Origin of the sequence: Leptolyngbya sp. CCNP1308 (assembly GCF_034932455.1) — a bacterium.
Classification (GTDB): Bacteria; Cyanobacteriota; Cyanobacteriia; order Phormidesmidales; family Phormidesmidaceae; genus Nodosilinea.
This window is the reverse complement of sequence record NZ_JAYGIH010000041.1, coordinates 1-57671: the sequence shown is the minus strand read 5'-3', so window position 1 is coordinate 57671 and position 57671 is coordinate 1. Positions and strand designations below refer to the sequence as shown.

The 57671-nt window shown below is 57.1% G+C and carries 46 protein-coding genes; 21 read left to right on the top strand and 25 right to left on the bottom strand.

Annotation, left to right across the window (positions count from 1 at the left end; translation table 11 throughout):
• Window positions 1-46: 46 nt before the first annotated feature.
• Window positions 47-1321, bottom strand: coding sequence for a 4Fe-4S dicluster domain-containing protein (locus VB780_RS12640; RefSeq protein ID WP_323351513.1), 1275 nt, complete (start codon window positions 1319-1321; stop codon window positions 47-49).
• Window positions 1322-1409: 88 nt separating this feature from the next.
• Complete coding sequence (locus VB780_RS12635; protein WP_323351512.1) at window positions 1410-2003, bottom strand: TetR/AcrR family transcriptional regulator; 594 nt, start codon at window positions 2001-2003, stop codon at window positions 1410-1412.
• Between the two features lie 180 nt (window positions 2004-2183).
• Between VB780_RS12635 and VB780_RS12630 the strand changes: the two genes are divergently transcribed.
• The gene (locus VB780_RS12630) at window positions 2184-2588 is read left to right on the top strand and encodes a hypothetical protein (protein ID WP_323351511.1); all 405 of its coding nucleotides are present in this window, start codon (window positions 2184-2186) and stop codon (window positions 2586-2588) included.
• Here VB780_RS12630 and VB780_RS12625 read toward each other — a convergent pair.
• A complete protein-coding gene (locus VB780_RS12625) occupies window positions 2585-3442 on the bottom strand; it encodes an alpha/beta hydrolase (RefSeq protein ID WP_323351510.1) in 858 nt (285 codons plus the stop codon). The genes VB780_RS12630 and VB780_RS12625 overlap by 4 nt on opposite strands.
• A gap of 371 nt (window positions 3443-3813) precedes the next feature.
• Between VB780_RS12625 and VB780_RS12620 the strand changes: the two genes are divergently transcribed.
• Together VB780_RS12620 and VB780_RS12615 are read left to right on the top strand one after the other, a co-directional pair.
• Window positions 3814-4641 carry a hypothetical protein gene (locus VB780_RS12620; RefSeq protein WP_323351509.1) on the top strand — a complete coding sequence of 276 codons (828 nt, stop codon included), beginning with the start codon at window positions 3814-3816 and terminating at the stop codon, window positions 4639-4641.
• Window positions 4642-4958: 317 nt separating this feature from the next.
• Window positions 4959-5828: a hypothetical protein gene (locus VB780_RS12615; protein WP_323351508.1), complete on the top strand. Its 870-nt coding sequence runs from the start codon at window positions 4959-4961 to the stop codon at window positions 5826-5828.
• Here VB780_RS12615 and VB780_RS12610 read toward each other — a convergent pair.
• The 4 genes from VB780_RS12610 to VB780_RS12595 all read right to left on the bottom strand — a co-directional run bounded on the left by VB780_RS12610 (window position 5821) and on the right by VB780_RS12595 (window position 13059).
• A complete protein-coding gene (locus tag VB780_RS12610) occupies window positions 5821-6312 on the bottom strand; it encodes a histidine phosphatase family protein (protein WP_323351507.1) in 492 nt (163 codons plus the stop codon). The two genes, VB780_RS12615 and VB780_RS12610, sit on opposite strands and share 8 nt — an antisense overlap.
• Window positions 6313-6422: 110 nt before the next feature.
• Window positions 6423-8576, bottom strand: coding sequence for a Tex family protein (locus VB780_RS12605; protein WP_323351506.1), 2154 nt, complete (start codon window positions 8574-8576; stop codon window positions 6423-6425).
• Between the two features lie 106 nt (window positions 8577-8682).
• Entirely contained in the window at window positions 8683-9024 is a 342-nt protein-coding gene (locus tag VB780_RS12600; protein ID WP_323351505.1) for a hypothetical protein, read from the bottom strand.
• Between the two features lie 327 nt (window positions 9025-9351).
• Complete coding sequence (locus tag VB780_RS12595; RefSeq protein WP_323351504.1) at window positions 9352-13059, bottom strand: NACHT domain-containing protein; 3708 nt, start codon at window positions 13057-13059, stop codon at window positions 9352-9354.
• 327 nt (window positions 13060-13386) lie between these two features.
• Between VB780_RS12595 and VB780_RS12590 the strand changes: the two genes are divergently transcribed.
• From VB780_RS12590 to VB780_RS12580, 3 genes are all read left to right on the top strand, one after another.
• Window positions 13387-14307, top strand: coding sequence for an ATP-binding cassette domain-containing protein (locus VB780_RS12590; protein WP_323351503.1), 921 nt, complete (start codon window positions 13387-13389; stop codon window positions 14305-14307).
• Entirely contained in the window at window positions 14304-15083 is a 780-nt protein-coding gene (locus tag VB780_RS12585; RefSeq protein ID WP_323351502.1) for an ABC transporter permease, read from the top strand. Before VB780_RS12590 ends, VB780_RS12585 begins: the two co-directional genes overlap by 4 nt.
• A gap of 259 nt (window positions 15084-15342) precedes the next feature.
• Window positions 15343-16155, top strand: coding sequence for a cupin domain-containing protein (locus VB780_RS12580; RefSeq protein ID WP_323351501.1), 813 nt, complete (start codon window positions 15343-15345; stop codon window positions 16153-16155).
• Between the two features lie 64 nt (window positions 16156-16219).
• On the opposite strand, the gene VB780_RS12575 is transcribed toward VB780_RS12580, so the two are convergent.
• From VB780_RS12575 to VB780_RS12555, 5 genes are all read right to left on the bottom strand, one after another.
• Window positions 16220-18016: an NAD+ synthase gene (locus tag VB780_RS12575; protein WP_323351500.1), complete on the bottom strand. Its 1797-nt coding sequence runs from the start codon at window positions 18014-18016 to the stop codon at window positions 16220-16222.
• Between the two features lie 104 nt (window positions 18017-18120).
• Window positions 18121-19089 (bottom strand): DNA-methyltransferase, encoded by a 969-nt coding sequence (locus VB780_RS12570; protein WP_323351499.1) that lies wholly within the window; start codon window positions 19087-19089, stop codon window positions 18121-18123.
• Between the two features lie 82 nt (window positions 19090-19171).
• Window positions 19172-19918: an NUDIX hydrolase gene (locus tag VB780_RS12565; protein ID WP_073609517.1), complete on the bottom strand. Its 747-nt coding sequence runs from the start codon at window positions 19916-19918 to the stop codon at window positions 19172-19174.
• Window positions 19879-20511, bottom strand: a complete 633-nt coding sequence (locus tag VB780_RS12560; protein ID WP_323351498.1) for a nicotinate-nucleotide adenylyltransferase — start codon at window positions 20509-20511, stop codon at window positions 19879-19881. Before VB780_RS12560 ends, VB780_RS12565 begins: the two co-directional genes overlap by 40 nt.
• A gap of 10 nt (window positions 20512-20521) precedes the next feature.
• The gene (locus tag VB780_RS12555) at window positions 20522-21871 is read right to left on the bottom strand and encodes a nicotinate phosphoribosyltransferase (RefSeq protein WP_323351497.1); all 1350 of its coding nucleotides are present in this window, start codon (window positions 21869-21871) and stop codon (window positions 20522-20524) included.
• A 459-nt stretch (window positions 21872-22330) separates the two neighbouring features.
• Between VB780_RS12555 and VB780_RS12550 the strand changes: the two genes are divergently transcribed.
• The 5 genes from VB780_RS12550 (at window position 22331) to VB780_RS12530 (ending at window position 26986) form a co-directional block, all read left to right on the top strand.
• A complete protein-coding gene (locus tag VB780_RS12550) occupies window positions 22331-22570 on the top strand; it encodes an NfeD family protein (protein WP_323351496.1) in 240 nt (79 codons plus the stop codon).
• A 107-nt stretch (window positions 22571-22677) separates the two neighbouring features.
• On the top strand, window positions 22678-22821 hold the full coding sequence (locus tag VB780_RS12545; protein WP_323351495.1) for a hypothetical protein: 144 nt from the start codon (window positions 22678-22680) through the stop codon (window positions 22819-22821).
• A gap of 53 nt (window positions 22822-22874) precedes the next feature.
• Window positions 22875-23882, top strand: a complete 1008-nt coding sequence (locus VB780_RS12540) for a peptidoglycan-binding protein (RefSeq protein WP_323351494.1) — start codon at window positions 22875-22877, stop codon at window positions 23880-23882.
• 399 nt (window positions 23883-24281) lie between these two features.
• Window positions 24282-24656 (top strand): hypothetical protein, encoded by a 375-nt coding sequence (locus VB780_RS12535; protein ID WP_323351493.1) that lies wholly within the window; start codon window positions 24282-24284, stop codon window positions 24654-24656.
• A gap of 209 nt (window positions 24657-24865) precedes the next feature.
• Entirely contained in the window at window positions 24866-26986 is a 2121-nt protein-coding gene (locus tag VB780_RS12530; RefSeq protein WP_323351492.1) for a TIGR00300 family protein, read from the top strand.
• Window positions 26987-27101: 115 nt separating this feature from the next.
• Here VB780_RS12530 and VB780_RS12525 read toward each other — a convergent pair whose 3' ends face one another.
• From VB780_RS12525 to mgtE, 7 genes are all read right to left on the bottom strand, one after another.
• Entirely contained in the window at window positions 27102-27674 is a 573-nt protein-coding gene (locus tag VB780_RS12525; protein ID WP_323351491.1) for a hypothetical protein, read from the bottom strand.
• 499 nt (window positions 27675-28173) lie between these two features.
• Window positions 28174-28422, bottom strand: a complete 249-nt coding sequence (locus VB780_RS12520; RefSeq protein WP_323351490.1) for a hypothetical protein — start codon at window positions 28420-28422, stop codon at window positions 28174-28176.
• A gap of 131 nt (window positions 28423-28553) precedes the next feature.
• Window positions 28554-29939, bottom strand: a complete 1386-nt coding sequence (gene trmFO, locus VB780_RS12515) for an FADH(2)-oxidizing methylenetetrahydrofolate--tRNA-(uracil(54)-C(5))-methyltransferase TrmFO (RefSeq protein WP_323351489.1) — start codon at window positions 29937-29939, stop codon at window positions 28554-28556.
• A gap of 308 nt (window positions 29940-30247) precedes the next feature.
• Window positions 30248-31876, bottom strand: coding sequence for a signal recognition particle-docking protein FtsY (gene ftsY / locus VB780_RS12510; protein ID WP_323351488.1), 1629 nt, complete (start codon window positions 31874-31876; stop codon window positions 30248-30250).
• Between the two features lie 118 nt (window positions 31877-31994).
• A complete protein-coding gene (gene nusB, locus VB780_RS12505) occupies window positions 31995-32645 on the bottom strand; it encodes a transcription antitermination factor NusB (protein ID WP_323351487.1) in 651 nt (216 codons plus the stop codon).
• Window positions 32646-32759: 114 nt separating this feature from the next.
• A complete protein-coding gene (locus VB780_RS12500; RefSeq protein WP_323351486.1) occupies window positions 32760-33605 on the bottom strand; it encodes a DUF502 domain-containing protein in 846 nt (281 codons plus the stop codon).
• Between the two features lie 321 nt (window positions 33606-33926).
• A complete protein-coding gene (gene mgtE, locus VB780_RS12495; RefSeq protein WP_323351485.1) occupies window positions 33927-35324 on the bottom strand; it encodes a magnesium transporter in 1398 nt (465 codons plus the stop codon).
• Between the two features lie 240 nt (window positions 35325-35564).
• Here mgtE and VB780_RS12490 point away from each other — a divergent pair, with 240 nt between their 5' ends.
• On the top strand, window positions 35565-36914 hold the full coding sequence (locus VB780_RS12490) for a serine/threonine-protein kinase (RefSeq protein WP_323351484.1): 1350 nt from the start codon (window positions 35565-35567) through the stop codon (window positions 36912-36914).
• Entirely contained in the window at window positions 36911-37471 is a 561-nt protein-coding gene (gene cobU / locus VB780_RS12485; protein WP_323351483.1) for a bifunctional adenosylcobinamide kinase/adenosylcobinamide-phosphate guanylyltransferase, read from the top strand. Before VB780_RS12490 ends, cobU begins: the two co-directional genes overlap by 4 nt.
• 52 nt (window positions 37472-37523) lie before the next feature.
• Here the strand turns inward: cobU and VB780_RS12480 are convergent, their stop codons facing one another.
• Entirely contained in the window at window positions 37524-39077 is a 1554-nt protein-coding gene (locus tag VB780_RS12480; protein WP_323351482.1) for a metallophosphoesterase, read from the bottom strand.
• A 131-nt stretch (window positions 39078-39208) separates the two neighbouring features.
• Here VB780_RS12480 and VB780_RS12475 point away from each other — a divergent pair, with 131 nt between their 5' ends.
• From VB780_RS12475 to VB780_RS12460, 4 genes are all read left to right on the top strand, one after another.
• Entirely contained in the window at window positions 39209-39775 is a 567-nt protein-coding gene (locus tag VB780_RS12475) for a class I SAM-dependent methyltransferase (protein WP_323351481.1), read from the top strand.
• 195 nt (window positions 39776-39970) lie between these two features.
• Window positions 39971-40648, top strand: a complete 678-nt coding sequence (locus VB780_RS12470; RefSeq protein ID WP_323351480.1) for a hypothetical protein — start codon at window positions 39971-39973, stop codon at window positions 40646-40648.
• Between the two features lie 119 nt (window positions 40649-40767).
• Window positions 40768-41658: a DMT family transporter gene (locus tag VB780_RS12465; RefSeq protein ID WP_323351479.1), complete on the top strand. Its 891-nt coding sequence runs from the start codon at window positions 40768-40770 to the stop codon at window positions 41656-41658.
• 180 nt (window positions 41659-41838) lie between these two features.
• Window positions 41839-42894 carry an NAD(P)-dependent alcohol dehydrogenase gene (locus tag VB780_RS12460; protein ID WP_323351478.1) on the top strand — a complete coding sequence of 352 codons (1056 nt, stop codon included), beginning with the start codon at window positions 41839-41841 and terminating at the stop codon, window positions 42892-42894.
• Between the two features lie 468 nt (window positions 42895-43362).
• Here the strand turns inward: VB780_RS12460 and VB780_RS12455 are convergent, their stop codons facing one another.
• Window positions 43363-46092: an MGH1-like glycoside hydrolase domain-containing protein gene (locus tag VB780_RS12455; RefSeq protein ID WP_323351477.1), complete on the bottom strand. Its 2730-nt coding sequence runs from the start codon at window positions 46090-46092 to the stop codon at window positions 43363-43365.
• A 385-nt stretch (window positions 46093-46477) separates the two neighbouring features.
• Between VB780_RS12455 and VB780_RS12450 the strand changes: the two genes are divergently transcribed.
• Complete coding sequence (locus tag VB780_RS12450; protein WP_323351476.1) at window positions 46478-46951, top strand: hypothetical protein; 474 nt, start codon at window positions 46478-46480, stop codon at window positions 46949-46951.
• 20 nt (window positions 46952-46971) lie between these two features.
• Here VB780_RS12450 and VB780_RS12445 read toward each other — a convergent pair whose 3' ends face one another.
• On the bottom strand, window positions 46972-50022 hold the full coding sequence (locus tag VB780_RS12445; RefSeq protein WP_323351475.1) for a filamentous hemagglutinin N-terminal domain-containing protein: 3051 nt from the start codon (window positions 50020-50022) through the stop codon (window positions 46972-46974).
• Window positions 50023-50263: 241 nt separating this feature from the next.
• Here VB780_RS12445 and VB780_RS12440 point away from each other — a divergent pair, with 241 nt between their 5' ends.
• The 3 genes from VB780_RS12440 to VB780_RS12430 all read left to right on the top strand — a co-directional run bounded on the left by VB780_RS12440 (window position 50264) and on the right by VB780_RS12430 (window position 53833).
• A complete protein-coding gene (locus tag VB780_RS12440; RefSeq protein ID WP_323351474.1) occupies window positions 50264-52177 on the top strand; it encodes a CHASE2 domain-containing protein in 1914 nt (637 codons plus the stop codon).
• Between the two features lie 445 nt (window positions 52178-52622).
• Complete coding sequence (locus VB780_RS12435; RefSeq protein WP_323351473.1) at window positions 52623-52874, top strand: hypothetical protein; 252 nt, start codon at window positions 52623-52625, stop codon at window positions 52872-52874.
• Window positions 52875-52945: 71 nt separating this feature from the next.
• Window positions 52946-53833, top strand: coding sequence for a DUF928 domain-containing protein (locus VB780_RS12430; RefSeq protein WP_323351472.1), 888 nt, complete (start codon window positions 52946-52948; stop codon window positions 53831-53833).
• 100 nt (window positions 53834-53933) lie between these two features.
• Here the strand turns inward: VB780_RS12430 and VB780_RS12425 are convergent, their stop codons facing one another.
• The 3 genes from VB780_RS12425 to VB780_RS12415 all read right to left on the bottom strand — a co-directional run.
• Window positions 53934-57296 (bottom strand): filamentous hemagglutinin N-terminal domain-containing protein, encoded by a 3363-nt coding sequence (locus VB780_RS12425; protein WP_323351471.1) that lies wholly within the window; start codon window positions 57294-57296, stop codon window positions 53934-53936.
• Between the two features lie 59 nt (window positions 57297-57355).
• Window positions 57356-57532 carry a hypothetical protein gene (locus VB780_RS12420; RefSeq protein ID WP_323351470.1) on the bottom strand — a complete coding sequence of 59 codons (177 nt, stop codon included), beginning with the start codon at window positions 57530-57532 and terminating at the stop codon, window positions 57356-57358.
• The coding region (locus tag VB780_RS12415; protein WP_323351519.1) for a transposase at window positions 57529-57671 on the bottom strand (143 nt) is incomplete at its 5' end. The genes VB780_RS12415 and VB780_RS12420, both read right to left, overlap by 4 nt.

Genomic DNA, 57671 nt, shown 5'->3' with positions numbered 1-57671 from the left:
ACGGCGACTATCTCCGGAAACACGGCCCTGGCCCAGTCTGCTTCGATTAGACCGCCGAGGATCGCTGACCTCGACGCTCCAGTAATGTTTTAACCATTGATGGCCCACGCCCCGGCTCGCTCCAAGGGCAGACCTCGATGCAAATGCCGCACCCACGGGTCTCCGCAAAGTAGGGCGCACACTTGTCAAAGTTGACGTACCAACGCTCCATACCCCGCACCATCTGCTTCTCCGGAGAAATAGCATGGGGAGGACAGTTGGTTTCGCAGATGCGGCAGGTAGCGCAGAAATCGTCCACACCAATGTCTCTTGGCTGGTCGATCGCCAGGGGCATATCGGTCAGAACGGTGGCCAGGCGCACATTAGATCCGTACTCTGGGGTAATCATGGAGCCATGTTTGCCCAGCTGCCCTAGTCCAGCCTGAATGGCAACGGGAACATGCAAAACCTCAACGCTAGAGTCGGGAGCCAGATTGGTCGATGCCTGGGCGGGCCAGCCCATTTTGCGAATCTGCTCAGCGACTTCGATCGCCACTCGGTTGACGTCTAAGTAGGTGCGCATAATCTCACGATTTGATCGCTCGCTGGGTGTGTGGAGCATCTCCTCGCGATCCATAGGTATAGCGATCGCAATGGCGTAGGCAAACGGCGGGTCAAAGTCGTGGTAGCAAAGATTTTCGGTTAGTGGCGTAATGCCCACCAGGGCTGCACCCCGCTGGCGTGCTAGCGCCTTAATCTGGGCCGCCGCTTCGTCGGGGGGCATAGTTATCGTAGACTGGCGAGCTACAGGCCCTACTCGCCGCCGGTCTTGCCAGAACATGCGGACGATAATTCGATGGATGGCCGTTGGCTCCATAATCTGAAAGTACCAGTCGAGCTTGCCCCAGGCCCTTTTGTAGGCATCGCCAAAGAAAACATGGTGGGCACGGCGGGGAGTTGTTTCCCCCAGGCCGTTAATCGTATTGCCTGAGATGGGCGGCTGGCGATAGGCAAAAGGATAGGCCATCGGTGGGTACTCGACCTTCATGTGGCGAGCCTTACGCCGCACCTTACCGGGGTTGGGCGTCAGGTCAGCGGGCACCAGCGGCAACTCGCTAAAGGTTTGGGTGGGGGCAGGCCCCGGCAGATCATCTAGCCAAATGGTTTCGCCCCGGTCGATCCGCCGCCGCTGCATCCAGCGCAGGAGGGGGAATAGGGTATGGGTGGCGATCGCCACAGCGGCGGAGAAAGCAGCAACCCCGCCGTCGCGCCGTACCCTGCGCCAGCGATCTACAACCTCATCAAACCTGTTCAACGGACGCTCGTACTTCTGAAACGGCATGATCAACACCTTGGGGTAATTTCAACGGGGCGCTAAATACAACGTCATTACTGTCGCTAGGGGCTCTAGCTTCAGGTCACACCAGCACTTAGCTACGCAAAAGCGTTCGCACACATTTTTCAGACCACTGCTGAGGCTGCTCGAAGGGCGTCTGGGTCAACCCAAGGTGCGCTTGAATAAAGCGAAACCCCTCCCACATGCCTAGCAATTGCTCCGCCAGCTCATCAACGGTTAGGGAAGAAACTAAAAAGCCATTGGAAAGCCCGTGCTGAATGATTTGGCTGAGGTCGTTTAGGGTTCGGCCATAGGCGGCTGCATAGAACTCGCGGGCCACATCGGGATGGGCACGGGCTTCCTCAAACATGAGCTGGGTAAACTGAATGATTTCGCTCTGGTTGAGAAAATTCAGCAGATTGGTGCCGTAATGTACCAGAGCCGTCTCAAAATCGGCGGGTGTTGCCATGGCAGCGGGAACACCGCTCTCAAATACATCGATTTCGGCATCGATCACCGCTCGAAAGACAGCGTTCATGCTGGGAAAATATTTGTAGAGCGTCGCTTTAGAGACCGAGGCCTCTGCCGCAAGCAAATCGGTTGAGACCCGCTCAAAGCCCTGTCCAAAAAACAAACGCCTGGCCGCAGCAATAATTCGCTCCGGTGGTGTACCCGATAGTTTTGCCATTTCCGCTGCTATCTACTGCTATCTAAACGAACCGACGGGCAAACCGCTCACCCCCCTGCCTGTAGCCTGTTTACCGCTTCGGCAGATAAGACCGCGAGAGGCCGCCAACGAGGCTTGACCACAAACTGAACAGTACGGTACTGTTCAGTTTAGCAATAGATTGAGCAAAGGCGGTTCAAGATGGCCAAAACCTGGAAGCAAAAACTCGAAGAGCCAAAAGAGCCCAAGGTGAAGGTGCTTCAGAAGCCGATGGCGGGGGCGCTAGCGGGTGGCACCCTGTTGATGCCAACCCCACAATTGGTCAAAGCATTTATAGAGGCTATTCCTGCAGGCCAACAAATCGCCTTCAAGGACATGCGGGAGTCCATCGCTAAAACCCAGAACAGCGATGTGGCGTGCCCCCTGTCTACCTCTACCTGCGCCCGGATCGTTGCAGAAGCCGCCTGGGAAGACATTCAGTTGGGAGCAGATCCTAGTCAGGTGACGCCCTTTTGGCGGGCGATCGCGCCTGACTCAACCCTTGCCAAAAAGCTGGCCTGTGGTTCGGCGTTTATCGAACATATGCGTGAGCAAGAGAGGGCTTAGCGGAGCCATTCATCTATAAGGGCGTTGACCTGGTGCGGCTGCTCCTGCTGCACCCAGTGGCTGCACTGGGGAATATAGCGCAGCCGCAGATGGCGCACGTAGGCTTCGGTACCAAAGGTGAGGTCTTTACCTAGGGCGGCATCCTCCTCGCCCCAGATCAGCAGCGTGGGTATGTTGAGAATTTCCCCAGCGGTTCGCCGCTGGTCGCCTAGCATGAGCGCGCGATAGTAATTGACCATGGCGGTGAGGGCACCGGGCTTAGCGGCAGCCGTTTTATAGGCCCGCAGATCGGCGTCGCTAAAGGCCGTTTTATCGATCGCCATGCCCCGAAACATTTGCTCGATCAGCCAATAGTCGCCCGCTTGCAGCAGCAGTTCGGGCAGCAGCGGTAGCTGAAAAGCCCCGATATACCAACTGCGCCATAGCTGCTGGGGGGTGCGCAGCCCCTCGCTGAACTTGGCCGGATGGGGACTATTCATCACAATCAGCGACTGGAGCAGTTCGGGATGGGCGTAGGCAAAAGCCCAGGCGATCGCCCCGCCCCAGTCATGGCCCACTAAAACGGCTTGGTCATAGCCTAGGGCGGCGATCGCCCCCCGCACATCCTCTACCAAAACCTCTAGGCGATAGGCATTGATACCGGTGGGCTTGTCGCTATCGTTGTAGCCGCGCAGGTCGAGGGCGACGCAGGTATAGCGATCGGAGAAGGCGTCAAGCTGGTGCCGCCAGGAATACCAAAATTCTGGAAAGCCGTGCAAGAAGAGCATCAGCGGGCCTCGGCCCTGGCTGACGTAGTGCAGGTGCAGGCCGTTGGTTGAGAGAAACCCGTGCTGTCTGCTGACGGTTGTGGTCATGGCACCATCGGGTTCACATCCCTTTCACTATACCGAGAACCCTCGGGGCCAGTGGAGAAATCCTTCGACCAGGATTGCTCCATTACGTAAACATATTTAACCCACCTCGCCAAAAACCCGGATGCCAGGATCTACGTTCCGTATAAGGGAGAGAGCATAGACTATCTGACGTTGTATTGAGTTGCCATTGACAACACCTGACAGACTACAGCCCAGAGTCGCTTGCTCAATTGCCATACCTCACGGGGTAACTGGCTTGCGAAGGCTTATTTTCTGCGCACTGGCCCCTAGGGCTAGTTTTTTGACCGTCGCGATCTAGAACGACCTGTGGGGCGCTGGCCCGCGTCACGTTCCTTGCGACTGTTCCTGAAATGACCTCACTAGACGACCTGACTCTCCTACAGTGGTTTGTTTCGGGGGATGCCTCCCTAGAAGCAAACCAGGCGCTTCGCATTCAGCCTGCCAATGATCTACGCCAGCTCCTGGGCCGTAAGGGGGCGCTGCTGGCCACTGCCTACGATGCCGTCATGCCCCCCCGCGTTGAGGTGCGCCGCAACACTGACTACACCGATGTCCTGCACCAGATACTAGTCGATCATCACTTTGTGCCCATTGGACAGGGGCTAGACAGCCACGTGCTGTGCTACGCCCACTACCCCGTTCCGGAGGGCTACCATATTGCCTACGGCCAGGCCCGCCAGCTGTGGAAGCAGTGGTGGAGCCACTCCAGCCGGTTGAGCGATCGCCATCTACAGCTCGATCTGTTTGTGCTCACAAGTCAGCAGTGGTACCCGGTGCGCGACATTGCCATCAACAACGGCACCCTCTACATCGACACCCTGCGCGGCGAGACCGTTCACCACGGCGATGACATGATGGTGTGGCTCGAAAAAGACCGCTGTGAGGAGGCTGATAAAACCTGTTTTTGGGCACCGCCTGCGGCCCAGTCAGCACCAGGACCGCAAGCTGCTGCCCCGTTGACTGCGCCAGTCAGCGCGTCCGCTCAATCTCAGCCCATTGCCCCGGCAACGGTAGACCCCACCCTCGCTCCGATGGTCTACGCCCTAGAGGGCAAGGTCTACATCCAGACCGCTCTAGGGGTGGTCATTGTTGAAGGCGAAAATTTGAAGGCCTACAAGCCTGCGCCTCAGTCTGCGATCGCCCCTAAGGGCCGGGCTACAACCAACCGCCACCGCTAGAGTACGCCCGGCGTATCTAGGCAGCTAACCGCTAAAGCGATCTACCCAGGTTAAGAACAGGAAACTGTATAAGAATTTACAGAATCTTGTTGATACTACGGGGAAACCCTCCAGATTTCCGCCACAAGATTGAATAGCATAGGAGAGTGTGGATCCGTTGCAGTTTAGTCGATGGCCTGCACTGTCTCAGAGCTTATGGCTCATAGCTAGACCAAATGGGCTTAATAAGCCTGCGATGGTTAACGCTCTGAGGCGATCGCAGTTTGGCTTAGCTGAATGGGTTTAGCCTTCGCCACGTTCCCTGCGGCTGTTCTGATATGACCTCACTCGATGATTTGACCCTGTTGCAGTGGTTTGTTTCAGGAGATGCCACCCTAGAAGCAAATCAGTCGTTACGCATCCAGCCCGCCAACAATTTGCGCCAGCTTCTGGGTCGTAAGGGTTCGCTGCTGGCCACCGCCTACGATGCCGCCCTGCCGCCCCGCATTGAGGTACGCCGCGACACCGATTACGCCGAGGTGCTGCACCAGGTCTTGCTAGATCATCACTTTTTGCCCATTGGCCAGGGGTTAGAGAGCCATGTGCTGTGCTACGCCCACCACCCAATCCCCAAGGGCTACCGCGTTAACTACACCCCGGCCCGCCAGTTGTGGAAGCAGTGGTGGATGCAAACCAGCCGCTTGGGCAATCGCAGGCAGCAGCTCGACCTGTTTGTAATTGCTGGCAACCAGTGGTACCCCATCCGCGAGATTGCCATCAATAGCGGCACCCTCTACGTCGAAACCCTGCGGGGCGAAAGCGTTCACCACGGCGATGACATGATGGCCTGGCTCGAAAAAGAGCGCTGCGAAGAGGGCGATGAAACGTGTCTTTGGGCACCTCCGCCCGAACCGGCTCGCCCAGCCCAGCAAATCATCCCTACGGCCTCGCCCCCGCAGGCCAGCGCCGTCCCCCAATCGGTGCGCCCTGGGCAAAAGTCTCCGGTGGCCCCCGCCCCCCAGGCCAGCGTAGACCCTACCCTGGCCCCGGTCGTCTACGCCCTAGATGGCAAAGTCTACGTCCAGACCGCCACTGGGGTCGTCATCATTGAAGGCGAAAACCTGAAGGCCTACCGACAAGGCCCTCCGCCTGCGATCGCTCCCCAAGGCCAGCCTACCGCCACCGCTAGAGCAGCGCGCCCTAGGTAAAAAGCCTGGGCGGCAGCAGCCACAGCAGAGTGCCTCGGCCCGCCTCGACCTGTGACCAGGTAACCACCTCAAACTCCAGGCAGGCCATGGCCGCCGTAGGCATGCGCACCGCACCGCCGCCCAGATAATCGACCGCCTCAGACCAGGTTGGTTCGTGGCCCACCAGCATGAGTGAGCGATGTTGGTCGGGCACCTGGTGAATCACCTCTAGCACCTGGCCAACAGAAGCCTCGTAGAGATCGTCGGTAACAGCCATGGGGCAGGCCCAGTCGCCAGCATCCACGGCAATTTCTAGGGTGGTACGGGCGCGCACCGCCGACGAGGTAATCGCCAGATCGGGCACTTTGCCCGCCGCCGCCAGCAGTTTGCCCATAGTTTTGGCGGCGACGATGCCGCGATCGGCCACGGGGCGATCGCGATCGCGCCCGTTACCCACATTCCAGTCAGATTTGCCGTGGCGAAAGAAAATTAGCTGCTTAGTCATGGTAAGGGGGCGATCGGGGCTCCAGGGGCGCGGTGCCCTTGATCACCTTAGGGGATTGCCCGAGGGGAATCAACATCACTCCCAATATTTCTCTGACCCTTTATCTGGCTTTAGGATGCCGCCCGCATGGATAGACCAATGCGCTTGAGTTTGGGGTCTACCTCCATCACCCGCACCTTGACCACCTGGCCTACCTTGACAATCTCGTTGGGGTCGCTGACGAAGCGATCGGCCATTTGCGAAATGTGCACCAGCCCGTCTTGGTGCACCCCCACATCCACAAACGCGCCAAAGTTGGTAACGTTGGTGACTACTCCTTCTAGGGTGAGGCCCGGCTTCAAGTCGGTGATTTCGTTGATGCCGTCTTGAAAGCGGGCGTAGGTAAACTGCTCGCGGGGGTCGCGACCAGGCTTTTCTAGCTCTTGAAGGATGTCGCGCAGGGTGAGTTCCCCCGCTTCGGCAGTGGTGTATTGTTTGATGTCGAGGCGTTTCAGGCGATCGGCGGCTTTGGAAATTTGCGCTAGGGGCAGGGCGAGATCGGCGGCGATCGCATCCACAATACCGTAGCTCTCGGGGTGCACCGCTGTATTATCCAAAGGATTCTTGCCGTTGCGAATGCGCAGAAACCCTGCCGCCTGCTCAAAGGCCTTTGGCCCCAGCTTTTTCACCTTCAGCAGCTGTTTGCGCGACTGAAATGCCCCGTTAGCGTCGCGGAATTCCACGATATTGTTGGCCACCGCCGGGGTCAACCCCGACACGTAGGTGAGCAGCTCGCGGGAGGCCATGTTTAAGTCCACCCCCACATAGTTGACGCAGCTCTCGATGGTGTCATCCAGCTTTTGCTTCAGCCGCTTTTGGTCAACATCGTGCTGGTACTGGCCCACGCCGATGGATTTGGGGTCGATCTTGACCAGCTCCGCCAGGGGGTCTTGCAGCCGTCGGGCAATGCTAATTGCCCCCCGTACCGTCACATCCAGGTCAGGGAACTCCGCCGCGGCCACCTCGCTAGCCGAGTAGATCGACGCCCCCGACTCATTCACCAACACCTTCACCGGGGGATTCGACAGGGGCTTCAGCACTTCTCCCACAAAGGCATCAGTCTCGCGGCTGGCGGTGCCGTTGCCGATCGCAATCAGCTCGATTTTGTGCTTACGAATCATCCCAGCCAGGGTTTGGGCCGCCTGCTGCCGCTGGTTTTGCGACTGGTGGGGAAACACCGCCTGGTATTCCAAAAACTTGCCGGTGCCATCCACCGCCGCCACCTTGCAGCCGGTGCGAAAGCCGGGGTCAACCCCGAGGGTGGGCTTCATCCCCGCCGGGGGCGACAGCAGCAGGTTTTTGAGGTTGGCCTCAAAGTTTTGAATCGACACCTCATCGGCCCAGGCTTTTTTCTCGGCCATTACCTCGCTGGTCAGCGACGGCTTCATCAATCGGCTATAGGCGTCTTGAATTACCCCCCGGTAGAACTGGCGCACCTCGGGAACCGGAGTTTTCACCACCCGCTTGTCTAAGGTTTGCAGAATAGGGTCGGGCTCTACCTCGAGCCCCACCTTGAGAATGCCTTCGCGATCGCCCCGCAAAATCGCCAGCAGATTGTGGGATGCGATCGAGCGCACCGGGGACTGATAGGCCCGATACATCTCGTACTTAGTGCTGCCCTCGGGGTGGCCTTTTTTGACACTGGCGGTGAACTGGCCCTGCTTTAGCAGCTGATCTCTGACATACCGCCGCAGCTCCGCCCGCTCCGCCACCTGCTCCGCCAAAATATCCGCTGCCCCCTGGAGCGCTTCATCAGCGGACTGAACCCCTTTTGAGGGATCCAAAAACGCCTGTGCTTCCTGAAGCAGAACCGCCCGCTTGCCGGTTTTATTCAGCTCTTCAATTTTCTGAGCCAGCGGCTCTAGCCCTTTTTCTTTGGCCATGGTGGCGCGGGTACGGCGCTTGGGCCGGTAGGGCAGATAGAGATCCTCTAACTCCGTTTTTTGCTGACAGGCGAGAATTGCAGTCTTTAGCGCCTCGGTGAGCTTACCCTGGGACTGAATCTCGCTCAGCACCGTCTGTCGCCGATCCTCAAGCTCCGTCAGGTACTGGTGGCGCTCAGCAATCTGCCGCAGCTGCACCTCATCTAGATCCCCCGTGCGCTCTTTGCGGTAGCGGGCGACAAAGGGCACCGTCGCTCCCTCAGCAAACAGTTCTAGCGTAGCCTCCACCTGGGCAGGGCGAATGTCTAGCTCGGCGGCAATAGTATTGGCGATGGTCGTCATACGAACACGAAAAATATTTTCTGGTCAACGGCTGGCTATTCAGTCCAGCTTCACCATCTTACTTAGGTCTAATCGCCATACTCCTGCACAAACAGGAGAAAGTCTTCTAGGGCTGCTTGGGTTTGTTCGCTAGGGGTAAGTTGATGCCGTGTTTGGAGAACGATCCATCGATTTTGGATAGCAGCTCTGCGAGTCGCTCGTTCTCGTTCCTCAAGTCGCTGCCGTTCTGCTTCAGTGCTTCGTTGCTCTTCGCGAACTCTTCGTTGCTCTTCGCGAACTCTTCGTTGCTCTTCCTCAACCTTTCGTTGTACTTCCTCAGCTCTTCGTTGCTCTTCCTCAATTCTTCGTTGTGCTTCTTCAGCCAGGCGGTCTGTTTCGCGGTTTCGACGGTTCCACTCAACGCCGACAGTGTTAGTTTAGCCAAAGCGCTTAAGGAAAATCTAGACATCTTGGGCTCAGACTGGGGCAGCGCCCTGGCATGGAGCCAATGCAGCCAAGAGGGCTGCCACAGTGAGTCGGTTGCTCCAGATTCTGGGCTGACCGACGAGTTCGAGGAATCTGAAGTCTTGTTCATCATAAAACCGCAGAAACGCTACAGAAATAGTCAAGATTGTCAGCCCGGTGGCTGGCAGCAGCGCTAAAAAATTAAGCCAAACTTGATGTTTGATTGATCCCATCCTAACCGATTGGCTCTGTTGCCTAATCTACGCTCAGCCGTTCGAGGCAGTGACAGTGCTTCTTCAAAAAGCATTCCCCGCCCGGTGAGAAAAATCTGTTAGTAGCTGACGATCGCACCCAATGACTTCAGCATGCGCTCCTCGGTGTCAGAGAGGCCGGTGGCACCGCGAATGTTGACGCCTTCGTAGGGGCGATCGGGGCGGAGGGTTTGCTGGCACAGACCCGTCGCCAGATCCCACACGCGAATTTCGTCGTCTTGGCTGGCGGTAACCAGGTGGGTGCCGCTGGGGCAACCCAAGACCTGCCAAATATCTTGGCTGTGGCCCTTGAGGGTATGGCGGCGCTGGTTGGTTTCAACCTCCCACACCTCGACCTGGGCGTTTTGGCTGGTGATCGCCAGCACGTCACCCCCAGGCCCTTGGGTAACCCCTTGCAGCCATTGCTCCCCAGGGTGCTGCCACTGGCCGAGACAGCCGTTGTCCTGCCCCAGGCTCCACCAGCGCACGGTGCCATCGTGGCTAGCGCTGACCAACTGCTCGCCCTGGGCTGAGAGACTATGTACCTGGCTTTGATGACCTGCCAACACGCGATAGTCAAAGATGGCCCCCTCAGGGCCAACGCGAGTGCGTTGCTTCCACGGCCACAGGCCGATGGTGCCATCCCTAGCCCCCACGACCAGCCAGTCACCATTGGGGCTAAATAACAGTGCAGAAGGGCTGTCGGGGGCGTCTTCTAGCTCTCCCACGGCGCTGCCAGTGGCGCAATCCCACACCAAAATGCCGCTGTCGGGGCCAGCGGTGGCCAGGCATTGGCCATCGGCGCTAAAGCGCAGCAGGGTGGCGGCGGTTGGCGTCACCCCCACCCACTGGCTCTGCCCCGTCGCGATCGACCACAGGCGAAGGGTTTGGTCATCGGCGCTGCTGGCCAGCCACTGACCATCGGCGCTGAGGGCGACGGTGCGCACCGAACCGCTGTGGCCCGCCAGGGCACGGGGGCCAGTGGCGTAGGGACTGTGGGCGTTGACCTGCCACAGCCGCAGGTGGGTGTCGTCGTGGCCGGTGAGAATGGTGCCGCTGTCGGGGCCAGCGCTAAAGGCCAGGCAGCGCACCGGGTGCGCCTGGCTGAGAAAGCTGCGCCAGCACTGGCCCCGTTTGGCGCTCCAAAGTTTAATGGTGTAGTTGCTGCCGGTGACAAAGTAGCGGCTGTCGGCGCTAAAGGCCAGGGTCCACACCGGAGCCTCTAAGGACGGTAGCGCGTAGCAGAGGGAACGATTGGGAATATTCCACATGGTGACGGTGAAGTCTTGGCCGCTGCACACCAGGTAGCGGCCGTTAGGGCTCAGCGCTAGGGCAGGCAGGGCCTGCATCTCGGCGGGCAAAATCCAGCAGGGTAGCCCGGTGGCCAAATTCCAAATGGTGAGGCAGTTGTCGTCGTAGCCCGCCGCGAAGGGGATGGGCTGGCAGTCGGGGTCGTTGGGGTCGGGCAAAAAACCAGCGGTGCGAATTGCTGCCGTCGATCGCGCCTGGAGGTCTTTGAGCAGGGTGCGATCGCTCACATTCCACAGGCAGGCGCGCTGGTCGTCGCCGCCGCTCACCAGGCGATCGCCCGAGTTACTGTAGGCCAGGCTGTGAATGGCTCCAGCGTGGCCCTCAAGACAGCCCTGGCCAAACCCTGAAGCGACTTCCCAAAGGCAGAGCCGACCGCTGTCATCCCCCGAGGCTAGCTGGCTGCCGTCAGGGCTGAAGGCCAGGGCTCGCACTGGGGCCTGGTGGTCGTCTAAAACGTCGGTCTGATAGGTAGCCCCCACCGGCCACAGCCAGATTTGGCCACTCTCGGTGCCCACGGCCAGCAGATCGCCATGGGGGCTGAAGGCCAGCGATCGAATGCTCTGTCCCTCATTAAACATCCACACCAGCTTGCCCCGCTTCAAATCCCACAGCAGCAGTCGGCCTTCGTGGTCGCCCGTGGCCAGGTGCCGTCCGTTCTCCTCTGATGACAGTCCGCCCACGGGGCTAAAGGCGGCCACCGGGTCACGCCCCAGGGCAGTGGCAAAGGTGGTGTCGCTAAACTGGGCCTGGCTAAAATTGGCCCCCTGCACAATCACCCGCCGCAGGTCGCCCTGCCAGATTGCCAGATGAGAAAAATCGACGCCGCTAATGCCCAAACCCAGATGCTGGCAGAGATGGATCAGGTTGCCGGCTCCGTAGCCCGGCTGTCCTCTGAGGGGCTTGATCGCCTTGAGCAGGCGATCGCCCTTGGCCACCAGAGCCGCGTCGGTGGCGTAGGTCTGTTTCAAGGCCGCCGCTAGGGGCACCAGCATGGCTTCCCGCTGGCGCTCTTGCACCACTTCCCGCGCGGTCATCGTCACCAGAGGCAGCCGCTGGAGCCAGTCGAAGGCTTCGGCCTCTAGCTCGGCCATCAGCACGCCTTGCAGCCGCTCTAGCGCCAGAATTTGAACCACCGGGCCCAGGCTCAGCACCAGCCCGCGCCCCTCGGTGGCCTGGGCCTGGGCCCAACCGCGCCCTAGCACCGACTGCACAACCACATTGGTCAGAGCTGGCTGCATAGCTCCGGTGAGGTCGTCGAGGGATACTGGCTCTTGGGCCAGAGCCAGCCAGTACAGCAGCGCCCATTCCTCTGGCGACAGCCGATCGAGGGCCTGGGTAAAGGTGCGGTGCACCCCCACGGGCACAATCCTCTGGGGAGTCTGGAGTAAGGCCCAGGGCTGCCCCTGGTATACCTCTTGCAGGGTGGCCCCCAACCCGCGCAGCACCAGGGGATGGCTGCCGTAGCGATCGATTAATGCCGCCAATGCCGCCCAGTCATCAACGGGGGGACTCACAGCCGCAGGAGCCTGGAGCAGAGGCCGGGCGTCGTCAGCGGCCAGATCGCCCAGGGCGTAGTCTCGCACCCGTGGCCCCTGCAGCTGGGAGAAATCGGCGGGCTTTTCGCGGCTGAGCCAGACCAGACAGCTCTGGTGATGGTGCTCGGCCCCCCGGTGAAAGAAGTGCTGTAGGGCATTGGTATTCGCCTGGTAGCTGCCCGCTAGCTGCTGGGGGGCAAAGAACTGGTCTAGACCGTCAAGAATCAGCAGGGCGCGGCGCTGGTTGAGCCGGTCGACAATCCACTCGACCTGGGCGAGGGGGGCGATCGCCGCCTGCGGGTCGAGCCAGTGGGCGATCGCCCCCAGCACATCCTGCTCGGTGGCCCCGGCAGTCAGGGCCAGGTAGCCGCACTGGTGTACCTGGGGGGCGACAGCAGCGGCGATCGCCGCCGCCAGCGTGGTCTTACCCACCCCCGGCAGTCCCCAGAGCACCACTGTGCGGCAGCGTTCTGCCACAATCCACTCGGTCAGGGTTGCCAGTTCGGCCTGGCGGCCCGCGCAGTCGGCCAGATCGAGACGCGGGGACTCGCGCACCGTTAGGGCAGGGGCAGGCAGGGGCGATTCGCGAAGCGATCCGTCCCGGAATCGCGGTTCTACCCCAATTTCTGGCGGCGGGGTCGGCTCAGCCGCCACCAATCCCTGCACTATCCAGGTTTGCAGCACATTCTGAATGTTGCGCTTCGTCACCCGCACGCCCTGAAGATCGACATCCACCAGCTCGGTGAGCAGCTGCCAGAGCTTGGGGCCGACATCTTTTTTGAGATAGTCTTCGGTGTAGCCAGCGGCGGGGGTCGCCATCGCCGAGTAGGTCTTGTTCTCCCAAGACCCCTTTAAAACCAGTCGCTCCACATCCTTCAGCGGACGCCCCTTGCGCTCCACAGCAACCTGGTTGATGTGTACAGCAATTTCCTCAAAATCCATTGGCTAAACCGCCGAGATGCCCCAATTCTGGCCCCAGTCTAACCTGAATTTTCCAGAACTTCTTGGCCTCCGCCCCGGGCCGCTTGGGCAAAAAAAATTCCCCAACCCAAGGGCTAGGGAATAATCAGGGTGCATCTACCAGTTCATATTTCTGCACTAGCTGAGGGAATCAGGATGGTTTGAAAGAGATTTTGCTAGAGTGCCTGAGAGAATTGGGGAGTCGGTGGGTGGACGACTCGGGGCCGCAGACGGTGGCATTGGGTAAGGGGATGGGTAACGCGATCGCCCCGTGATTCAAAATATCTAAAGTTCAATCGGGAGCAAGCTGTGTCGGATGCGCTGAGCCTAACCGCCTACGATCTTTGGAAAACCTACGGTGACGAGGCCGTGGTGCAGGGCGTCAGCTTTACCCTGGCCCCAGGCGAAATTGTCGGGCTGCTGGGGCCGAACGGGGCGGGCAAAACCACCACGGTGGGCATGCTGTTTGGCACTGTCATCCCCACTAAGGGGTTTGTGCAGTTTGGCCCCTGGCAGCTGCCGGGGCAGGGTCAGCTGGCCCGTGCCCAGATGGGCATCGTCACCCAAGAAGACAACCTTGACCCCGACTTTACGGTGTTTAAGAACCTCACCCACTTCGCCCACCACTACCGCATTACCGGAGCAGCGGCGCGGCAGCGGGCGGGGGAACTGCTGGCCCTGGTCAATCTAGAGCACCGGGCCGAGGCCCAGGTCGATGAGCTGTCGGGCGGCATGAAGCGGAAGCTGGTGCTGGCCCGCGCCCTGCTGAATCAACCCAAGATTGTGTTTCTAGATGAGCCCACTACCGGCCTCGACCCCGATGCCCGGCAAGATTTTTGGCGGCTGGTGCAGCACCTCAAGGCCAGCGGCTGCGGCATTTTGCTGACCACCCACTATATGGATGAGGCCCAAAGACTGTGCGATCGCCTCTTACTCCTCCAGCAGGGCAAAGTGATCGACGAGGGCACCCCCACCGATCTGGTGGCTCGCGTCATTGGCCGCGAAGTTGCGGAGATCGAGGGGGTTGACTCAGCTCTTCTCAAAGACCTGGCCGCCCGTCACGGAGCCTGGTATCGCGCCTTTGGCAGCGGCCACCTGGTCACCCTGCCCAACGCTGACCCCGAAACCCTCTGGGCTCAGATCGAGTCTCATCACCCCAGCCGCCTGCTGCGACGGCCCGCTAATTTAGAAGATGTGTTCCTTCGCCTCACCGGGAGCGTGCTCGAATGAAGCTGATTACCGCGACCCCCTGGGGGGTATATTCGGTCTGGTGGCGGCACTTTCAGGTGTATCGCAGCACCTGGTTGGTCAACTGCCTGCCGCCTATCTCTGAGCCAGTGGTGTACCTGCTGGCCTTTGGCTACGGCCTCTCTCCGCTAATTGGCGAGGTGGACTATTTGGGGCAGATGATTCCCTACGCGCGGTTTTTGGCACCGGGGATGATTGCGATCGGGGTGCTGTTTCAGTCATTTTTTGAGGGAGCCTACAGCAGCTTTATTCGACTCAATTTTCAGAAAACCTGGCAGGCGCTGCTGACCGCGCCGCTGAGCTATACCGATGTGTTTTTGGGGGACTGGTTTTGGGCGGCGACCAAGGGCATCATTGCTGGCACCCTGACCGGCATCGTCGCCGTGCTCGCCAACCTCTACGACCTCTCTAGCCTGGTGCTATCGCTGCCGCTGATCGTCCTCGGCAGTCTGCTGTTTGGGGCTTTTGGCCTACTGGTGGCCGGGGCGGTAGATAAAGTAGACCAGGTGAATGTGCCGATTTTTCTGGTGATCATCCCCATGTTCACCCTCTGCGGCACCTACTTTCCACGCGATACGCTGCCACCGCTGCTGGCTAAGTTCGCCAGTTTGCTCCCCCTGGCGGCCCTGGTGGATTTGCTACGCTGGCCCCTGGGCCTGCCCCCCTGGTGGCCCCTGCTGCTGCTCTGGCTGATCGGGTGGATGGTGGTGATGGCCAGGCTGGCGGCTCTGCGAATTTATCCGAGGTTGTTTAGCTAGAGGGGGAGCTGCGGCAAAGAACAAAGATAGAAGAACGAAGAATGAAAAAAATGTCCAATGAGTTTGAATTCTGGTTGTTGGGGTTGTCCTAACCTAGATTTCACCTCTTATGGCGAAGTCGTATGGGCACTCTCATTTCTCTTTATTTGGGCAAGAAGTCGAGCTAAAACGTAATATTGAGCGGAAAGTGACAGATTTGCGGGTTTCTGCTGTGATATGGTGCAGCCTTCTACAATCTTTGGAGTGGGAGTCTGCGGCCATGGGATCTGTTCAATCGACAGTGTTGACAGCCTTGGGGCTGGTCGCACTTGCGGGGGTCGGTATCGTCGTTCAAGATGCCGAGTCGGCGGAGATGCCGGAAGCGGCGATCGCCCTCGACACCCCTTCAGGGCTCAGCAGCTCCACCGTCGTCGACTTAAACGATCTGACGGCCAACCCCAGCAGCTACGACTTCTTTACCTTCAGGCCAAATCTAGAAAAGCTGATTCTCTCTGGGGCTGCCGACACTGAGCACATCAGTATTCTGTGGTACACCATTCCCGATGGTAGTGTAGGGCTGCACTACCACTCCATGACCGAGTCGGTCTACGCGATCGCGGGCACCCAGACTGACGCCAAGGGGGTATACCCTACCGGGTCGCTGTACTTTAACCCGCCCGGCAGCGGCCATCAAGTCTCAGACAGCACCGGCTTCTTTCTTCTGGCTTACGCTTCGCCACCGGATTTTGCCAATACCGATCTAATCGAGGCCTACACCCCCGTCAATATCAACACCGCTGAACCCGATTTTGAGACAATTTATCCGTTTGAGGAAGTCCAAGATGGCGTTTCCACTTACGAGATCCCTCTTGACCCCGAGGGCGGCATGAGTTCTCAATTCATTCAAAGCACTTCCTCGGAGAGCTATGAATACATTGGCAATTATCTGCTCGTGCTGAAGGGCAGTTGCAGCATCGACGGCACTACCTTTGCCGAAGACATGCTAGTGGTCGCCACGACCGTTGAGGCCCAGTCTTACAACGTCAGCGCCGCTGAGGGGAGCGCTTGTTTGGCCTTAGGTCTATCGTTCTAGGCTGGGCGGCTTGAGGGTGTGATCGCACCCTCAAGCCGCCCTAATCAGAGCTGCGCGAAGGCCATCAGGCCTCCAACAGTTGCTCGGCAGGCTCTATCGTCAACGGCTTCAACTCGCTCTTCCAGCGGTTGGCGATGGGCATGCGCCAGCCCAGGCCAAAGGCGCGATCGGTCACCTTGAGCACAGGCGGGGTCTGCCGCCGCTTAAACTCAGCCCGCGATACCAGCCGCAAAACTTTGTCTACTACCGCTGCATCGTGGCCAGCGGCCACCATGTCGGCCACCGACTCGTGGCGCTGCACCAGGCGATCGAGAATGTCATCCAGCACGTCGTAGGGGGGCAGCGAATCTTGATCGACCTGACCGGGTTTGAGTTCGGCACTGGGCGGTTTTGCAAGAATGTTTTGAGGAATCAGGGCGTCGGTGATATTGCTAACTCGCTCCGACAGTTCGCCCAAGGCCAATGGAGCCACAGCCCCATTGCCGCTGCCCACCTGCCGATTGAGCCATCCACAAAGGGCATAGACTCGCGTTTTGGGCAGATCGGCGATCACCGCCAGGCCGCCGTTCATGTCGCCGTAAAGGGTGCAGTAGCCCACCGCCATTTCCGATTTGTTGCCAGTTGACAGCAGGAGGTGACCAAATTTATTCGAAACCGCCATCAGCAGGTTGCCACGAATGCGCGACTGAATGTTTTCTTCGGCAATGCCAGAACTGGTGCCCGTAAAGAGCGGAGCGAGCACCTGGTCGTAATCAGCCATCAGCGGGCCGATCGCCAGGGTTTGGTGGGCAATCCCAAGGGTTTGGGCTAGCGCCAGCGCGTCCGTCACCGAATGGTCGGAGCTGTAGGGGGAGGGCATAAGAATGCCGAGCACGTTGGCAGGGCCGAGGGCTGCCGCTGCGATCGCCGCCACCAGCGCCGAGTCAATGCCGCCGCTGAGACCAATCACCGCTTTAGAAAAGCCGCACTTGTGGGTGTAGTCGCGCACCCCTAGCACCAGGGCTGACCAGATCGCCTCGTTTTCGTCAGCGGGCAGGGGAGCAATGTCGCCAGGGCACAGGTCGCGCTGAATGGGGTCGTACTCCACCACCGCTAGCCCCGCCTGGTAGGAGGGCAGCCGGGCCACCAATTCACCCTGACGGTTGAAGGCCATGCTGGTGCCGTCGAAGATTAAGTCATCGTTGGCCCCCACCTGGTTAGCGTAGAGAATGGGGCAGCGAAACCGGGCGGCACTGTGGGCCAGCATGGAAGCCCGCAGCTGCGCTTTGTTGACCGAGTAGGGTGAGGCGGAGAGGTTGATCACCACATCGACATGGTCATCGGCCAGGTCGGCGATCGGGTTGCGGGGGTAGCTGCGCCCGCCCCAAAACTCCTCGTCGTTCCACAGATCTTCGCAGATGGTGACGCCAACGCGTAGGCCCCAATCGCCCAGGGGAATGGTGAAACTGCTCGGTCCCTGGCCGGGAGCGAAGTAGCGGTGCTCATCGAAGACATCGTAGGTGGGCAATAGCTGCTTGTGAAAGACCTGCTGCACCTGGCCCCTCTGGATCAGAGCGGTGCTGTTAAATAGGGGCTTTTCGCCGTGGTAGCGAGCTTTGGGATTGGCAGAAGCATAGCCCACCAGCACAGCGAGGTGAGGGGGCAACTCCGTGGCCAGGGTATCGAGCTGGCGGGCCATGGCCGCAATAAAGCTGGGCTGAAGCAGCAGGTCGCGGGGCGGATAGCCGCACAGCACCAGCTCGGTGGTGATGAGCACCTGGGCACCCAGGCGATCGGCCTGGCGGGCGGCATCGAGCACCTGCTGAGCGTTGTGGGCCAGGTCGCCAATGGTGGGGTTAAGCTGGGCGATCGCAAATTTCATAGGAGTTAATAGATAAAAGGGATTTTGACCAAAACGCTGGCTGTAATCGTCTTCAGGTTGTTAGGTAGCTTTGGCTTCAGCTACCGGCATCAGCGGGGGAATAATCAGGCTTCCGAGGAAATAGACTTTTTGGGGCGACTGCGCTGAGCCGCCAGAGTGTTGCGCTCCCAAAAGACTCCATCGGCGTATCCCTGGATGGTGGGGTCGGTTTCTGCTAGAACCAAACGTTTTTCGGCTAGGCAGCAGTAGTCGGGGTCTTGCTCAATGCCGACATACTGTCGGCCTAGCTTTTTGGCGACCACAGAAGTTGTGCCGCTGCCGAGAAAGGGATCGAGCACCACCTCTCCAGGGTTAGAACTGGCGAGCAGCAGTTTAGCTACCAGTTTTTCGGGCTTTTGGGTGGGATGATCGGTGTTTTCAGCCATTGACCAAAAGGGCACGGTAATGTCGGTCCAGAGATTAGAAGGATGGGTGAGTCGGTAGTTTTTTGAACCCGTATCGTCCCAATCTTTAGGCTGTCCAGCCAGGTCTCTATAGGGGGCCATCACCTGGCGTTTAAGCTTCACGGCATCCACATTGAAGGTGTAAGTTTCGGAGACAGTGCAGAACCAAATATCTTCGCTGGCGTTTTTCCAGTTGGCTTGGGCACCGCGTCCCTTTTCCCGCTCCCAGGTGATTCTATTTCTAACGGTAAAGTGTTTTTCTAGCACTGGATACATGACGGTTGAGGTGACCCAGTCGGCACAAAAGTAGGCGGAAGCATGGGGCTTGAGCATCGGTTTAAGCTGGGAAATCCAGCTGTCGAGCCAGGCGCTGTAGGTGGAGCGATCGCACTGCTTAAACTTGCTGCCATTGAAGTCTTTAGTGAGATTGTAAGGCGGGTCAACAATCAGCAAATCCACAAAGTTTTTGGGTAGGTAGGGCAACGCCCCAAACACATCCTGAAAAATAGTTCGATTGAGAATTTCGCTAGGAGATTTCTCACGATCCAGGCTAATTAATCGCTGCAAAAACACAGCTCGCTCTTCAGCACTGAGATCAAGAGTTCGGTTTTGAGGTGCCCTAACTTTCATCCCCTAACCCCCATGTTCTAGAACTCCCATCTCACCCCATCCCCCTACCCCTTACTCCCTCACCCCCTTACTCCCCTCTCCCTCAAATAAACACCATCGCCTTCTCCTTCAGCGGCTCAAACGCAGCGGCGTCAAACCGATATAGGCTGGCGGGCCGTCCGGCACCCCGGGAGGTTTTTTGGCCGGTATCCTGCAAAAAACCCAGCTTGAGCAGCCGAGCGCGAAAGTTGGAATAATCTGAAAAACCCTCCCCCAAAACGGTGACGTAGAGCTGGTAGAGGTCGCCCAGGGTAAAGACCTCGGGCAGCACGTCGAAGGCGATCGGGCTGTATTCGAGCTTGTTGCGCAGCCGCCGATAGCCGTAGGTCAAAATTTCGTTGTGGTCGAAGGCGAGTTGGGGCACCTGGGCCAGGGGGTACCAGGCGATGCCGCTGACGCCGTCGGCAATGAGTTCGGCATCTTCGAAGCGCACTAGGGCGAAGTGACTGACCGACAGATAGCGCACATTAAAGGCCTGGGGCGACTCGCGGGGGTCGCGATCGGGGCCGCCGAAGGTGTAGAGCTGCTCTAAATAGAGGGTATTGACGCGAATTTTTTCGGCCAGCACCCGGTAGGCGGCGGCTTCTAAAGATTCGCCCTGACGCACCAGGGTGCCGGGTAGGCTCCAGTAGCCCGCGAAGGGTTCGTCGTGGCGCATGACCACCAGCACCAGCAGCCGGTTTTGCTGGGTATCTACGGAAAAAATCACGTTGTCTACCCCCACCTTAAAATCGGCCAGGGGCACCGGGCTTAAGGGGTGGTCAGAGGTGCGGTGGAGTTTTGCGGACATGGGTAGAGGTGGTGTTGGGCAATGTAAGACTGCACCGCCGGGGGAATTTCGGGGGCGGTGGCGGCGGGGATGCCGTCGCACTGGCGATAGCGCGACGACGACACATCGATCGCAGGCATCTCGGCCACGGTGACGGTCGTATGTTGGCGCAGGTTGGCCAGGCTGGCCGACCTGAGGTCATAGCCAGGGCGCGGAATCACCAGAATGTTCGCTGCCGCAAAGATTTCGGTGGCCCGGTGCCAGGTGGGCAGCTGCTCCACCAAGTCAGCCCCCACCACTAAGGAAAATTCGGCCTGGGGCCAGACCTGCCGCGATCGCTCCAGAGTCACCACTGTGCGCATGTGGCTGAGTTCGGGGTGTACCTGCACCCGCTGGGGCGGCACGGCGAGGTCGTCGATCAGCAATTCCAGCATGCGAAAGCGATCGCCCAAGGGAGTCTGGTGCTCTTTGAACGGGTTGTTAGCCGTCCACACCGCCACGTGGTCAAACTGGGTAGCCAACCAGGTGAGAATGGCGGCATGGCCTTGGTGGGGTGGGTCGGCACTGGTGCCAAACAGGGCGATGCGGAGCGCCGGAGAATTGGTTGCGGTCATAGGGCCATCCTCAGGGCTGAGAGGGGGGATGCTGGCGGGTATGGGCCGCCAGATCCACCAGGGCATCGGATAATGCTACGCCATAGTCAGCCGGGTGCTCTAGCTGGCGCAGGTTGGCGGGCAGGCTGGCCACCGAGGCAGCGGTGCGGGCGGCGATCGCATCCAGCGATTCTAACTCCTGCATGACCTGGCCCTGCTTGACAACCAGCTGAAGCAGCGGCGTTTCGTCGGGGGCGGCGGTTTCTTCAAGCAGACCGAGGCGATCGCCCACCGCCTGCCCACCCTCATAGCGCCGAAAAATTTGTTTGCGTCCTGGAAGCGTGGTTTTGCCGCTGGCCTCTTTCATCACGGGTATACCGTCGATATCGACCAGTTTATATACCCCATTCACCGGTTCGCCCGTCACCAACTTCGTGCCCAGGCCGTAGCCGTCGATTACCGCTCCGGCTCGCTGGAGGCGAGCGATTTCGTACTCATCCAGGTCGCCGCTGGCCAAGATTTTGGTGTTGGGCAGATGCGATCGCACCGCCTGCGACAGCGCCACCAGGTCGCCAGAGTCAAGCCGCACGGCAGCCACCGGGGTTCCCGCCGCCGCCAGCCTTGCTGCCGCCGCCACCGTGTCGTAGGTGTCAATCAGCAGCGCCGCCCCCGGAAAGTAGCGTTGAAAGGCCGCAAAGGCTTCATCTTCGCTGCCTTCTAGAGCGGTAAAGACCATCACCAGGGCGTGGGCCATGGTGCCCGCTGGCTTGCGCCCCAGAGCCAATGCCGCCAGCACGTTGGAGGTTTCGTCAAAACCCGCCGCTAGCGCCGCCCGCGCCGCCCACAGCGCTCCTTGGGGGCTAAAGGCCCGACGGGTGCCAAACTCCAGCAGCTTGGCATCAGGCCCAGCCACATCCCGCAGGCGGGCAGCGCGGGTAGCCACGAGGGTTTGGTAGTTGAGCGTATTGAGCAGGTAGGTTTCCGCAATCTGGGCCTGCCACAGGGGTGCTTCTACCCGCAGCAGAGGTTCGTTGGCAAACACCGCCGTGCCCTCGGGCACCGCCCACACATCCCCTGTAAAGCCCCCCTCGCCCAAGCGCTGCCAGAACTCGTCGGGCGCGCGATCAAATAGCTCCGTCTGCCGCAGAGCCTCTAGCTGGTGTTCCGAAAATCGCAAATTGTTCAAGTAGTCGATCGCCTGGGCCAGCCCCATGGCGATCAGATAGCTGTAGCCGGGGGGGAGCCGCCGGGCAAACAGCTCAAAACTGGCCCGGCGATCGGCCTGGCCCTCGCCCGCATAGCAGCTCACCATGGTGAGCTGGTATAGATCCGTCAGCAGACCGTAGTTGTCAGGGGTAGCCAGAAGGGTGGGATAGGGCATTGAGGTAGTGGCGACGTTTTGGTTGTTTACACCATAACTAATTCTGTTAAGACCCGCAACAATCCAGAAAGAGAAGGGCAATCGCCCACTGGTCTAGCTATAATTTTGGTATATTTCACCTATAAAGGTCTTCGTAAGGAAGGGCACGATAGCCATGGATTGTCCCCTCTGTCTTTAGACGGCTAACGCTTCAATATCTGTCACAGGGATGACGTTTAGCCAGGGCTGTGCCCTCTATCGTCCATCATTACTGGTTTAGAGCAGCCCTGTTTCAAAACCCTCGTTGGCATCAGGAGCTGCCCCATAGCCTACGGCCACTGGTTTGGAGCACCGTACTTTGAATACTGGCCTGGAGTACTGCTACGCACATTTATACCCATTGGGCTGTCACACCCTGCGCCCAACCTTCACTTACGAGTAAGCACACATCCCATCTGAGACATCACCGGGAGGATAGCGATGAATCTGACCCACACTCTGGAACTTTTTGAGACCCCAAAAACCGCGCGGGTAGAGCGCCCCATTACAGCCCAGCTTGAAGGACGAGTCTATTACGAAGGCACCTACTGGCCCGCCCGAATCTATGAGGGAGTTATTGATGTAGGTATTGCCCTAGCTCCCTCAAGCTGGGTTACGGTGGTGGGCCGCTACGGGCTCACCCTGCTGATTGTGCCGCCGTTAGGAACGGCCTATGCCTAGGGGCATGGGGGTTTCTGGGGTGAACATCTACGCCCGGCTTAGGGAGCGATCGCCCCAGCAACCCCGCATTTTCTATAAAAATCCCTAAGGATCCGGCAAAAACCACTATGATTAAGGTGGTTTTGCCCATTCCTTCTGCCGCCACCGTTGACCTATGGATAGCCTGGCCCAAAGCCTTCTTTGGCTCCTCTGGGAAACGCACCCAGATGTTGATCCTGTCCCAGCGGGTTCTGCCTCAATCCTGCGGTTAGAGGCTAGTCAGGCCACAGGGCCAGGGGACGGTATACCCCTGCGGAGTTGGTCGTTGGCGATCGCAGCTGGAGCGATCGTTCTCGGCAGCAGCCTAGGAACACCGGCCTTGGCCAATGGGCACCTCTGGGGTAGCACCATCTACGTTAATACCCCCGAAGGATACGCCCTCAACGTGCGTTGGGGGCCTGGCACTAATACTGGCGTCTATCGCCGCGTGCGCCGGGGCAGTGCCCTACAGGTGTCTGGGGCACGCCGCAACGGCTGGGTTCAGCTCGTCGATGCCACCTGGGTCGCGGGCAACCTGGTCAGCCGGTCTCCGGTACCTGGGTCTGGCCCAATAACACCCCCCATCGAAAACCAGGGCAACCTGGCCACGGTGGTCACTCCACAGAACTTTGCCCTCAACATTCGCAACGGCCCCGGCATCAACTATCTTGTCGTCGGGCAGTTTGTCAATGGCAGCCGCATTCCGCTAACCGGGCGCTTTAACAGCGGCTGGGCTCAGCTCACCAACGGCAACTGGGTCGATGGCTACTACATTCAGTACAACGGCCCCATCTATGGCGGCAACCGGCCCAACCCGAACCCCGACCCAAATCCTGGCCCTACCCCTAACGCCGATGTGATGGAATTGCAGCGCCTGCTGCGCCAGGCGGGCTTTTTGCCGTCCAATTTCATCGTCTCCGGCATCTACGACCAGACGACTCAAAATGCCGTGCGCGAGTTTCAGCGGGTGAATGGGCTCCCCGTCACCGGCATTGTGGACGCAGCAACTTGGCAGGCCCTCTATCGTGCCACCGCGCCACCGACGCCGCTCCCCGAGCCATCCCCAGACCCCAGCCCAGACCCCACTGACCCACCGCCGGGTGGCACCAGTCAGCGGCGGGTGGTCACCGACGGCGATTCCACCTCTGTATTCGATGGGCCTGGCACTGAGTTTGGCTTCGTCAGAAGCGTACCCAACGGCTCGATTGTCACCATCACCGGGCGCACCTCTGGCAACTGGTCAGAGCTACTCGACGGCGGCTGGATCTTTTCCCTTTGGCTAGAGCCGATATAGACAGAGTGCCGCTCTCAGCTATGGGTGTTGGCTTGAGTGAGCCGGTAAGAGCCCAGGCCTTTTCCCTATACCGTGACTAGATAAATGAAGTACCTTAAACCATAGATTGAGTTCTATGGTTTACAAAAATTCATGTCCACCGTGCGCGAATTGCCTCAACCCCTTGCACCAGAAGCGTTTGGGCAGCTTCACAACCCTTGACAGTAATTCTGGAATGGGCGCAACAACTTGTGACTTCGTGACGTTATGTGTATAACAATACTTAAGCAAAACTATTGAGTAGTCCACAAATCGGGTTGGATGCCTCAGTAGGAGCCCCGAAAGATCGGGTCAATGGGTCGGTTAGCCGTTCATGGCAAATCTTTACAGCGGGCTGCTGGCGTTTTGAGGAGTCTAACCTTGCTTAACGATCACGAGTCACCTTCCACCGTCTGGGCATCTATTCAAGACACTGTCTTTCAGGTGGTGCAAATCATTGATATTCGTCTGGCGCTGCTGATTGGGCTGGCGGCCTTTATGCTGGCGGTTGGGTTTGACTCTTCAGGTAACAAGGCTGAGGCCGCTGACTTGATAACTGGTTCAGCCTCAATGCCCGTATCCGTAAGCGTGGCCGAGTCCTCAGCTACCTATTCCTTTACCGGGGAAACTCTGGTCGACAATGGTCAGATAGCTACCGCCCGCCGTCTGCGCCACGGCAGTTTGACTAGCTCTATCATCACCAGCAATCGCCTGACTGAAGCTCATTTCTTTGTCGATTTGCCCTCTGAGCGGTAGCCCTAGCGTTCTTGCAGGGTGGCTGGAGGCCAATTGCCCCAGGGGCCGCAATCTACAAGGACTCATGACAACTGAATATACTGACAGCGCTGAGGGCTTAAAATACGATGTTGGCCCCCAGCGCTGATTAGTTTAATTGCCTTCTGGGATGGTCTCCGCTGCCCGATTCGTCTGTTTGCTCTGAATTTCCTTCACGCCAGCCATTTCCTATGACTTCCTCCATTCGTTTTCTCATGTGCGCTCCCCACCACTACGAGGTGGATTACGTCATCAACCCCTGGATGGAGGGCAACATTCACCGCTCGTCTCTAGAGACCGCCCAAGAGCAGTGGCAAAGCCTCTACCAAATCATTGCCGATCGCGCCGATGTCGATCTGGTCAAGCCCCAGCAGGGCTGGCCCGACATGGTGTTTACCGCCAACGCCGGGCTGATCTTGGGCAACCAGGTGGTGCTGAGCCGCTTTTTGCACCCCGAGCGTCAGGGCGAAGAACCTTTCTTTAAGGAGTGGTTTGAAGCCCAGGGGCACCAGGTTTTTACCCTGCCCCCGGATCTGCCCTTCGAAGGCGCAGGTGACGCCCTGCTCGATCGCGAGGGGCGCTGGCTGTGGGCGGGCTACGGCTTCCGCACTGAGCTAGACTCCCACGGGCTGGTAGCCGAGTGGCTGAACATTGAAGTGCTGTCGCTGCATCTAATGGACGAGCGCTTTTACCACCTAGACACTTGTTTTTGTCCGCTGACCGGGGGCTATTTGCTCTACTATCCCCCCGCCTTTGACGCCTACTCGAACCGGTTGATTGAGCTGCGGGTACCTCCCGAAAAGCGCATTGCGATTGACGAGCCCGACGCCATCAACTTTGCCTGCAATTCGGTGAATATCGATCGCATCGTGATCATGAACAAGGCCAGCGATGAGCTGAAGGCGCGGCTGGCCGACGCGGGCTTTGAGGTGGTAGAAACGCCCCTGACGGAGTTTCTCAAGGCCGGTGGTGCCGCTAAATGCCTTACCCTGCGAGTGACCGAGCCCCTACACCCCGAGCCCGCCGGAGAAAAGGGCATCATCGCTCGCACCGTCACCATGACGGGGCACCTGCTCGACTCGGGCCTGGTCAGCCGGGCGCTGGATTTAGTGATGGAGGGCGGCGGCAGCTTCCAGGTGCTGAACTTTGATCTGGGCGAGCAGCGCCAGAGCACCTCGTCGGCAGAAATTCGCGTCTCGGCCCCCGATCGCGAGGTGATGGACGAAATCATGGCCCAGCTGATCGACCTCGGTGCGGTAGCCCTGCCCGAGGAACAGCAGGACGCTCGCCTGGTGACCATTACCCAGGCCGGGGTGGCCCCCGACGACTTCTACAGCTCCACCATTTACCCCACTGAAGTACGGGTGCGGGGCCAGTGGGTGCGGGTGCAAGGCCAGCGCATGGATGGCGTGATTGTGGTGCCAGAGGGGGTATCAGCGTCTGAGCCGGTGGCCAGCTGCAAGCTGCTGCGCGATCTGGCCGTGGGCGACCAGGTAATTGTCGGCTACGACGGCATTCGCAGCGTGCGCAGCACCAAGGATCGCAGTCGCGCCGCAGCCCCCACCGAAGAGTTTAGCTTCATGGGTTCCGGCGTCTCCAGCGAGCGCCGCGTGGAGCTAATTGTCGAACAGGTGGCGTGGGATCTGCGCCGCCTGCGCGACCAGGGCGGCAAGGTGGCGGTGGTGGCTGGCCCGGTGGTGATTCATACCGGCGGCGGCGACCACCTGGGGCGGCTGATTCGCGAGGGCTATGTGCAGGCGCTGCTGGGGGGCAATGCGATCGCCGTCCACGACATCGAGCAGGCCATGCTCGGCACCTCCCTGGGGGTCGATATGAAGCAGGGCACCTCGGTACGCGGCGGCCACCGCCACCACCTGCGGGCGATCAACTCGATTCGCCGCTGTGGCAGCATCGCCAATGCGGTCGAGCAGGGTGTGCTCACCCGCGGCGTGCTCTACGAATGCGTTAAGCACAACGTGCCCTTCTCCCTGGCCGGTTCCATTCGCGACGACGGCCCCCTGCCCGACACCAAGATGGATCTGCTTGACGCCCAGGCCGAATACGCCCACCTGATCGAAGGCTGCGACCTGATTTTGATGCTCTCGACGATGCTCCATGCAATCGGCGTGGGTAACATGACCCCTTCGGGAGTGAAGATGGTGTGTGTTGACATCAACCCCGCCGTGGTGACGAAGCTGGCCGATCGCGGTTCGCTAGAGTCCACTGGGGTAGTAACCGATGTGGGGCTGTTCCTCAGTCTGCTGGTAAAACAGCTCGACAAACTCACCCAGCGCCACGTCATGGCTCAATAGAGAGCCGTGCAAACAGCGTCCTAAGCCTGAAATAGTCTTAGGACGCTGCTTTTTTGGGTGAAGCGGATAATTTAATAATCCAGCTTGGATTGTCTAGGAGGCTGTAAAGAAAATACTAATGCTTAAGAAATCTTCGGGTTGATTTTTTGAGCACTCGAAAGTACGTTCCAAACAGCACCAATGACAACACCAAATAAACCAGAGCATAGGTGATGCTGAGCGACATCAAGATTAAAACTGGTATAAATGTTGTCGCCAGCGCAAAAACCAAAAGAAAGGCGGCGAAAGTCGATCTGTAGCTTTGCAGGAGCTTTGCTTCTTTCTCAAGGTTGAGGCCAAAAACACCTGACCCATCGATCACGCTCAGCTCTTTTCTAATTTCTTCTTCATAGCTTTGGAGATTATCTGCAAAAAAGATAATGAAAGATTGCTTGATCAGATTCCAGAAACCGATGATGGCGATGATCAGCAGCAGGCTGAGAAAGCCTAAAAACAGCAGCCCGCTGGCATCAATTTCGGGCTTCGCCAGCACAATAAAATCGACGATGGGTTTCCAGAGAGCGATGGTGGCCCCAATGACTCCCATCAGCTTGAGATCTTCAAAGGCGCTTTGAATATACTCTTCTGCCTGCTGGCTTAACCGCACATACTCTTTGTAGAGATAGTCCAATCGTTGTTCAGAATCCATGGGCGTGTTAGAGCAATAGTTACTTGACTATATTCAATATTGCCCATGAACTGATACTAGATCCTGCTTGGCTACCCCGTTCCTTCTGAGTAAATGCCATTTGTCCCTACGGTTTCGCCTTTTGGAAATCGGGGTTATGCAATTTGTGTTTGGTGCAGGAGCCTATCCGGAAAATATCAGAATCTTTGGTTCAAAATCTAACCGAGCGGCTAATTATCCAACTTAAGTAGGATGGGGCAGACTTGGCCCAGCGTATTGGGACGCCTCAAAGTGGTCTTCCAGTCCCATTTTTCCAACATAAAGTGGGAAACTTAACCTGTTGTGGTGCTACCGAGAGCTCTGTATCGCCTTACCGATCTCAAATAAGACGCTACACTTTCAGACAGCTTATTAATTGAGGTGCTAGGGCGTCTCTAGGCTAGAGACACCCGCATGTAGTTGAATGCAGCGATCGCCATAACCCAAACCTTGAGCCAGAACCGCTGTGCAAGCTCCAGACTTAGATTTCTAAGCCTTTTTTGGTTTGCTTAAGCTGCTTATATAGCGACTTAATTTGCTCAAAGGCCTCATCGGGGGAGAGCTTGCCGCCAGTTTGCAGACCTGAAATATAGCCAACTCGGTTGGCAAATTCCTGTAGGTTGGCGTTAAACACAAGCTGCTGCGGCGAAAACGTGCCGTAGTAGGAGCTTTTCGGAGAAATGAATCCATCCAAATCGCGCCGATTGTTAGAAGAGCCAGAATAGGACATAGGGCATAGATAACCTTCTCTTAAACAAAACTGAATTTTCCTTTAATCTTAGACACGATAGCCTAGCCTATGGGTTTCTTGCAACGAAGATTATTGCAAATCTACCTGAGGACTTAGCCCCGTGGCTTCGCTTAAGCCGTAGCCATCAGCGAACTCTCGGCCAAAGCAAGACTGTGCTGGCTGGCCCAGGTGTGCAGATCGTTAAAGGCGCGATCGCGATACTGTCCATAGCGTTCCCGTTTGTTGCGCACCTTCACCGGCAGCGGCGGCAAAATGCCAAAGTTGGGCGGCATCGGCTGAAAGTGCTTTGGCTCCGCCGAGGTGATGAAATCGACCAGCGCCCCCAGCATCATCGTCACCGGCAAGCTCAGCCGCTCTTGCCCCTGGGCCAGACGGGCCGCATTCGTCCCCGCCAGCCAGCCCCCGGCCACCGCCGCCGTGTAGCCCTCGGTGCCTACCAGCTGCCCCGCCGCCAGCAGCGTAGGCCGCGCCTTAAATTGCAGCGTGTTGTGCAGCAGCTCTGGCGAATTCAAAAACGTGTTGCGGTGCATCACCCCCATACGCACAAACTCGGCGTTCTCCAATCCGGGAATCAGGCGAAACACCCGCGCCTGCTCGCCCCAGCGCAGGTTGGTTTGAAAGCCCACCATATTCCACAGCTGACCGCCTTTGTCTTCCTGGCGCAGTTGCACCACAGCGTAGGGTTTTTTGCTCTTATTCTCAGGGTCTTTGAAATCGCCCAGGCGCGCATCGAATAGGCCCACGGGCTTGAGCGGGCCGTAGCGCATGGTGTCTTCGCCCCGCCGCGCCATTTCTTCGATCGGCAGGCAGGCCTCAAAGAACTTGGCCGTTTCGCGCTCAAAGTCCTTCAGTTCGGCCTGCTCGGCGTTGCACAACTCAGTCCAAAAGTGGAGGTACTGCTCGCGGTTCATGGGGCAGTTGAGGTAGGCGGCTTCGCCCCGGTCGTAGCGCGAGGCCATAAACGCCACCGACTGGTCGATGCTGTCGCCCACCACAATGGGGCTGGCGGCGTCAAAAAAGCTCATGTAGCCCTGGCCGGTGAACCGCTCCAGATCCACCGAGAGGGCGTCGCTGGTCAGGGGGCCAGTGGTCAACACCACAATGCCCTCGTCGGGAATGCGCGTCACTTCGTCGCGCCGCAGCTCGATCAGGGGGTGCCGCTCTAGGGTTTCGGTCAGGTCTTGGCTGAAGACGCCGCGATCGACCGCCAGGGCACCGCCCGCTGGCACCTGGTGCTGGTCAGCCTTGCCAATGACTACTGAACCGAGCTGACGCAGTTCTTCGTGGAGCAGGCCCGAGGCGCGATCGCTCGCCATGGCCCCAAAGGAGTTGCTGCACACCAGCTCAGCCACATGTTCGCTGTGGTGGGCGGGGGATGTTTTGTGGGGGCGCATTTCGTGCAGCACCACGGGCACCCCGGCCTGGGCAATCTGCCAGGCGGCTTCGGTACCGGCCAGCCCGCCGCCGATTACGTGAATGGGGTCTAGGGTTTGCACAGGCTTGCCTTAAAACTCAGCTTTTCTAGAATAACGGGTTCTAGCCTATCGCCATGGCTGGAGTCATCTTTTTGTCCAGTCCCCAGGGAGGGCTGACCGTCCGTTCACCCTCGGCAATTCCCCGCTGCCTTCTCTGCCCTCACCTGTGGGGGTAGCAGAATACCGACCCGGCGACGGCGATCTATGACGCGATCGCCCCTCTTTCCCGGCATCTTGATGAACCACTTGCCCCGCAAACGGCTGCTGCTAGTGAGTGCCGCCGGAGCCGCCCGTAGAGAGGCCGGGGTTGGCGAACCGTGCTGAAACGCTCAACCACTCACCAAAGCTTCGACAAACTCGTAGCTAGAGAAAGGCCGCAGATCTTCGATGCCTTCCCCCGCGCCGATGAACCGAATCGGCAGGCCCAACTGCTCAACCACGGCCAATGCGACGCCGCCTTTAGCGGTGCCGTCGAGTTTGGTGAGCACCACGCCGCTGAGGTTGGCGGCTTCAGCAAACACTTCCGCCTGGCGCAGGCCATTTTGGCCCAGGGTGGCGTCGAGCACTAGCAGGGCTTCGACCTGGGCATCGGGGGCTTTTTTGTCGATGATGCGGCGAATCTTGGCCAGTTCGTCCATCAGGTTCTTTTTGTTTTGCAGGCGGCCAGCGGTATCGACCAGCAGCAGCTCAATACTGCGGGACTGGGAGGCGGCGATCGCGTCATAGACCACCGCCGCCGGGTCGGTGTTCTGCCCTGGGTTGGCGATCACCTCCACATCGCTGCGGGCACCCCAGGTTTTGACCTGTTCCACAGCGGCGGCGCGGAAGGTGTCAGCGGCGGCAATCAGCGTGTTGTAGCCCGACTTTTTGGCGATGTGGGCCAGCTTGCCAATGGTGGTGGTTTTGCCCGCGCCGTTGACTCCGGTCATCAGCCAGATGTTGAAGCTGCCCTTTTCGGGGGTAAAGGCGAGGTTGTGGGAGTCGGCCAGGGGCGCATCGAGCATATCCCGCAGAATGGATTTGAGGTAGGCGATCGCCTGGTCGGGCGGCAGCACCTCCTCGCGCATGCGGGCTTGCAGGGCCTCGATCACCTTATCGGTAGCGGCGACCCCCACATCGGCCTGGAGCAGCAGCGCCTCAATTTCTACCACCGCGTCGTCGTTGAGCGGCCCCTGGCCAACGATGGCTTTGAGCTGGTTGACCAGGCCGAGGCGGGTTTTGTTTAGCCCCTGGCGCAGCTTGTTGAGCCAGGTAATCTCTTCGGCGGAAATATCGTCGGGCCGTCGCCCCTGGGCGGCAAGGACTTCCGCCGACCAGAGAAAGGCTTCGTCGAGATCAATATTGGGTAGAACGGGAGCGGGCGGCGCAGTGACGGCGGCCACGGGGGCAGGCTCGGGCTCGGGTTCTGCGATCGCCGTCGCCTCCAACTGAGCCAAACGCTGCTGGCGTTCCTCCTCTGTCTGCGCCCAGAAGGGTCGCGGGGCAGCGGGTTCGAGTTCGGGCTCTACCGCCTCCGGTTCCACAACGGGGGATTCAGCCTCGGCAGCGGGTTCGACGACAGAGGATTCTACGGCAGATTCGGTGGTTTCTAAGGATTCTGAAATGGCTGAATCTGTCTCAGCTGCCGATGTTTCTGCAATCTCATTCTCAACGACCGGCTCCCTAGCCGCAGACATTTCAGCGGCTTCTGCAGCAGCTTCCTCCACCTCAGCCGCGGCCTCTTCCACAGCTTCGGCGGGCGCTGTTTCGGCGACTGAATCTTCAGTTTTAGTCTCAGCCTGCTGTTTTTGAATATTTTGGTAGGCCGCCTTGGCCCACTTCAGGTAGTCTTCGGACGACAGCTGCGGGGTGGCCGGGGCTGGGGTCGGTTCAGGAGCTTTGGCCTCTGTGCTTTTAGCATCAGCATCGGCGCTGTCAGACTTGTCGAAACCGCGCTGAAACCAATTGAACCCAGCCATATCAGAGCTACCTTGGACGTTGTTACTGTTGCTAATAATATCGTTCTCAGGGCAAACCACGGGTACGCTCATCCACACCCGAGCAGAGCCTGAGAACTTCTGGCAGATGCCTACTCCCCTACACCACGGGACTATCGGCCTCCACTTCTACTTCCCCTCCATCCCCTTGGCTCACCACCCGGCGCAGCACGCCGTTGATAAAGCGGTAGCCGTCGTCGTCGCTGTAGCGCTTGGCCAGTTCTACGGCTTCGTTGATGGCAACGCGGTCGGGGGTGCCCAGGTAGTTCATTTCGACCACGGCCAGGCGCAGAATGTCGCGATCGATGCGGGGCAGGCGCTTCAGGTTCCAGGCCACCATGGCTTCGTCGAGAATGGCATCGACCTGGGTCTGGTACTTAGCGGTGTTGGTGAGCAGCTCCAGGGCAAAGGCTTCGATCTCCGACTGGTTGCTGAGGCGAATGAACTCGGGCAGCTCGACCGCGTGGGCCAGGCGGTTGATGGCGGTCTGGGTGAGGGCGATCGCATCTTCGACCATGGCCCGGCCCTTCTCTACATCGCTGGCGCGGGTGCCGCTGTCAACCAGGTGCTGGTTGCCGCGCTTCAGCTCATCTGAGGCGGTTTCGAGGGCGTCTTTGGCCTCGGCGGTCAGGGTTTGAATGGCCGCCAGCAGCAGTTTCTCAAAGTCTGGGGGGGCCAGTCTGCCGGGCTTATCAGAAAGCTGGCTAAGGCCCAGTAGGGCCAACTCGCGGGCCATACGGCGAGCTTGCATAGGTCATGTCTCCCAGAAGCGGCGGTGCAGGGTCTTGCCAAAACAAAACCGGCCCGACGCAAGCTTCACGCCATCGACGGGCCAGCCTTACCCAGGCTAGAACCAGGCTATATCTTAGCAATCTTCGTCTACCGGCAAGACGGAAAGTTGCTGGGGGTAGTCCGCCAGATCGGGGGCTAGCTCAGAGATGCCTAGATCCAGAGCCATGGGGGCTGTAGCCTGACCTTCATTGGCCATCGACACTACGCGATCGGGGGGAACCGCCGCTGCCAGGTTCGGCCCCACAATGCCGCCCGAGAGAATCAGTTTGAAGGCGTCTTCAATCGATATCGACAGGTTGACAACATCGTTTTCGGGCACGATGGCATACCAGCCACTGGTAGGGTTGGGGGTCGTGGGCACAAAAATGCTCAGCATCTTGGGAGTTGTCGAGGCCGTAGCCGTCATGGCTCCGGTGACAAAGGCAACCGCCCAAATCCCCCGACGGGGATACTCAATCAGCACCGCGCGCCGAAACCGCGTACTAGAGTCTTGAAAAACCGTTTGCAGCAGCTGTTGCAGCGTCTTGTACACCGACCCCGCCAAGGGAATCGACTGCACCACCTTTTCGCCCACATCCAGCAGCCAGCGACCAGCGATGTTGCGGGCCATCAGGCCAATGATCAAGATGGCCAGCAGGGGCACCGACAGACCAATCAGCAGATTGATCAGATCGACCAAAAAGGGATTGAGGCCGTCAAAGGGGGTGAGCTGCTTGGGAAACCGGGTGAGCAACCGCACGACCCAGGCCGAAATGGTGATCGCTAACCAGATGGTAGTCGCCAGGGGAATAACCACCAGCAGGCCGGCAATTAGATCGTTCTTGAGGTCTTGCTTGATCTTTTGCAGCACGGAGGGCTCGGGGTGATCGGGGCTGGAGAGGGGCGGGGTGTTTAGGGTAGGCGAACCGTTTAAGTCCATAATCCCAAAATACTAGCTAGGGATGGCTGAGGCTAAGCAGGCGGAACATATAGACTGAGCTAGCTTGAAACGAACTTATTGAATAGAGGCAGCCAGCTAACCTGAACTGCAATGGCCATATAAAGATATTGTAAACATTTGTTTCGAGAACCGGGCGATAAAGACTGCCCTATCCACTCAAGTCTGGCCTTTATGTTCTCCTATCCTAAAGCAAATGAGTAGCGTGGCTAACACAATGGCCGGAGGGCCAGGGGGTTTAGGGGTAGGGGTTGAGGTTTAACCACCGCCCGAGGCTCCGCTCCGTGAAGCTAATCCCTTGGTCTAGGCCATCCCCAGCATGTGGCGGGCCAGGGTGAGGTAGAGCAGCACCCCCAGCACATCGACAATGGTGGTGATGAAGGGGGCCGACATCAGGGCCGGATCGAATTTTAAGGCATCAAACAGCAGGGGCAACGCCCCTCCAGCCGTAGATGCCAAGATAGAGATGGCAACCAGGCTGATGCCTACGGTCACGGCCACGGGCAGGCTGCCCTGAAGCACATAGGCCCAAACGGTAACGACCGCCCCCAGCATTAGACCCAGCACGGTACCGGCGATCGCCTCCCGCCGAATCACCGATAGGGCCTGCTTAGAGCTAATTTCTTGGGTGTTGAGGCCGCGAATCACCACCGTAGAGGACTGTGCCCCCACGTTGCCGCCGCTGCCAATCAGCAGGGGAATAAAGGCCGCTAGGGCCACCACCTGCTGCAAAATATCTTCCTGGCTGCGAATGACGGCGGTGGTGACAGTATTGGTGATCAGCAAAATTGACAGCCACACCACCCGCTTGCGGGCCACATCAAACAGGTTTGACTGAAAATAGCTGTCGCCGCCGCTCTGGACGCCGCCTAGGGCATAGATGTCTTCGGTGGTTTCGGCCTCAAGCACGTCGATCAGGTCATCGACGGTGATGATGCCCACCAGACGCTCTTCGGTATCGACCACGGGCACCGCCAGAAAGTCGTAGCGCTGCACTAGGCGAGCGACATCTTCTTGGTCGGTGTCGGTGCGTACCGAGATTACCTCGCGGGTCATCAGGTCGCCGATGGTCTGCTCGGGCTGGCCGGTGACCAGGTGGCGCAGCGATAAAATACCGACCATACGCCGGGCGGCATCGGTGACAAACAGGTAATAGATGGTTTCGCTGACAAAGGCGCGGCTGCGGATGTAGTCGAGGGATCGCAGCACCGTCCAGCCCTCTTTGAGGGCTACGTATTCGGGGGTCATGATGCGCCCGGCGGTGCCCGCCTCATAGCCCAGCAGCTGGGCGGTGGCCTCGCGCTCTTGGGGGCTGAGCTGGGCCAGCAGGCTGCGCACAAACTTGGCGGGTAGCTCGTCGAAAAGTCTGGCCCGGTCGTCGGGCGACATTTTATCGACGATATCGAGCACATCCTGGCGCTTGAAGTCTTCGATCAGGGCCTGCTGCACGCTGGTGTCGAGGTTTTCGTAGACCTCGATCGCCTCCCCCTTGCCCAGCAGCCGAAAGGCGATCGCCTGCATGGCTTCGGGCAGGTCTTCGATGGCCTCGGCAATATCGGCAGGCTGCACCGGCACCAGCAGCGCTTTGGCCCCTGGCAAGTTGCCCTGCTCTAGCAGCACCTGTAGCTGCGATCGCACTAGCTCTTGCAGCTCCCTGCGGTCTATGGCGAGGGTACTTGGTGTGTTTTGCGTTTCACTCAACGCCTGTGCCCCAGCTACAACATTGCCTCTAGTCTAGTGGCCTCTGGCCTCGCAGAGAAGTCAAACCGTCAGGATTATTCTCTTAACTCCGGCAAAGACAAAATTTAGGGCCGCAACTGGCCCAATTCGGCGGCCTCAAATAGCTGCACCCGCCGTAGGGCCAGCCGTTAGAATTTAGCCTTAGCCAAAATTTTGGCGGCGGCATAATGGGGAAGCAGGCCACTTTAGATCTCCCCCACTATGGAACGTGCCCAGACTACCCGCGCCATTATCGACGGGCGCTATCGGATTTTGCAACCCCTGGGCCAGGGCAGCAGCGGCACCACCTACGCCGCCGAGGTGTTGGCGAGTGGGCATATCATTGCCCTCAAAGAACTCTCCCTGCGCGGCCTGCAAGACTGGAAGAAGATTGAGCTGTTCGAGCGCGAAGCCCGCATTCTCAAAACCCTCAATCACCCTGCGATTCCTCAATACATCGACTTTTTTCAGGTTGACACCGCCGACAACCGCTGGTTTTACCTGGCCCAAGACCTGGCCGAGGGTACCTCTCTGGCCGACTGGGTTGCAGCTGGTGGCCGGGTCGATGAAGCCGAGGCCCGCCGCATCGCCACTGAGGTTCTCAAGGTGCTGGTGTACCTGCACGGCCTCAACCCGCCCGTGATTCACCGCGACCTGAAGCCGCAGAACCTCATTCGCCGCGACGATGGCCACATTTATCTGGTCGATTTTGGCGCGGTGCAGACGGTCTACCGCGACAGCCTCCGCCAGGGCAGCACGGTGGTGGGCACCTACGGCTACATGGCTCCCGAGCAGTTTCGCGGCCAGGCCGTGCCCGCTACCGACCTCTATAGTTTGGGGGCAACCCTGCTGTTTTTGCTCACCCACCAGTCGCCCGCCGACCTGCCCCAGGAGCGGCTGCGCATTGACTTTCGCCCCTACGTGGCGGTGTCGCCCGCCTTTGCCGACTGGCTTGAGCCGTTAATTGACCCGCTTGTGGAGGATCGCTTTGCCTCAGCGCGAGTGGCTCTCGATGCGCTGACCCAGCCCGCCCCGTCTGCCCCGCGTCGGCTGGCCCCACGCCCTCCGGCGGGTACCCGCGTGCGGGTGCAAAGGTCGCCGAGCGAGCTAAATATCGAAATTCCACCGCCAGGTCTGCGGGGCGAAACTGTGGGCATCGGCCTATTTGGTCTGTTTTGGAATGGTTTTGTGCTGGTCTGGACGATTGGGGCCGTCACCGGCGGCGGCTCGCTGTGGTTTGGCCTGATTGCCATTCCCTTTTGGTTTGTTGGCTTTGGCATGATTGGCGGCGTGGCCAATGCCCTGCTGGCCCACGTGCATCTGCGCGTCGATCGCCAGCGATTTTCTCTCACCCACCGCATACTCGGTCGCACTCGCCGCATTGAAGGCTACACCGCCGACTTGGTGAAGGTAGAGCTGCAAACCGCCTATACCCAAAACGATCGCCCCGTGCAGACGATCGCCCTGCTGGAGGGCATTAACCAGCACAAGTTTGGCACTCCCCTTCAAACCGTCGAAAAAGTCTGGCTGGTGGACGAAATTGAGGCGTTTATCCAAAAGGTCGCACCTTGACTGTAAACGATCGCATTTCCCTAGTCACCGGCCCGGCGCGATCGGGCAAAAGCGAGTGGGCCGAAGCCCTAGCCGCCAACTCTGGCCAACTGGTGATTTATATAGCCACTTCCTCCATTGACCCGGCCGATTTTGACTGGCAAAAGCGGGTAGAACTGCACCGCGATCGCCGCCCCGCCCAATGGCAGCTCAAAGAAGTCCCGATCGCCCTACCCGAAGCCATCCGCTCCGCCACCGCTGAGGACTGCCTGCTGATTGACTCCCTCGGCACCTGGCTGGCCAACCTGCTAGAGCAAGACGACGCCACCTGGCAAGCCACCGTGGATTCCCTGGTCGAAAGCCTGCGGCAAACCCCCAGCACCGTGATTCTAGTTTCTGAAGAAACCGGCTGGGGCGTAGTGCCCGCCTACCCGATTGGGCGGCTGTTTCGCGATCGCCTCGGCACCCTCACCCGCCAGGTCGGCACCGTCGCTGGCGCGGTGTATTTAGTTGTCGCGGGCTATGCGGTGGATGTGAAGGCGTTGGGGGTTTCTGTGGATGAGGGGATGAGGGGATGAGGGGATCTTTACTTCTCCACCGTCCTCATCTCCCCACCTTCCTTATTTCCCCCTATACTTCAAACCCCTCCATCTCATAGCCCGTCCAGTCGCCGTCGTACTTCTCCGCCACCAGGGGGGTCACCCTTACCTGCGGCGGACTGCCGCTGGCGACATCGACCCGCAGGGCCGAGTAGGGGCGCTTGAGGTGGCTGCCGTCGCCGCTGCGGCCCAGGTAGAGGTGCGATTTGGCCACGGTGCGGGTGCTGCTATTGATAGCTTCCATCAGCTCGTCACCTTCTCTCCGCTGGCGACGCAGGCTGTAGCCGCTGCCACCGCAGATCACCCAGGGAATGTTGGCATCGCCGTGGCCGGTGTCACCCGTACGCACATAGTCGAGGCAGTGGGCATGGCCGTTGAGCACCAAATCCACCAGGGGGCGGGCTTGGGAAATGCCGGATACCTCGGCGGCCACGGCGTCGAGCACCTGGCGGAGGTGGTGACGCACCGCCAGGGTTTGCCCCTGATCCCACTTGGTGGCTTCGGTGACGTAGGGCGGGTGGTGAAAGAACAGCATGCGCCCCCGCACCGCCGGGTTTTGCCAGGAGGCAATCAGGCGATCGCGCAGCCAGTAGAGCTGTTCAGTATCCACCGTTTGCAGACGAGAGCTGTTGAGCTGCTTGGTGATGTCGTTGATCTGCTCATCGATGTCTTCAATGCGCTCGGTGATTTCTTCTTGAGCATCCTCATCGTCGGGGGTCAAGACCTTCATGCCCGCCTGCCGCAGCAGGTCAGCTTTAGTGACCTCTAGCAACTGCTGCTGCTGCTGCAATTCTTTGCGCCCGGTCTCGCCATTGGCGATGGGCAGCGGCTGGTTAAAGGTGTTGGAGTCGAGGGCAAAAAAGTCGATGCCGCCGTAGCGAAAGCTGTAGTAGCGGTTGGGCAACCGGGTAAACTCGCCGGGGCGGTAGGTCAGCGCCCGCGCGTTGTCTTGCTTGCTGGTGTAGTGGGTATCTAGATGCGCACCCAAGTCTGCCTCGGGCACCGCCTTTAGGTAGTCTAAAAAGGCTTTGGCGTAGGCATCTCCCTTGTGAGAGCCGCGCCAGCTCACGTCTAAATCTAGGTAAGAGCGCAGGGCGTAGCGCAGGGGCCCACTAATGCCCGACAGCAGCCCCACCACGGTGGGCAGGTCGTAGTAGTCGTGGTTGCCCAGCACCGGCAAGATCGGCTGCTTAAAGACCATGCGATCGTAGGCAATCTTGCGGTAGCGATCGCCCCCCACCAGCCACTCCTGGTAGGGCTTGATGAAGTTTGACCGATACTGATCGCGAGACCCCACTAGATACACCACATCCCCGGTGTGCAGCGTAAACCGGGCCGCATCGATATGGCGCAGCAGCAGCTCGGCCACCTGCCGCTGGGGGCTGCTGCGGCGGTGCCGCCCGGTGCCACTATCGCCCACCACTAAAAATGAGAATGTGTCGTCCTCTGCGCCCGGATCGTCGATCACCAGGCTGGTTTGGTCAATGCCCCGCTCGACGATCTGGCGATGCTGCCACCGCACCCGCTGCTGCATCCGCTGAATTTTAGTCTCGATGGAAGGCTCAGTTACAAATTTTGGAGACATTGCGCTTAGTTGCGGTGGGTGGGCGGTGTGTAGAATAAACCCCGTAGCCTAAATCTCGCTAGACCAGCGGAACAGTAGCCACCATGGGCCTTTACAACGACAGAATTCTGCCTTACCTGATCGATTTTTCCATGGCCGATTCTATCCTGGGTCGCTATCGGCGGGACGTGTTGGCCGATGTGAGCGGCGACGTGCTCGAAATTGGCTTTGGCACTGGGTTAAATTTGCCATACTACCCCGACCAGGTGCGCCAGATCGTCACCGTAGACCCCAGCCCGGGGGTGCATCGCCTGGCCCAAAAGCGCATCGATGCCTCGCCCATCGCGGTCGATTATCGCATGCTCAGCGGCGAGGCGCTGCCCATGGCCGACCACAGTTTCGACAGCGTGGTCAGCACGTTCACCCTGTGCAGTATCCCCCAAATTGAGCAGGCGCTGGCCGAAATTTATCGGGTGCTGCGGCCCGGCGGCCGGTTCTTTTTTGTCGAGCACGGCCTCAGCGACGAACCCTCGATTCAAACCTGGCAGCATCGCCTGACGCCCCTGCAAAAGCGCATTGCCGGAGGGTGCCACTTTGACCGCGATATGCGCCGGCTGATCGAGCAGCAGTTTGACGAAGTCAACCTAGAAGCCGCCTACGCCGAAAAGCTGCCCAAGGTGGCCGGATATTTCTATCAAGGGGTTGCCTTTAAACATTAGCGAGTTGAGGGGTCTAACTATTCCTAGGCACTATTCATTAGCCGTAGGTACCGCTAGGCTAATAGGCACACCTGGCGATGGTTCAAGCCCGGCATCAGGGGCGATGGCCCTTCCGGGCCGGTCTTTGACCATCGCGCCCTCCGCCCATGCCTTGGGCACCCGCCCGCAGCTATCCCCTAGAAGACTCTGCCCTCTATGGCCACCCGCCTCTGGAACTTTCTCACCACCGACCACGATCTGGCTGCGCTGGAGACCGCTGACCGAGCGGCCGATGCCGCCGATGCCGTACTGGCCCTGGCCAAGGTGCTAACGGAAGAACGTCCTGACCTGCGGCGAGTCGCTGCTTTGGTAGGCCAGCTTGACTCGCTGCTGGAGGCGATTAATGCGCCCCTGGGCAAGCTCATGGGCGCAACGGTACCGTTTATTGGCATCAGTACTGGGCTGCTGAAGGTTTATGGCGAGACTGCGAAAACAGAGCCGACCCTGGCCCAGGCGACGGCCCTAATCAGCCAAGCGGCCTATTTGGAAAGTTTGCGAGAATTCGTCAAGCAGCACCCCAAAATTGAGCAGTGGCTGATTGCCAAAGACAGCACTCCCCAGGCTAGAACGATCACCCTCCCCGTTAAGGCCCTGGGCATCTTTGAGCTAACGGATCAAGACGCTCGCCTCGCTAGCCTGCATTTCCATCGGTCGGCTTTGGCCGGAGCGTTTAGCAGTGCGCTACAAGCACGATTGGTGCAGTTAGGGACAACCCCCGAGCAGGCCGATCGCATTACCAAAGTTGTGGCCAAAAACACGCACCGACACATGAAAACAGCGATCGCCGACGCAGGTATATCTCTCAAGTATCAGCTTGACGGCGATCGCCTGTAGGCTGCGGAGAGGCTGGTCAATACTTCGAGCAAATCTGTAGAATCCTGCGCTTAGCGAACGTACCGCCGCTGCTGCACCAAACCGTTTTTCACTGCTAGAAACCAAAGCGAGGGCAAACATTGATCATTTACCTCAAGCTTTTGGTCACCATGGTGCTCTGGGGCGGCACCTTCATTGCCGGGCGGCTGGTGGTGCAAGATATGGGAGCCTTTGCGGCGGCCTTCTGTCGGTTTGCGATCGCCTCCCTCGCCCTCCTCACGCTCACCTACACCATCGAAGGCCATCTCCCTCAACCGCCCAGAAAACTTTGGCTGCCGATCGCGCTGCTGGGCCTCACGGGCATTTTTGCCTACAACGTGTTTTTCTTTTCGGGGCTCCAGACCGTTGAGGCGGGGCGGGCGGCGCTGATTATTGCCCTCAACCCGGTGGCGATCGCCCTCGGTGCCGCCCTCTTCTTCAAAGACCCCCTCAGCCGCACCAAGCTGTTGGGCATTGGCCTCTCGCTGCTGGGGGCAGCGGTGGTGATTAGCGACGGCGACCCCGTACGGCTGCTGCGGGGCGATGTGGGCATCGGTGAGCTGTTTATGCTCGGCTGCGTGGTCAGCTGGATGGGCTACAGCCTGCTGGGCAAAGTGGTGATGGCGGAGTTATCCCCCTTTGTGACCACCACCTACGCCTGCCTGGTGGGGGCCTTAATGCTGCTGGGGCCAGCGCTGGCAGAGGGATTGGTGGGCGCGATTCGCGAAGCGATCCGTCCCGGAATCGCCGCTGCCGCCCCCACCACCTGGGGAGGGCTGCTTTACCTGGGCATTCTCGGTTCGGCGGTGGGCTTTACCTGGTACTACGACGGGCTAAAACAGCTCGGCCCCGCGCGGGCCGGGGTGTTTATCAACCTGGTGCCGGTGTTTGCGATCGCCCTGGCCGCCCTGTTCCTGCAAGAAACCCCCACCTCATCGCTGGTGCTGGGCGGCAGCCTGGTGATCGCTGGCGTGGTGATCACAAACCGCTAGGTCGCCGAGGCACGGCTGGCCAATATCACTGTATAAGGGGCTCGGTATCCCAAAAAGCCGAAGCAAATGACCGGGCGTTAAACAGCAAAAATGGTTCTCTGGGGGCATTCCTGAAACCCGCTGATGCCGTATTAACAATACAGAGGCCTATCAATACCCATTCACAACAGAGCAGCAACCATGACCACCGATGTACTTGGCTACGCCGCAAAGTCGGCCACAGATGATCTAGCCCCCTATCGATTTACCCGTCGCGAGCCCCGGGCCAATGATGTGGCGATCGAAATTCTCTACTGTGGCGTCTGTCACTCTGACTTGCACACGGCCCGCAATGACTGGGGGGGCACGACCTACCCAGTGGTGCCCGGCCACGAAATTATCGGTCGCGTGATCGGCGTGGGCGCAGAGGTGACTCGCTTCAAACTGGGCGATCGCGTCGGGGTCGGCTGCATGGTCGATTCTTGCCAGCGCTGCGCCCCCTGCGGCCAAGGCTTAGAGCAGTATTGCGAAGAATCTGCCACCTTTACCTATGACGGTAAAGACCGTCAAGATCAAACCCCCACCTTCGGCGGTTATTCCGAGAAAATCGTCGTGTCAGACAAATTTGTGCTGAAAATCCCCGATGGGTTAGACATCAAAGGGGCAGCGCCGCTGCTGTGCGCCGGGATCACCACCTGGTCCCCCCTGCGCCATTGGCAGGTGGGTGAGGACAGTCGGGTGGCCGTTGTCGGTCTAGGCGGTTTGGGGCATATGGCGCTGAAACTGGCGAAGGGTCTCGGCGCAGAGGTGACGCTGTTTACCCGTTCCCCCGGCAAGGAGGAGGATGCCCGCCGTCTCGGCGCAGACCATATTGTGATCTCTACCGACGATGCGCAAATGGAGGCCGTGAAAGGACAGTTTGACCTGATCATCGATACAGTCCCCATCGAGCATGATCTCAACCCCTATTTGCCCACGCTGGCGCTAGACGGCACGCTGGTACTAGTCGGTTTTTTAGGCAATCTGATGCCAACTTTGAATACTGTGCCGCTGATCATGGGGCGTAAATCGGTGGCGGGGTCGCTGATTGGCGGTATTGCCGAAACCCAGGAAATGCTCGATTTTTGTGGTGAACAGGGCATCACTTCAGACGTGGAGGTGATCAAGATTCAGGATATCAATGAAGCCTACGGACGTATGCAGAAAAGCGATGTGAAATACCGCTTTGTGATTGATATGGCCTCGCTAAAAGACTGATCGCAACTTCGGGCGCATGCCCTCGATTGTCGGGTGGACGCGAGTCTGGATCACCAGACCGATTTGGCGGCAGTGTAAAGATTCCCCCAGTTCCTAACCGTTTTAGGTTCCCGCTTTATCTCCTTTTTGAAGCTGCCGCTTATACACGAATGGACCTCGGCCATATTGCCCTGGGTCGATCCCCCCACCCCCCCCTTAAAAAGGGGGGCAATGGATTCCCTTTTGGGAGGATATCTGCCTCCTTTTCTCAAGGGGGGCTTTACTGAGGAACTTAGATAGGACACATCTGGGGGGATCACGATGGGGATTTGGCCCCAAAAGTGATGTGTATAAGCTGTAGCCCTTAACGAGGGGGTGATCGAATGAACCCGTGACGGCGAGAGACTGGGGAGATCAGGTCTTCGCCGTCACAGATTCACTTAAACGAGAACCGCCTTAGTCAGTGGAGAGCGTTCTCCTAGCCTGAGATCACTCCACGCTGTACTTGACTAACTCCCCCGGCGAGATGGTTTCGAGTACGGTTTCGGGGGTAAAGTAGCCCAACGCCTGGATGATGCGGGCAATGCAGCCCGTCCAGCCGGTCTGGTGACTGGCCCCAATGCCCGAGCCATCGTCGCCGTGGAAATATTCGTAGAACAGAATTAGATCCTGCCAGTGGGGGTCGGTTTGAAACTTCTCGGCCCCGCCGTAGACCGGGCGACGACCGTTTTCGTCTTTGGTAAAGATGCTGACCAGGCGCTCGCTGATGCACTGGGTAATTTCAAACAGGGTCTTTTCGTCGCCCGAGCCGGTGGGATACTCCATTTTGAAGTCGTCGCCGTAGTAGCTGTAGAGCTGCAAAAGCGCCCGCAGCAGCAGCAGGTTGACGGGCATCCAGATCGGGCCGCGCCAGTTGGAGTTGCCGCCAAACATGCCGGAGGTGGAGTCGCCGGGCACGTAGCCGACTTTGTACTCCTGGCCCGCGTGGTAGAACAGGTAGGGATTTTCCAAATGAGTGCGCGACAGCGAGCGAATGCCGTAGTCGCTCAAAAACTCTCCCTCGTCGAGCATGCGGGTGAGCACCTTGCGCAGCTTGTCTTCGTTGAGAATCGACAGCATGACCCGATTGCTGTAGCCCTGCTTAATGGGCAGGTGCACGTTGCCCACCAGCTCGGGGTGGCGACGGATGAACTTATCGACCCGCTCCCGCAGTCGGGGCAGCTGGTCAAAGGCCTCGCGGGGGAAGACGGCGACGGCCATCAGCGACAGCAGGCCGACTAGCGATCGCACCTTCAGCCGGGTCGAGTTGCCGTCGGGCAGGCGCAGCACATCGTAGAAAAAGCCGTCTTCCTCATCCCACAGCTCGTCCTGGTGTACGCCGATGCGATCCATCGCCCCGGCAATCCACATGGTGTGCTCAAAGAACTTGATCGCCAAATCTTCGTAGAGGTGGTCGTGCAGGGCCAGCTCAATGGCGATCTGGAACATCCGCTGGCTAAAAAACACCATCCAGGCGGTGCCGTCGGCCTGCTCCAGCCTGCCCCCGGTGGGCAGCGGCGAGCTGCGGTCAAACACGCCAATGTTGTCGAGGCCCAGGAAGCCGCCCTCGAACAGGTTGTTGCCGCCCTCGTCTTTGCGGTTGACCCACCAGGTGAAGTTGATCAGCAGCTTCGAGAAAGCATATTTGAGAAACTCCAGGTCGCCCTGGCCGTTGTTGCGCTCGCGATCGCGCACGTAGATCTCCCACGTCGCAAAGGCGTGCACAGGCGGGTTGACATCGCCAAAGTTCCACTCGTAGGCCGGAATCTGGCCGTTGGGGTGCAGGTAGTCTTCGCGCAGCATCAGCATCAGCTGGTCTTTGGCAAAGTCAGGGTCAATTAGGCTGATGGGGATGACGTGGAAGGCCAAATCCCACGCTGCATACCAGGGGTACTCCCACTTGTCGGGCATCGACACGATGTCGTCGTTCATCATGTGGAACCACTCGCTGTTGCGCACGTTACGCTTGTCGATCACGGGCGTCCAGGGGGTGACGTTGCGCTCGCGCAGCCACAGGTCGAGGTCGTAGTAGAAGTACTGCTTCGTCCACATCATGCCCGCTAGAGCCTGGCGCATGACGTTGGCGCGATCGCCATCAGCCATCACCGCTGGGGGAATTACCGTCGCGTAAAACTCATCGGCCTCCTGTACCCGCGCCGCAAACTGCTCGTCAAAGTAGGCTCCAAAGGGCTCGCCCACCTGATCAGGACTGCTCTTGGTCAGCCGCAGCTTCACCACCACTGTTTCGCCCGCCCCCACGGTGAGCTGGTAGTAGGGCGACACCTTGGTGCCCACCCCATCAGGGCTGACTAGCTCAGTTTTGCCATCCACCACATAGTTATTGATGCCGTCTTTCACATAGGGGCTGGGGTTGGGGGTGCCAAACACGCGTTCCTTGTTGGTTTCGTTTTCGGTAAACAGCAGCGGCACCCCCGCATCGCAGTAAAAATAGTAATCGCGCATGAGCGCTGTCAGCTCCGGGTTGGTGACGCGGGCCTGCACCACCCCGTCGCCCAAAGCCTTTAGCTCCGACTTATCGCCGGTTTCCTTCCACGACCAGGTATTGCGAAACCACAGGGTAGGCAGCAGGTGCAGCGGAGCCGCCTCCTGCCCCCGATTAGCAACGCTAATCTGAATCAGCACGTCTTCGGCGTCGGCCTTGGCGTACTCCACAAACACGTCAAAGTAGCGATCCTCATCAAAAATGCCCGTATCCAGCAGCTCGTACTCCAGCTCGTAGCGGCTACGGCTGCGGTTGGTATTGACCAAATCTTCGTAGGGATACGCCGCCTGGGGGTACTTGTAGAGGTACTTCATATAGGAATGGGTAGGCGTGCTGTCGAGGTAGAAGTAGTACTCCTTCACGTCTTCGCCGTGGTTGCCCTGGCTATTGGTGAGGCCAAACAGCCGCTCTTTGAGAATGGGGTCTTGGCCGTTCCACAACCCCAGGGCAAAGCACAGCAGGTTGTGATCGTCGGTAATGCCGCCGAGGCCGTCTTCGCCCCAGCGGTAAGCCCGCGATCGCGCCTGGTCGTGGGGGAAATAGTCCCAAGCGTTGCCGTCGGAACTGTAGTCTTCGCGTACGGTGCCCCACTGGCGCTCGCTCAGGTAAGGCCCCCACTTTTGCCAGGGGGCAATTTGGGCACGGGTTTCTGCTAGGCGATTGGCTTCTGCGCTCACGGTGCTGTCCTGCCTGATGAAATTAGCTAGATTTTTGCCCGATCCCCAATGGAGCCTCAGAAATCTCCAAAAGACTTAAACCCCGGAGGAGCAGGCTAGCCGCTATCTTCTCGAAACTTCCTATGAAATTCCTATGGTTGGCCGAAAATCTGGAGAGTGGATGGGGGATGGCGTTAGGGAAGATGGATGAGATCAGGAGGATGGGGGGCATAAAACTATGAATTGCCTCACTTTGATCAGCACTGGGCGAACATCGGGACGTCGATGCACCTTTCTGCCTCCCAATGAGCCCTTTTATGAAACCAACTTGACGTAGGGCTGAAAAGTTTGCATAGCAAGCCTTCCATAGAATGGCCTCATTATTTTGAGAAGTCAGCATTTTGCCATGCAGTTCTACCCAGTCATGAAGCGGAGTCCTCAAGTGTCTACACAGCAGCCTGCGGTTATCTTTGAAGGAGATACTACAGTGACTGTAAACGACCAAAATCGCTATGCGAGTGCCTTGTGTTTACAGGGTATTCGCCACTTTCAGCAGGGTGCTTATTCCCAGGCAATGGATTGTCTAAACCAGGGGCTTCATCTCTGGCAAGAAACAGACAAAAATATTCTGGCTGAGGGCATTGCTTTAGGCTACTTAGGGCAGCTATATGCCAAGCAACAGCAGTACTGGTTTGCCCATGCCTGCTACCAGGCGGCCCTGAGTGCATGCCGAAGTCATAACTCTGTCAAGAGTCGCCTATTTCAGGCGCAGATCTATGGCTGGTTGGCCGACATGTGTCGGCACTGCGGCTATGACGACCTGGTCAAAACTCACCATGCAACAGCGGCTTTGATCAGACAGGAGTTGCGTTCCGCCTGAAAATGAAGGTGATGACAGGGTTAGTCACAGGAGCGGCTAAGCACCAATCGCCCATCGGGAAGTCGGTAAACCCCATCCGGTTCTTGTAGTGCTGCGGTGGGTTCGGCTGCGGTGCGCACAGTGCCAGTGGGGTATACGGAAATGTTGTTGTCGCCGGGACGCTGGGGTAGGCCACCGCTGCCGGTGGCAGTGAAGGAACCCAGGCTTTCGTCGGTGCGAGCAATGCAGCTGCCAGCGGTGAGGGAAGTAGTGTCGATAATAGTGTCTTCGAGGCTGGTGAGGCTGTTTTCGATGAAGCTAGCATCGCCAATGGAAATTTGACCAGATTCGACCCCGCCTGTGGCATTAATGTCGACGCGGTTATTGCCATCTAATGCAAGCAGTTCTTCCCGACTTAAACGGCCAGAAGCAACATTGGCATTTTGACCAAAGAACGTGGTGCGGCTGAGGTCAATGTTGCCGCCCTGTCCATCGGCAGAAAAGGCAAGAATATCGCTGTCGTCTAAGGCAATGAGGAAATTGGCGGCGATGGTAATGCTACCACCGCCGCCACTACCGTTAGTCACTTCAGTACGAATATCTGCATCTCCAAACAGCTGGATATTGTCAGCGTTTATAGTGATTGCACCACCAGATGCTTGAGTGGCTGAAGCCTGGATCACACTATCTGTAATCCTTATAGTGCCAGGCACTATGTTGAACGTAATGTTTCCCGCATTACCTGTTCCTTCACTACGAGAGGTAATTTCGGCACCATCAATCAAGGTAAGCTGCCTAGCATCTACGATGATGTTTCCCCCACTGCCAGTACCATTTTCACCCACTCTAGCCTGCATAGAGCTAGGAGTATTGTTAGGTGTCTGACCAATGATTTCTACTGACTGAGTATTCTGAATTATTATATTGCCAGCATCTCCATTACCAAATGTTGCAACTGAGGCAGTGCCACCTTCTCTAATACTTAATCGCCCTGCCTGTATAGTTAAGTTTCCTCCACGACCTATTATTTCTTCTGGACTTACAGGAGTGTTGATCGCTGGTGGGTTAACTGTAGAGCCAAGATTACTGGGAGTGAATCTGCGACTAGAACCAACGATTTCCAAGAGATCATTTGCCTGTATAAATATATCGCCTCCAATTCCAATTCCTGACACATCTGCTGTCACTCTTGCACCATCTCTAATGCTTAGACGATTAGCATAAATAGTAATACTGCCTCCATTACCTATTGGGAAAATTGTAGAGTTTGGATCTTGCAAAACCCCGCCGAATATACCTGTTCTAAACCTAGATCGTAATCGAGCATCATCGAAGACATCAATTTGGGATGCTCGAATCACTAAATTACCTGCACTCCCAATTCCAAAGGTACCTACTTGAACCTTGCCACCGTCACTAATGCTTAAGTTTCTTGTTTCAATTGTCAAATTTCCACCTTGACCTTGAGCATCTACATCAACTTGAGAGAATATACCGGCGGGGGACATGGCCACCCCATTTTGATCAAATATTTCTCCCCGCACTGTTACACTTTCCGAAGCACTAATCACTAAGTCTCCTGCACTGCCCCGACCCTGAATAGAAGTTGAAATCTGGCTACTGTCTATTCTGACTCGTTCTGTCTGGATGTTTAAGTTTCCTGCATTTCCCTCTGCACCTCTAAAAATATTTGTGCCTAAATTCGAATTTAGTCCTCTTGAACCAGTAACTTCCACAAAGTCGCTTGCATTTACGTCCACATATCCAGTATCTCCAAATCCTCTGCTTTGTGATGCTATAACTCCACCATCCTGTATTCTAATTTGACTGGCTTTGATCATTAAGTTTCCTGCAGTGCCTCCCGCATTTAAAAGAATTACGGTTCCTAAGAATGAAGGTGAACCAGATGGCGAATTGCCTATAACTTCAGCAAGTCCGATAGTTTGAACCTGTATATTGCCAGAATTACCTCTGGCACCCGGAGCCACATATGTTGCTATTTCAGATCCGTCCTGAATTCTGATTTCGCTAGCATCAATAATGATATTTCCGCTATTTCCCAAACTATTTGATGAAACATAATTATATAAACTACTGCCAGCATTAGAAGTCACTATATTTCTTGTTGCATTCAGGACAATATCGCCAGCTAATGTATCAATTGAACCGAAGCCTGGTAAGATTCCAGCTTCAATGGAACTGCCCTCAATAATATTGATATCTTGAGCATAGATAGTGACATCACCACCACCATTACCTGCCACAATAATTCCAGAATCACCTGCAAGTGATACATTGGCTCTTGCAATATTTTCTGGGAAAACTAGGCTTGGTGTATCTGTATCTAAAGTCAAGCCTACTGTACCTGCTGCCGTTAAGCTGCCCAACTCTACTCGCCCCCCAAAAGCAACGAGTCCTCCCCCCAATAAGTTGATATCACCTCCTAGTAAAATCAAGCTATTTCCTTCTGGAACCCTGAGCCCAAATGCATCAAAGGTATTAGAAGGGTCACGCCCCGCAGCCGCCCTTGAGCGATTCTCAATAGACCCGATGCCAAGTTGATTAAATAAGAAGGCCGAAGGGTCAATGCTTAGTAACTGGGATGGAGCTTCCGGACTGGTTGTACTAAATAAACCCTGATCTCCGAATTGAACCGCTCCCGCAGTTGTTCCTACAAACGAGCCTCGTAGATCTAAGCTGGCGTTTTCGCCAAAAATTAAGCCGTTAGGATTGATCAGAAACAGATTTGCAGCTCCATCTATCCCAAGTACACCTAAGATATTGGACAGGTCGCTCCCTGTAACGCGGCTAAAAATCGACTCAATCCCTGCTGGGTTGGCAAAGTAAACTCGTTGCCCAGGGTCTACATTGAACTCCAAAAAACTGTGGAACAGATTGCTGCCCCGAATCGCGCCGCCTTCGATTAGGTCAGCAAAATCGCCACGCACCTGCACCCCAGGGGCAACCACAGAGGCTTCGGGCCCCAACGTAGCGTCGGGTGTAATCTGAGCTAGGGCAGGCAGCGTGGCAACTAGGGATAGCCATGGAACGATTGACCCAGCTAGTAACCAGGGGCGACAGGGTAGCAGCATAGAATTCTATAGTTGGGATGATGATGGGCAGAATTTATCACGCTTCTCGGTCTGAAACTGGTTTTATTTGCGCCAGCTTCAGATTCTTGGCAGTGTTCTTATCCAAACCTGTAACTCCGCTTACCTAAACCAGCCCTGGGTCTGTCGTAAAAGCCTGTTTAGCGTCGAGGCGGCCCTACTTAATCTAAAGTGGTTTACAAAAACTCTGTTTCCCCGGTATTGATAGCGACTCACCCCACCCATGAAAAGCTTCAGCAAAATTCAGCAAAACTGGCGACTGGATCGGCCTGCTAGGGGCATGCAGTGGCGGCAAATGTTACCGGGTATGGTGGTGCTGGGCGTGATTCTGGCAGCGCGTTTTCTGGGGCTATTTCAGGGGGTAGAGCTAAAAATGCTGGATACGCTGCTGCGGTGGCGACCGGCTGAAGCAACCGACGAACGCATACTCATCGTCGGAGTCACTGAGGCCGACATTCAGCGCTTGGGCACCTACCCTGTACCGGATGAAGTACTGGCCGATTTGCTTTTTACCTTAGATGCCTTCCATCCTAGGGCCGTTGGCATCGACATTTATCGAGATGTAGCGGTCGGCCAAGGCCATCTGGACTTGGTAGATGTGCTGAAAACGTTGCCCTATGTCATTGGCATCGAGAAGATCTTTAATGACCCACCGATATCTCCTCCAGACGCTTTGCCTGCCGAGCGCGTTGGCTTTGTAGATCTGCCTCTAGATGACGATGGCTTTGTGCGCCGATTGCTTTTAGGAGCCCAAGGCTCGTCAGAGAATTTTCACTTTTCTCTTGCAATTCGGCTGGCCGAAACTTATTTGGTAACGGAAGGGTTGACGCTGGAAAACGGCCTACGCGATCGCTGGGCGATGCGCTTTGGAGAGACCGAGTTTACACCGATTAATCCAAACACCGGAAGCTATGTCAATGATACCGGTGTGGGTAATCACCAAATTTTGCTCAATGTGCGCAGTGGACCAACACCCTTTCGGCAGGTGTCGATGGGTGAAGTCTTAGACGGCACCGTAGACCCCACTTGGGTTGAAGACGCCATTGTGCTGATTGGGGTGACCTCTGAAGGAATTAAAGATTTAGTCAATTCGGCGTCGGTAGTATCAGAAAATCCTGGCCTGGTTTACGGAGTCGAAATTCAGGCCCATGCCACTAGCCAATTAGTCAATACAGTTCTGGAAGGTCGCCCGCCGCTGCGAACCTGGCCTGATGGTGTAGAGTACCTATGGATTGGGCTCTGGGGCGGGTTGGGGATGGTGCTAATTCGCTGGGTGCGATCGCCCTCCTGGTATTTGTTGGTGATGGGCCTGACTGGATTGGGAATTTTTGGGATTAGCTATGGACTTTTAGTGTTGGGCGGGTGGTGGATTCCGCTGGTGCCCACTTTAGTGGCGCTTACAGTGAACGGGTTGGTGATATCGGGATTTTATTTGTACGACCAGGTGCTGCGATCGCGCATCGAAGAACGGCAGCGGGTGATCGAGCAAACCTATAATGCTATTCACAATGGCCCTCTCCAAACCCTAGCGCTTCTTCTGCGCGACTCTGGTGAAAATTTGAGCTGGCTAGAGGCTCTTCCCAAGCTCACCGAGATGGATCAAGAACTGCGCGATATCTACGAAGAGCTGCTTAAACAGGCCCAAACCTCAACTATAGGAGAGCACGCACTACTCCAGCCGGCGGTCGGCTTAGAGGCTCTCCTGCACGAAAAGCTCTATGAAATTTATCTCAATACGCTCCAGCGTGATTTCCCTGGGTTTAAATCTATTGGCCCCAAGATCGTCAGCTTTGAGCCCCTCAATGTCGACGGTCTATCCTCAGATGATCACCATGCCCTCTATCGTTTTCTAGAAGAGGCTCTATGCAATGTGGGTAAACACGCCGTTAACGCCACTTGTTTGACCGTCACCTGCCAGACCACCGGAACCGAAAACTTAATTCAAGTCAAAGATAATGGCCAAAGGTTGACTGATAGCCAGACAAAGCAAAGTGCGAGCAGACGAGGTACCCGCCAGGCCCAGCAGATTGCCCAGCGTTTGGGGGGCAGCTTTCAGCGCCGATTTACCGCCGAGGGAACTTGCTGTGAACTGCGCTGGCCTATCCATCCCCAACGGCGGTGGTTTTGGCGGAGCTAGTACGCTGCGGCAGAAATGATCCTACTGTTTAGAATGCTTGAAATACCTGTACCATAAGGATTTTTCACGGCGTTGCTGAATAAGGGTATGAACCGATCTCTGTGGGTATTGGAACCTCGTCCAATTTTTTGCAGATTCATACCCTTATTCAGCAACGCCAGATTTTCCACTTTTAATTTTGCATTTTGAAGTACTAGTACTGCTTGGCAGAGACGTTAGCAACTTAGCAACACCTGTCGCCCTATCCTCTCGGCACCTTTGCCATACCCATTTGTCGCCCATAGCAGTCACCAAAACTACGCTCTAGTCCACGAGCTTTTTTATCTTGCCGAAACCAGCAAGGCCTCTGGTAAATACTGGCAGACTGGCAGTCGTAAAGGTCTGCTGTTTTTAAACATGCCCTTTCCTAAGCTAAGGGTGTCTTTACGAAGAGCTTGCAAACGCCATGCAACACCAACTCATGGGTCTTCTACAAACCATTGTTCAAAAGGGGCTCCCTGTTGCCCTGAGCTTTGCTGATGATGCGCTGCTGCTGCTAGCGACCAGAGTGGGGCTGCACTGGCCCTGGCTGCACTGGCTGAGTACAGTGCTGCTAGCCGCAACGCTGCTGTACTGGGGCATGCAGCTTCTGCGCTTTTTGTGGATCAAGTGGATCAAATCAATGCATAGGGAACCAGACTCTAAGTCGAAAGCATAATTTTATCAACAGATCTTAGATCTAGCCTAATAAGCGACCTAAACTAGCTCCTACGAGCTAAACGATGGACTATGAGCCAGTTTTCAGGGATGCATAAACTAGTCTTTGTACTCACAAAATTGACCACGGGTAGTCTAATTAGCCTGGTGCTGATGTCAAATCATCCAGCCTGGGGCAGTGATTTTACCCATCACCCCAGCGAGGACAATTTTCTACAACTTTCCCAAGGGACAACTAATCCAGCGTACGAATCTCCTGGACCATCCGATTCTGGTGACGACCCAAAAATTGGCGCTGGTACACACTACCGGCCCCCTGAAGCGCCTAGGGAACCTCGTAGAACTACAGGGGGGGGTACAAGAGGGGGCATTTGTGAAGACACAGCAGCAATTGACATCACGGCCCTGGCACCCCGAACCCATATCGGCCAAACGACATCTACCCGGCCCACGCTAACCTGGTTTGTTGCCGACGAAACCCCTTACCCGGTGCAGATTCAGCTCTACCGCTACAGGTCGAGCGACCCTGCTGACGATGGGGTTGAGCGCTTAGGTATCTACAACATCGGCCCAAGTCAGCCGGGCTATATGACCTTTACTCTGCCTGACGATCAGTCTGCCCTGATGGTTGGCGAGACTTATCGGTGGAAAGTTATTCTACAGTGCTCCCCAAGTCAGCCGTCTAGAAACCGCATCGATGAAGCTGACCTGGTGGTGGTGGCTCCCCCTGCTGATCCGGTAGCTACTGTATCGGCGACCCCTGTGGAACTGGCTGAGCAGTATGGGGCGGCAGGGCTTTGGTACGATGCGATCGCAGTTCTCTCCCAAGCCCCCGGGTCTGCGGCTGCTGACTACCGCCGTGGGTTGATAGCCGATCTGGCTGAGCTTGAGGCTGCGAATCCCAATGATGAGTTTTCGCTGTTGAGCGATCGGTTGACCTACATCGCTGAGCAGGATTAATGCTTCTGAGCAGATTCCTACAGCGTTGGTTTAGGAACTGGGTTTTGGAAAAACCTGGTTCCTCATCATCATCTATCGCCAGAACTGTGGGATCTCATAATTAATCACAGGTGCGGCTGAGCACTAGTCGACCATCGGGGAGTTGGTAAATACCATCGGGTTCTTGCAGGGTTTGAGTAGTAGTAGAGGGAACGATGGTTTGTACGGTGCCGGTAGGGTAAGTAGAAATGCTACTGTCGCCGGGGCGCTGGGGTAGGCCACCGCTGCCGGTGAGCGCAAAGGAACCAAGACTGTCGTCGGTGCGGGCAATGCAGCTACCGGCAGTGAGGGCGGCAGTATCGACGATGGTGTCCTCTAGGTTCGTTAGACTGTTTTCAACAAAGCTGGAGTCGTTGATGAAAATTTGACCAGATACCACACCGCCAGTAGCGTTGACATCGACCTGGTTGTTGCCGTCGAGGTCTAGTAAGTCTTCGCGGCTCAGGGTGCCAGAGGAAATATTGAGGTTTTGACCAAAGAATGTCGTCTGGCTGAGATCAATATTGCCACCTCGACCATCAGCAGAAAACGCCAGGATATCGCTGTCATTAAGAGCAATAACAAAGTCCGCATTGATATTGATATTGCCGCCTGTGCCTTCACCAAACAGGACATCAGCTCGGATATCTCCATCATTTCTGAGGACAAGATTTCCTGACTTTATACCAATATCACCGCCAGAAGCATCAAAAGCAATTGTAGCAATTGTCCCATTGTCTATCAATGTGCGCCCAACAATTTTAAGAAGCACATTACCTGCATCTCCATTTCCTCTACTGCTGGATAGTAACTGTGCTCCATTAGTTACTTCTAATGTTTCAGTAAAAATCTCAATATTCCCACCTGTACCTGTGGCTCCAGCAGCTACTTCACTAGATGCTCTACTGCTAAACTGACCATCAGCACTAGTCCCATCAAAGATAACGTAATCGTCAGTTCTAATCAAAATACTTCCTGCATCCCCATTGCCGAAAGTATCTGCTTCTAAAAAAGCGCCGTTGGTTACCGAAAATGAGCTAGCAGAGATTACGATGTCCCCACCTTGACCTTTGACATCTTCATCCACAAGGCTAAATATTCCACTTCCAAACTCACCGCCGGCACTTCTACCATCCAAAACAACTCCAGCTTTAGCATCAATTGATACACTGCCTGCATTACCACTACCAAGAGTCTGTGCTTGTATTTGTGCCCCACCAGTGATCCTTAAAGAATTAGTTGTAATGTTTACGTTTCCGCCAGACCCTATTGCACTCCTACCTACAATACTGAGAGCTCCACCCATGTTGTCAAATAGGACGTGGTCGTCAGCATTTATCAGTACATCACCTGCATCACCAATGCCCAAGGTGCTAGCCGAAAGCTGTGCTCCATTTGTGACTGTCAAAGTATCGGTAGTAATTTTTACAGTGCCTCCCATGCCTATCGCCCCTAGGTTGACAATACTGAAGGCTGCACTTCCAAGGAGACCATTTGTATCACTACTGTCAAATAGAACGTCCCGGGCTTGAATGGTTATACTACCTGCATTACCTACACCTAAGGTACTAGCTGATATTTGTCCTCCTCTGATGACATCAAGAACAGGAGCCGAAATATCTATACTTCCGCCATTTCCTGACCCTCTAGGACTTACAAGACTGAAGATTGCGCTTGAAAATTGCTCATCAGAACTGATGCCATCAACTAAAATTTGATTGCGAGCTCGAATCACAACCGTTCCTGCATTTCCCGTACCCTCAGTACTAGCTGATATCTGTGCTCCGCCAATGATCTCAAGATTCTTAGCAGTGATATTTATGTTGCCACCGTTTCCTTCTGAGCTAACTTCCAAGTCCGTCCTGACTTCAGTTCTGCGATCAAATCCTTCAAAACGGGCTGTGTCTTCCGCGTTAATTACTATATCTCCAACTTCTCCTGCACCAGAAGTATCAATAGAACTATTGCTTACAATAACATTGTTACGAGAATCTAAGTATACTGCACCGCCCTGGCCTCCAAATTCAGCGAGTCCTCGCACATCGATTCCCCTATTAAAAACACCTTCCCCAGTAATCAAAATGCTGCCTGGTAGCTCTGAATTTGGCTCATATTGATTAGTCAACAGCACTAGGCCATTGTTCGCATTGATAACTACATCACCAACAGTAATATTGGCACTCGAAAGGGCATCGGTGACAAAAGCATTCCCAAAGAACTCATCCACTGTATTGTTATTGAACCCGCTTAGTAAAACTAATGGCGGCATTCCCAGTGCTTCTTGCGTTACCCCAGCCCGCACATCTAGGGTTGGTTGAGCCCCGCCATCCACTTCAACTATTGTGCCATCGGGTAATTCAATGGTCTCTTGCACAAAATCTACGCCGATGACTCCAGAATCAGGAGCGTTAATCAAAGCCGTCCCAATATTTACCGAGCCCCCTGCCAAAATGTGCAGTGATGATCCTTCGTAAGCTCCTATGGTCACACTACCAAAAGCACGAATAATCGGGTCGATGGGGCTAGACAGGTTGCCTGCTTTGCCGTCCATGGTTTCCACCTGAAAATGGCCTCCGCTCCAGTAGTGGGCATCGCCGCCCATCGGATTTGCTGATCGCAGCACCATATCCCCATAGCTATACAACCCACTATCAGCATGGTTCAACGCCACTATATCTATCTGCTCATTGCCCTGCACCAGCAGGTCGCCCCCGGCAAACCCCACAAACGGCGTGTCTACCGCATCGCGAATCTGCACCGTATTCCCCAGCAGCGTCAGTTCACCCCCCGCCGCCACCTGTCCCTGCAAATCTAAATTGTTCGCCGCTAGGATCATATTTCCCTGGGCTGCGAGCTGTCCTCGGTTCTCGATATCGCCAGAGGCATCGCTCAGGTAGGTGCTAAATAGGGCACTAGGGTTCACCGTCAGCAAACTGCTCTGTTCCGGTGCCGTCGCGCTATATACCCCATCGCCCAGCGGAATCGCCTCTGCTGTGGAAGCATAAAAAGAGCCCTCAATATCGAGGGCTGCATTCTCGCCAAAGATAATCCCATTGGGGTTGATTAAAAACAAATCCGCCGCCCCGTTTACCCCCAGCGTGCCAAAAATATTCGACGGGTTGCCCCCGGTAATGCGGCTCAAAATCGACTCAATTCCCGCCGGGTTAGCGAAGTAAACCTGCTGCCCAAGGCCTACATTGAACTCTAAAAAACTGTGGAACAGATTGCCGCCCCGGATCGCGCCGCCCCCGATCAGCTCAGCCACATCGCCCCGTGCCAGTCCTCCCGGCATCACCGTTGAAGGCTCATTGCCCAGGGTGGCATCGGGGATAATCTGGGCCAGGGCCGAAGGCGAAAACCCTGCCGTTGCCAGCAGGGTTGTGAGCAGTACACCTTTCCGGTAGAAGGGCTTGGTGACTAAGGACAAAGCAGTATGGGCAGTCATAGATGCAGATGGGCAACAGCTGATAGCAACGCTACCATACGCTTGCTTGAGAGACAGACTCACTCCCAACCATCCAGCATGGTGACTATGGCAATAGTTGCCAGCAGGCTCAGGCCCAGTCGCCAGAACCAGCCCCAAACTAGTTCAAACACCATTAGGGCCAGGCTGGCGGCACTCTTGGGTGCCGCCAGCACCGTTAGAGGATGTTTGAAAAGTCGGACGGGGTCAAAAATCATGCCAATCGCCTAACCATGATACGGATCATGGCGAGGTAGATGAGGGTTTCTGACGTTTCTGGTAGCCGTTCGTAGTCTCGCACCAAGCGTCGGCATCCCATCAACCAGCCGAAGGTACGTTCGACCACCCAGCGTTTCT

Bases quoted from the DNA above. Each gene is read 5' to 3' on its own strand.
- VB780_RS12575 (WP_323351500.1), bottom strand. From the start codon at position 18,016: ATGAAATTTGCGATCGCCCAGCTTAACCCCACCATTGGCGACCTGGCC.
- VB780_RS12640 (WP_323351513.1), bottom strand. From the start codon at position 1,321: ATGCCGTTTCAGAAGTACGAGCGTCCGTTGAACAGGTTTGATGAGGTT.
- VB780_RS12625 (WP_323351510.1), bottom strand. From the start codon at position 3,442: ATGACCACAACCGTCAGCAGACAGCACGGGTTTCTCTCAACCAACGGC.
- VB780_RS12480 (WP_323351482.1), bottom strand. From the start codon at position 39,077: ATGTCTCCAAAATTTGTAACTGAGCCTTCCATCGAGACTAAAATTCAG.
- VB780_RS12605 (WP_323351506.1), bottom strand. From the start codon at position 8,576: ATGACGACCATCGCCAATACTATTGCCGCCGAGCTAGACATTCGCCCT.
- VB780_RS12555 (WP_323351497.1), bottom strand. From the start codon at position 21,871: ATGCCCTATCCCACCCTTCTGGCTACCCCTGACAACTACGGTCTGCTG.
- VB780_RS12595 (WP_323351504.1), bottom strand. From the start codon at position 13,059: ATGGATTTTGAGGAAATTGCTGTACACATCAACCAGGTTGCTGTGGAG.
- VB780_RS12445 (WP_323351475.1), bottom strand. From the start codon at position 50,022: ATGCTGCTACCCTGTCGCCCCTGGTTACTAGCTGGGTCAATCGTTCCA.
- VB780_RS12435 (WP_323351473.1), top strand. From the start codon at position 52,623: ATGCAACACCAACTCATGGGTCTTCTACAAACCATTGTTCAAAAGGGG.
- VB780_RS12475 (WP_323351481.1), top strand. From the start codon at position 39,209: ATGGCCGATTCTATCCTGGGTCGCTATCGGCGGGACGTGTTGGCCGAT.
- VB780_RS12635 (WP_323351512.1), bottom strand. From the start codon at position 2,003: ATGGCAAAACTATCGGGTACACCACCGGAGCGAATTATTGCTGCGGCC.
- VB780_RS12545 (WP_323351495.1), top strand. From the start codon at position 22,678: ATGATTAAGGTGGTTTTGCCCATTCCTTCTGCCGCCACCGTTGACCTA.
- VB780_RS12620 (WP_323351509.1), top strand. From the start codon at position 3,814: ATGACCTCACTAGACGACCTGACTCTCCTACAGTGGTTTGTTTCGGGG.
- VB780_RS12525 (WP_323351491.1), bottom strand. From the start codon at position 27,674: ATGGATTCTGAACAACGATTGGACTATCTCTACAAAGAGTATGTGCGG.
- VB780_RS12420 (WP_323351470.1), bottom strand. From the start codon at position 57,532: ATGATTTTTGACCCCGTCCGACTTTTCAAACATCCTCTAACGGTGCTG.
- VB780_RS12550 (WP_323351496.1), top strand. From the start codon at position 22,331: ATGAATCTGACCCACACTCTGGAACTTTTTGAGACCCCAAAAACCGCG.
- VB780_RS12500 (WP_323351486.1), bottom strand. From the start codon at position 33,605: ATGGACTTAAACGGTTCGCCTACCCTAAACACCCCGCCCCTCTCCAGC.
- VB780_RS12615 (WP_323351508.1), top strand. From the start codon at position 4,959: ATGACCTCACTCGATGATTTGACCCTGTTGCAGTGGTTTGTTTCAGGA.
- VB780_RS12425 (WP_323351471.1), bottom strand. From the start codon at position 57,296: ATGACTGCCCATACTGCTTTGTCCTTAGTCACCAAGCCCTTCTACCGG.
- VB780_RS12440 (WP_323351474.1), top strand. From the start codon at position 50,264: ATGAAAAGCTTCAGCAAAATTCAGCAAAACTGGCGACTGGATCGGCCT.
- nusB (WP_323351487.1), bottom strand. From the start codon at position 32,645: ATGCAAGCTCGCCGTATGGCCCGCGAGTTGGCCCTACTGGGCCTTAGC.
- VB780_RS12570 (WP_323351499.1), bottom strand. From the start codon at position 19,089: ATGAAAGTTAGGGCACCTCAAAACCGAACTCTTGATCTCAGTGCTGAA.
- VB780_RS12630 (WP_323351511.1), top strand. From the start codon at position 2,184: ATGGCCAAAACCTGGAAGCAAAAACTCGAAGAGCCAAAAGAGCCCAAG.
- VB780_RS12580 (WP_323351501.1), top strand. From the start codon at position 15,343: ATGGGATCTGTTCAATCGACAGTGTTGACAGCCTTGGGGCTGGTCGCA.
- VB780_RS12565 (WP_073609517.1), bottom strand. From the start codon at position 19,918: ATGTCCGCAAAACTCCACCGCACCTCTGACCACCCCTTAAGCCCGGTG.
- VB780_RS12600 (WP_323351505.1), bottom strand. From the start codon at position 9,024: ATGTCTAGATTTTCCTTAAGCGCTTTGGCTAAACTAACACTGTCGGCG.
- VB780_RS12585 (WP_323351502.1), top strand. From the start codon at position 14,304: ATGAAGCTGATTACCGCGACCCCCTGGGGGGTATATTCGGTCTGGTGG.
- VB780_RS12520 (WP_323351490.1), bottom strand. From the start codon at position 28,422: ATGTCCTATTCTGGCTCTTCTAACAATCGGCGCGATTTGGATGGATTC.
- VB780_RS12430 (WP_323351472.1), top strand. From the start codon at position 52,946: ATGAGCCAGTTTTCAGGGATGCATAAACTAGTCTTTGTACTCACAAAA.
- VB780_RS12530 (WP_323351492.1), top strand. From the start codon at position 24,866: ATGACTTCCTCCATTCGTTTTCTCATGTGCGCTCCCCACCACTACGAG.
- VB780_RS12560 (WP_323351498.1), bottom strand. From the start codon at position 20,511: ATGACCGCAACCAATTCTCCGGCGCTCCGCATCGCCCTGTTTGGCACC.
- VB780_RS12490 (WP_323351484.1), top strand. From the start codon at position 35,565: ATGGAACGTGCCCAGACTACCCGCGCCATTATCGACGGGCGCTATCGG.
- ftsY (WP_323351488.1), bottom strand. From the start codon at position 31,876: ATGGCTGGGTTCAATTGGTTTCAGCGCGGTTTCGACAAGTCTGACAGC.
- VB780_RS12610 (WP_323351507.1), bottom strand. From the start codon at position 6,312: ATGACTAAGCAGCTAATTTTCTTTCGCCACGGCAAATCTGACTGGAAT.
- VB780_RS12460 (WP_323351478.1), top strand. From the start codon at position 41,839: ATGACCACCGATGTACTTGGCTACGCCGCAAAGTCGGCCACAGATGAT.
- VB780_RS12470 (WP_323351480.1), top strand. From the start codon at position 39,971: ATGGCCACCCGCCTCTGGAACTTTCTCACCACCGACCACGATCTGGCT.
- VB780_RS12450 (WP_323351476.1), top strand. From the start codon at position 46,478: ATGCAGTTCTACCCAGTCATGAAGCGGAGTCCTCAAGTGTCTACACAG.